Annotated in this window: 57 protein-coding genes and 1 pseudogene (2 of these 58 only partly in view); 39 read left to right on the plus strand and 19 right to left on the minus strand. The window is 45.8% G+C overall.

The genetic code is table 11. The features are described from left to right. On the minus strand, positions 1–151 hold the start of the coding sequence (gene rne / locus OJ16_RS05110; RefSeq protein WP_040988063.1) for a ribonuclease E. The gene continues 3,035 nt to the left of window position 1, outside the view; the window shows 151 of its 3,186 coding nt (coding positions 1–151); it begins with the start codon at positions 149–151; its stop codon lies off the left edge, out of view. A gap of 555 nt (positions 152–706) precedes the next feature. Here rne and rluC point away from each other — a divergent pair. Next, on the plus strand, positions 707–1,654 hold the full coding sequence (rluC, locus tag OJ16_RS05115; RefSeq protein WP_040988065.1) for a 23S rRNA pseudouridine(955/2504/2580) synthase RluC: 948 nt from the start codon (positions 707–709) through the stop codon (positions 1,652–1,654). A 100-nt stretch (positions 1,655–1,754) separates the two neighbouring features. On the opposite strand, the gene OJ16_RS05120 is transcribed toward rluC, so the two are convergent. Continuing rightward, positions 1,755–2,336, minus strand: a complete 582-nt coding sequence (locus OJ16_RS05120; protein ID WP_040988067.1) for a Maf family protein — start codon at positions 2,334–2,336, stop codon at positions 1,755–1,757. Positions 2,337–2,484: 148 nt separating this feature from the next. Here OJ16_RS05120 and yceD point away from each other — a divergent pair, with 148 nt between their 5' ends. From yceD to OJ16_RS05195, 15 genes are all read left to right on the plus strand, one after another. Beyond that, a complete protein-coding gene (gene yceD / locus OJ16_RS05125) occupies positions 2,485–3,012 on the plus strand; it encodes a 23S rRNA accumulation protein YceD (RefSeq protein WP_040988069.1) in 528 nt (175 codons plus the stop codon). Between the two features lie 48 nt (positions 3,013–3,060). After that, positions 3,061–3,231 (plus strand): 50S ribosomal protein L32, encoded by a 171-nt coding sequence (gene rpmF, locus OJ16_RS05130; RefSeq protein WP_004737376.1) that lies wholly within the window; start codon positions 3,061–3,063, stop codon positions 3,229–3,231. A gap of 9 nt (positions 3,232–3,240) precedes the next feature. After that, positions 3,241–4,266 carry a phosphate acyltransferase PlsX gene (plsX, locus tag OJ16_RS05135; protein ID WP_040988076.1) on the plus strand — a complete coding sequence of 342 codons (1,026 nt, stop codon included), beginning with the start codon at positions 3,241–3,243 and terminating at the stop codon, positions 4,264–4,266. A gap of 5 nt (positions 4,267–4,271) precedes the next feature. Continuing rightward, entirely contained in the window at positions 4,272–5,225 is a 954-nt protein-coding gene (locus tag OJ16_RS05140) for a beta-ketoacyl-ACP synthase III (protein ID WP_040988078.1), read from the plus strand. 128 nt (positions 5,226–5,353) lie between these two features. Then, positions 5,354–6,277 carry an ACP S-malonyltransferase gene (gene fabD, locus OJ16_RS05145; RefSeq protein WP_040988080.1) on the plus strand — a complete coding sequence of 308 codons (924 nt, stop codon included), beginning with the start codon at positions 5,354–5,356 and terminating at the stop codon, positions 6,275–6,277. Positions 6,278–6,315: 38 nt separating this feature from the next. Beyond that, complete coding sequence (gene fabG, locus OJ16_RS05150) at positions 6,316–7,050, plus strand: 3-oxoacyl-ACP reductase FabG (RefSeq protein WP_040988820.1); 735 nt, start codon at positions 6,316–6,318, stop codon at positions 7,048–7,050. A gap of 236 nt (positions 7,051–7,286) precedes the next feature. Continuing rightward, entirely contained in the window at positions 7,287–7,520 is a 234-nt protein-coding gene (gene acpP / locus OJ16_RS05155; protein ID WP_040988082.1) for an acyl carrier protein, read from the plus strand. A gap of 93 nt (positions 7,521–7,613) precedes the next feature. Continuing rightward, positions 7,614–8,855: a beta-ketoacyl-ACP synthase II gene (gene fabF, locus OJ16_RS05160; protein ID WP_040988084.1), complete on the plus strand. Its 1,242-nt coding sequence runs from the start codon at positions 7,614–7,616 to the stop codon at positions 8,853–8,855. A 79-nt stretch (positions 8,856–8,934) separates the two neighbouring features. Further along, positions 8,935–9,738: an aminodeoxychorismate lyase gene (pabC, locus tag OJ16_RS05165; RefSeq protein WP_040988086.1), complete on the plus strand. Its 804-nt coding sequence runs from the start codon at positions 8,935–8,937 to the stop codon at positions 9,736–9,738. Then, positions 9,735–10,751, plus strand: a complete 1,017-nt coding sequence (gene mltG, locus OJ16_RS05170; protein ID WP_040988088.1) for an endolytic transglycosylase MltG — start codon at positions 9,735–9,737, stop codon at positions 10,749–10,751. The genes pabC and mltG overlap by 4 nt, the downstream gene beginning before the upstream one ends. Positions 10,752–10,754: 3 nt before the next feature. After that, positions 10,755–11,387, plus strand: a complete 633-nt coding sequence (tmk, locus tag OJ16_RS05175) for a dTMP kinase (RefSeq protein ID WP_040988090.1) — start codon at positions 10,755–10,757, stop codon at positions 11,385–11,387. Continuing rightward, a complete protein-coding gene (holB, locus tag OJ16_RS05180) occupies positions 11,387–12,349 on the plus strand; it encodes a DNA polymerase III subunit delta' (RefSeq protein WP_040988092.1) in 963 nt (320 codons plus the stop codon). Before tmk ends, holB begins: the two co-directional genes overlap by 1 nt. Next, complete coding sequence (locus OJ16_RS05185) at positions 12,340–13,107, plus strand: TatD family hydrolase (protein ID WP_040988095.1); 768 nt, start codon at positions 12,340–12,342, stop codon at positions 13,105–13,107. Before holB ends, OJ16_RS05185 begins: the two co-directional genes overlap by 10 nt. A 445-nt stretch (positions 13,108–13,552) precedes the next feature. Next, entirely contained in the window at positions 13,553–14,980 is a 1,428-nt protein-coding gene (gene ptsG / locus OJ16_RS05190; RefSeq protein WP_040988096.1) for a PTS glucose transporter subunit IIBC, read from the plus strand. A gap of 300 nt (positions 14,981–15,280) precedes the next feature. After that, the gene (locus tag OJ16_RS05195; protein WP_040988098.1) at positions 15,281–15,700 is read left to right on the plus strand and encodes a hypothetical protein; all 420 of its coding nucleotides are present in this window, start codon (positions 15,281–15,283) and stop codon (positions 15,698–15,700) included. A 222-nt stretch (positions 15,701–15,922) separates the two neighbouring features. Here the strand turns inward: OJ16_RS05195 and OJ16_RS19915 are convergent, their stop codons facing one another. Continuing rightward, positions 15,923–16,021, minus strand: coding sequence for a MetS family NSS transporter small subunit (locus OJ16_RS19915; protein WP_152613819.1), 99 nt, complete (start codon positions 16,019–16,021; stop codon positions 15,923–15,925). Between the two features lie 2 nt (positions 16,022–16,023). Next, positions 16,024–17,490 carry a sodium-dependent transporter gene (locus OJ16_RS05200; RefSeq protein WP_040988100.1) on the minus strand — a complete coding sequence of 489 codons (1,467 nt, stop codon included), beginning with the start codon at positions 17,488–17,490 and terminating at the stop codon, positions 16,024–16,026. A gap of 628 nt (positions 17,491–18,118) precedes the next feature. Between OJ16_RS05200 and OJ16_RS20255 the strand changes: the two genes are divergently transcribed. The 5 genes from OJ16_RS20255 to OJ16_RS05220 all read left to right on the plus strand — a co-directional run bounded on the left by OJ16_RS20255 (position 18,119) and on the right by OJ16_RS05220 (position 22,573). Then, complete coding sequence (locus OJ16_RS20255; protein WP_041013030.1) at positions 18,119–18,640, plus strand: type II secretion system protein; 522 nt, start codon at positions 18,119–18,121, stop codon at positions 18,638–18,640. Between the two features lie 151 nt (positions 18,641–18,791). Continuing rightward, positions 18,792–18,884 (plus strand): cytochrome bd-I oxidase subunit CydH, encoded by a 93-nt coding sequence (gene cydH / locus OJ16_RS19920; protein ID WP_152613820.1) that lies wholly within the window; start codon positions 18,792–18,794, stop codon positions 18,882–18,884. A gap of 48 nt (positions 18,885–18,932) precedes the next feature. Further along, on the plus strand, positions 18,933–20,057 hold the full coding sequence (locus OJ16_RS05210) for a patatin-like phospholipase family protein (protein ID WP_052810333.1): 1,125 nt from the start codon (positions 18,933–18,935) through the stop codon (positions 20,055–20,057). Between the two features lie 254 nt (positions 20,058–20,311). Next, positions 20,312–21,529 (plus strand): sugar metabolism global transcriptional regulator Mlc, encoded by a 1,218-nt coding sequence (gene mlc, locus OJ16_RS05215; RefSeq protein WP_040988105.1) that lies wholly within the window; start codon positions 20,312–20,314, stop codon positions 21,527–21,529. 96 nt (positions 21,530–21,625) lie between these two features. Continuing rightward, positions 21,626–22,573, plus strand: a complete 948-nt coding sequence (locus OJ16_RS05220) for a chemotaxis protein CheV (protein ID WP_040988822.1) — start codon at positions 21,626–21,628, stop codon at positions 22,571–22,573. Between the two features lie 310 nt (positions 22,574–22,883). Here the strand turns inward: OJ16_RS05220 and OJ16_RS05225 are convergent, their stop codons facing one another. From OJ16_RS05225 to OJ16_RS05240, 4 genes are all read right to left on the minus strand, one after another. After that, positions 22,884–25,985, minus strand: coding sequence for an error-prone DNA polymerase (locus OJ16_RS05225; protein WP_040988107.1), 3,102 nt, complete (start codon positions 25,983–25,985; stop codon positions 22,884–22,886). Positions 25,986–25,996: 11 nt separating this feature from the next. Further along, the gene (locus tag OJ16_RS05230; RefSeq protein ID WP_040988108.1) at positions 25,997–27,397 is read right to left on the minus strand and encodes a Y-family DNA polymerase; all 1,401 of its coding nucleotides are present in this window, start codon (positions 27,395–27,397) and stop codon (positions 25,997–25,999) included. Positions 27,398–27,400: 3 nt separating this feature from the next. Then, positions 27,401–28,081: a translesion DNA synthesis-associated protein ImuA gene (imuA, locus tag OJ16_RS05235; protein WP_040988109.1), complete on the minus strand. Its 681-nt coding sequence runs from the start codon at positions 28,079–28,081 to the stop codon at positions 27,401–27,403. A gap of 121 nt (positions 28,082–28,202) precedes the next feature. Next, complete coding sequence (locus OJ16_RS05240) at positions 28,203–28,946, minus strand: YciK family oxidoreductase (protein ID WP_040988110.1); 744 nt, start codon at positions 28,944–28,946, stop codon at positions 28,203–28,205. Between the two features lie 90 nt (positions 28,947–29,036). Here OJ16_RS05240 and sohB point away from each other — a divergent pair, with 90 nt between their 5' ends. The 3 genes from sohB (at position 29,037) to OJ16_RS05255 (ending at position 31,270) form a co-directional block, all read left to right on the plus strand. Then, positions 29,037–30,098 (plus strand): protease SohB, encoded by a 1,062-nt coding sequence (gene sohB / locus OJ16_RS05245; protein WP_040988112.1) that lies wholly within the window; start codon positions 29,037–29,039, stop codon positions 30,096–30,098. 357 nt (positions 30,099–30,455) lie between these two features. After that, positions 30,456–30,668: a transcription antiterminator/RNA stability regulator CspE gene (gene cspE / locus OJ16_RS05250; RefSeq protein ID WP_040988113.1), complete on the plus strand. Its 213-nt coding sequence runs from the start codon at positions 30,456–30,458 to the stop codon at positions 30,666–30,668. A 392-nt stretch (positions 30,669–31,060) separates the two neighbouring features. Further along, complete coding sequence (locus OJ16_RS05255) at positions 31,061–31,270, plus strand: hypothetical protein (protein ID WP_040988114.1); 210 nt, start codon at positions 31,061–31,063, stop codon at positions 31,268–31,270. 70 nt (positions 31,271–31,340) lie between these two features. On the opposite strand, the gene rrtA is transcribed toward OJ16_RS05255, so the two are convergent. Beyond that, entirely contained in the window at positions 31,341–31,913 is a 573-nt protein-coding gene (gene rrtA, locus OJ16_RS05260) for a rhombosortase (protein WP_052810327.1), read from the minus strand. Between the two features lie 3 nt (positions 31,914–31,916). Between rrtA and OJ16_RS05265 the strand changes: the two genes are divergently transcribed. Further along, complete coding sequence (locus OJ16_RS05265; protein WP_040988116.1) at positions 31,917–32,519, plus strand: tRNA-uridine aminocarboxypropyltransferase; 603 nt, start codon at positions 31,917–31,919, stop codon at positions 32,517–32,519. Positions 32,520–32,591: 72 nt separating this feature from the next. Here the strand turns inward: OJ16_RS05265 and OJ16_RS05270 are convergent, their stop codons facing one another. The 3 genes from OJ16_RS05270 to OJ16_RS05280 all read right to left on the minus strand — a co-directional run bounded on the left by OJ16_RS05270 (position 32,592) and on the right by OJ16_RS05280 (position 35,889). Next, positions 32,592–33,908, minus strand: coding sequence for an anti-phage deoxyguanosine triphosphatase (locus OJ16_RS05270; RefSeq protein ID WP_040988826.1), 1,317 nt, complete (start codon positions 33,906–33,908; stop codon positions 32,592–32,594). Positions 33,909–33,984: 76 nt separating this feature from the next. Then, positions 33,985–34,569, minus strand: coding sequence for a 5'-deoxynucleotidase (gene yfbR / locus OJ16_RS05275; protein ID WP_040988118.1), 585 nt, complete (start codon positions 34,567–34,569; stop codon positions 33,985–33,987). Between the two features lie 105 nt (positions 34,570–34,674). Further along, positions 34,675–35,889 (minus strand): pyridoxal phosphate-dependent aminotransferase, encoded by a 1,215-nt coding sequence (locus OJ16_RS05280; protein ID WP_040988120.1) that lies wholly within the window; start codon positions 35,887–35,889, stop codon positions 34,675–34,677. Positions 35,890–36,381: 492 nt separating this feature from the next. On the opposite strand from OJ16_RS05280, the gene OJ16_RS05285 reads away from it, so the two are divergent. From OJ16_RS05285 to menE, 6 genes and pseudogenes are all read left to right on the plus strand, one after another. Beyond that, positions 36,382–37,689 carry an isochorismate synthase gene (locus tag OJ16_RS05285; RefSeq protein ID WP_040988122.1) on the plus strand — a complete coding sequence of 436 codons (1,308 nt, stop codon included), beginning with the start codon at positions 36,382–36,384 and terminating at the stop codon, positions 37,687–37,689. A gap of 8 nt (positions 37,690–37,697) precedes the next feature. Beyond that, a pseudogene (gene menD, locus OJ16_RS05290) lies at positions 37,698–39,427 on the plus strand (2-succinyl-5-enolpyruvyl-6-hydroxy-3-cyclohexene-1-carboxylic-acid synthase). Next, positions 39,414–40,205 carry a 2-succinyl-6-hydroxy-2,4-cyclohexadiene-1-carboxylate synthase gene (gene menH, locus OJ16_RS05295; protein WP_040988124.1) on the plus strand — a complete coding sequence of 264 codons (792 nt, stop codon included), beginning with the start codon at positions 39,414–39,416 and terminating at the stop codon, positions 40,203–40,205. Before menD ends, menH begins: the two are co-directional and overlap by 14 nt. Before the next feature lie 21 nt (positions 40,206–40,226). Further along, positions 40,227–41,093, plus strand: coding sequence for a 1,4-dihydroxy-2-naphthoyl-CoA synthase (gene menB, locus OJ16_RS05300; RefSeq protein ID WP_040988126.1), 867 nt, complete (start codon positions 40,227–40,229; stop codon positions 41,091–41,093). A 164-nt stretch (positions 41,094–41,257) separates the two neighbouring features. Beyond that, positions 41,258–42,247, plus strand: a complete 990-nt coding sequence (gene menC / locus OJ16_RS05305) for an o-succinylbenzoate synthase (RefSeq protein ID WP_040988128.1) — start codon at positions 41,258–41,260, stop codon at positions 42,245–42,247. Then, the gene (menE, locus tag OJ16_RS05310) at positions 42,247–43,656 is read left to right on the plus strand and encodes an o-succinylbenzoate--CoA ligase (protein WP_040988130.1); all 1,410 of its coding nucleotides are present in this window, start codon (positions 42,247–42,249) and stop codon (positions 43,654–43,656) included. The genes menC and menE overlap by 1 nt, the downstream gene beginning before the upstream one ends. Positions 43,657–43,797: 141 nt before the next feature. On the opposite strand, the gene nagE is transcribed toward menE, so the two are convergent. Next, positions 43,798–45,246 carry an N-acetylglucosamine-specific PTS transporter subunit IIBC gene (gene nagE / locus OJ16_RS05315; RefSeq protein WP_173425011.1) on the minus strand — a complete coding sequence of 483 codons (1,449 nt, stop codon included), beginning with the start codon at positions 45,244–45,246 and terminating at the stop codon, positions 43,798–43,800. A 204-nt stretch (positions 45,247–45,450) separates the two neighbouring features. Here nagE and OJ16_RS05320 point away from each other — a divergent pair, with 204 nt between their 5' ends. Further along, on the plus strand, positions 45,451–46,329 hold the full coding sequence (locus OJ16_RS05320; RefSeq protein ID WP_040988135.1) for a LysR substrate-binding domain-containing protein: 879 nt from the start codon (positions 45,451–45,453) through the stop codon (positions 46,327–46,329). A gap of 90 nt (positions 46,330–46,419) precedes the next feature. Beyond that, positions 46,420–46,593, plus strand: a complete 174-nt coding sequence (locus tag OJ16_RS20120) for a hypothetical protein (RefSeq protein WP_173425006.1) — start codon at positions 46,420–46,422, stop codon at positions 46,591–46,593. A gap of 34 nt (positions 46,594–46,627) precedes the next feature. On the opposite strand, the gene OJ16_RS05325 is transcribed toward OJ16_RS20120, so the two are convergent. The 3 genes from OJ16_RS05325 to OJ16_RS05335 all read right to left on the minus strand — a co-directional run bounded on the left by OJ16_RS05325 (position 46,628) and on the right by OJ16_RS05335 (position 50,189). Then, complete coding sequence (locus OJ16_RS05325) at positions 46,628–47,551, minus strand: YeiH family protein (protein WP_040988828.1); 924 nt, start codon at positions 47,549–47,551, stop codon at positions 46,628–46,630. A gap of 156 nt (positions 47,552–47,707) precedes the next feature. After that, a complete protein-coding gene (locus OJ16_RS05330; RefSeq protein WP_040988137.1) occupies positions 47,708–49,582 on the minus strand; it encodes an MFS transporter in 1,875 nt (624 codons plus the stop codon). 16 nt (positions 49,583–49,598) lie between these two features. Then, positions 49,599–50,189: a TetR/AcrR family transcriptional regulator gene (locus OJ16_RS05335; protein ID WP_040988139.1), complete on the minus strand. Its 591-nt coding sequence runs from the start codon at positions 50,187–50,189 to the stop codon at positions 49,599–49,601. Between the two features lie 208 nt (positions 50,190–50,397). Between OJ16_RS05335 and OJ16_RS05340 the strand changes: the two genes are divergently transcribed. After that, positions 50,398–51,276, plus strand: coding sequence for a Tim44 domain-containing protein (locus tag OJ16_RS05340; protein ID WP_040988140.1), 879 nt, complete (start codon positions 50,398–50,400; stop codon positions 51,274–51,276). Between the two features lie 114 nt (positions 51,277–51,390). Beyond that, on the plus strand, positions 51,391–51,711 hold the full coding sequence (locus OJ16_RS05345; RefSeq protein ID WP_040988142.1) for a DUF1244 domain-containing protein: 321 nt from the start codon (positions 51,391–51,393) through the stop codon (positions 51,709–51,711). Between the two features lie 73 nt (positions 51,712–51,784). Here OJ16_RS05345 and OJ16_RS05350 read toward each other — a convergent pair whose 3' ends face one another. Then, positions 51,785–52,852 (minus strand): PLP-dependent cysteine synthase family protein, encoded by a 1,068-nt coding sequence (locus tag OJ16_RS05350; protein ID WP_040988144.1) that lies wholly within the window; start codon positions 52,850–52,852, stop codon positions 51,785–51,787. A gap of 125 nt (positions 52,853–52,977) precedes the next feature. Here OJ16_RS05350 and OJ16_RS05355 point away from each other — a divergent pair, with 125 nt between their 5' ends. Further along, the gene (locus tag OJ16_RS05355) at positions 52,978–53,436 is read left to right on the plus strand and encodes an Lrp/AsnC family transcriptional regulator (RefSeq protein ID WP_040988146.1); all 459 of its coding nucleotides are present in this window, start codon (positions 52,978–52,980) and stop codon (positions 53,434–53,436) included. Between the two features lie 51 nt (positions 53,437–53,487). On the opposite strand, the gene tesB is transcribed toward OJ16_RS05355, so the two are convergent. Then, positions 53,488–54,348, minus strand: coding sequence for an acyl-CoA thioesterase II (gene tesB, locus OJ16_RS05360; protein ID WP_040988148.1), 861 nt, complete (start codon positions 54,346–54,348; stop codon positions 53,488–53,490). Between the two features lie 225 nt (positions 54,349–54,573). Between tesB and OJ16_RS05365 the strand changes: the two genes are divergently transcribed. Next, positions 54,574–55,005: a YbaY family lipoprotein gene (locus OJ16_RS05365; protein WP_040988150.1), complete on the plus strand. Its 432-nt coding sequence runs from the start codon at positions 54,574–54,576 to the stop codon at positions 55,003–55,005. Between the two features lie 31 nt (positions 55,006–55,036). Here OJ16_RS05365 and OJ16_RS05370 read toward each other — a convergent pair whose 3' ends face one another. Beyond that, positions 55,037–55,339 (minus strand): DNA base-flipping protein, encoded by a 303-nt coding sequence (locus OJ16_RS05370; RefSeq protein WP_040988152.1) that lies wholly within the window; start codon positions 55,337–55,339, stop codon positions 55,037–55,039. Between the two features lie 125 nt (positions 55,340–55,464). Here OJ16_RS05370 and OJ16_RS05375 point away from each other — a divergent pair, with 125 nt between their 5' ends. Both OJ16_RS05375 and OJ16_RS05380 read left to right on the plus strand, forming a co-directional pair. Continuing rightward, a complete protein-coding gene (locus tag OJ16_RS05375; protein WP_040988154.1) occupies positions 55,465–56,205 on the plus strand; it encodes a VP0952 family biofilm-associated protein in 741 nt (246 codons plus the stop codon). Between the two features lie 207 nt (positions 56,206–56,412). Continuing rightward, positions 56,413–57,671 carry the 5' portion of a diguanylate cyclase gene (locus tag OJ16_RS05380; RefSeq protein ID WP_408063500.1) on the plus strand. 670 nt of this gene lie beyond the right edge of the window, so the window shows 1,259 of its 1,929 coding nt (coding positions 1–1,259); the start codon lies at positions 56,413–56,415; its stop codon lies off the right edge, out of view.

Below are 57,671 nucleotides of genomic sequence, written 5' to 3' on the forward strand. Positions count from 1 at the left end.
GTTCGATGCGAGTGATACGTCCTTTGTAGATGTTTGCTTTTTTAGATTCGTGACCTGGGCTCTCGATATCAAGATCGAATAAGCGCTGACCGTCCACTAAAGCAACACGCAACTCTTCTTTTTGAGTTGCGTTGATTAGCATTCTTTTCATTTAAAAATCTCGTTGTCATTTTTTTATTGTGCTTGTTGCTTTGCTCTCTCTCTCACGGTGCCAGATCCCATGGTTTATTCAGTGCAGCCTCCCGGCTGGAGGGATGCTCTGGGGCACTCCAGTTCTCACATGCAGTTAACTTGTGAGCCGCGATTTCGGCGGAATATACTCAACATGAAAGGAGATGAGTAGAGCAACAAGAAGCCAACGTTGGAAAGGTCTTACGCCGTGTGCTGCGTTTCCTATTCGTTAGCAATCTACTCATTTTTTGCGTTAAATGATTTGACTTGTATAAATATAAATCAAATCGCTCTTTGCAAGGACAGAACTATAGCAGTACCCAGTAAACACGGCAATCGGCTTTATTGTAAAACAACCAATAATCAGTGTTTATGTTTGATAATATCGTGTTGAAACATGTTTTTTATTTCGTTAACAGTCATCTAACCGATGAGCCGCCCTAAATTTACACGCAATCGATTCAAAATTGCTTCATCTATAGTCTGGAATGAAGAAAATGTGAATTTGGTCTGATTTGAGTGATAGAATAGAAACATGAGCGAAATTAGAACCCAAGTCCAGTTTGTCGATATCGATCAAGATATGGCAGGCCAGCGCATTGATAACTTTCTGCGCAATCAATTAAAAAGCATCCCGAAAAGCATGGTTTATCGTATCGTGCGTAAAGGGGAAGTCCGAGTTAACAAAAAACGCGTAAAAGCGGAATACAAATTACAAGCTGGGGACGTGGTGCGAATTCCACCGGTAACGGTTGAAGAGAAAACGCCGGAAGTGGCACCAAGTACGAAGCTTAACAAAGTGGCTGAATTAGAAGATATGATCATCTATGAAGATGAACATATGCTGATTTTGAATAAGCCGTCGGGTACTGCGGTTCATGGCGGTAGCGGTTTAAAATTTGGTGCGATTGAAGCGTTACGCGCTTTGCGCCCACAAGCTCGATTTTTAGAACTTGTGCATCGCATCGATCGCGATACATCCGGTATTTTGTTAGTGGCGAAGAAGCGTTCAGCGTTGCGTCATTTACAAGCCCAGTTCCGTGAAAAAACGGTTCAGAAATATTACTTTGCGTTGGTGATGGGTGAGTGGAAAGCAAGCTGTAAGGTTGTGAATGCACCACTGCTTAAAAACGAAGTCAACAGCATAGTACGTGTGAACCCGAACGGTAAACCGTCAGAAACGCGCTTTAAAGTGTTAGAAAAATTCCCTAACGCGACCTTGATTCAAGCGAGCCCTATTACTGGACGTACTCACCAGATTCGTGTTCACGTGCAGTATGCAGGCCATCCGATTGGGTGGGATGATCGTTATGGTGATCGTCGTTTTGATGCCTACACAGCAAAAGTAGGTCTAGACCGTCTGTTCTTACACGCGGCTAATATTAAGTTCCAACATCCATCGAATGACGAATGGATGGAAATCAATGCTCCACTGGACCAAAAGCTTGAAAAAGTATTGGCTGGTTTGAGAAAGTTGGTTTAATTGCATTGTCGTCATTTGACGACGATTGTGATGATTAATGAGCAGCGGCAAAGGATGCGTCAGCAAACCCTTTGCCGTTGTTTTATATATGCTTCTATGTTTAAAGCACATTAAAGCCTTGTGCTTGTAAAAGGTCGACCAAGTCAATTAATGGTAGGCCGACCAAGGTGTTAGGATCTTTACCTTCTAAACGGTCGAAGAGCGCAATACCAAGACCTTCGCTTTTAAAGCTGCCTGCACAATTGAAAGGTTGCTCTTTATCGACATAACGTTCAATTTGTGCCGATGTCAATTTGCGAAAGTGGACAATAAACGTATCCAGTTTTACGTTTGTTTCACCACTCGTGGTGTTATGCAGCGCTAAACCGGTGTAGAAAGTAATGCTCTGACCGCTTTGGCGGTGAAGTTGTTCGATTGCGCCTTCGCGAGTATGCGGCTTCCCGATGATCTCTCCATCAATAACGCAGACTTGATCGCTGCCAATAATGAGAGAAGGGCAGTCGGTTTGACAAGACTCCGCTTTCCCTTGTGCTAGGCGTTGCACTAATGCACTTGGACTCTCACCGTCGAGAGGGGTTTCATCGAAAAGCGGGTTGGCCGTTTTAAATGGAATTGCTAGTTTATTGAGCAGTTGTTGCCTGAAAGGTGAAGTAGAGGCTAAAACTAGTTGGTAATTTGGCATTTTTATTTACAATCAAAATAGGCTTTGATTGAAGCATAAACGATATTTTAGCGCTTATCATAGCGCTCTAGGTGGAAAGGAAAAAAAGTATAACTTTTTGCCCTTTTTCTTTGACTCTAAACAATTTGGAAGATAGAATTTGCGCCCTATGCAAAAGGTAAAAATACCGCGAACGGTTGATCCTGCGAAAACCGCTCAAAAGCGACTGGATATAAATGGTATCATTCAAACCAGTCTTTTTAAGCGTTTAAGCGAAGCAACTGAAGGCGTAAAACGTGACGCGCAAGTCTCATTGTCATTTGGGCTTGATGAACAGCGACTCGTCGTTATCTCTGGTAAAGCTAACGTCGAAGTTGATTTAGAGTGTCAACGTTGTAATGAGGTTTTCGCACGCGAGTGTGAAGTCCAATTCACTTATACTCCTGTTTACAGCGAGAAAACTGAAGAGGAAGCACCGGAAGAGTACGATTTGGTAGATCTAAACGAGTACGGTGAGTTAGACCTGATTCAACTAGTTGAAGACGAGTTCATCCTTGGATTGCCACAAGTAGCAATGCATGACGAAGCGGACTGTAGCGTTAACTCAAATAATATGGTGTTTGGTGAACTTCCTGAAGAAATTGAGGAAGAAATAAAACCGAATCCATTTGATATCTTAAAAAGCTTAAAGCGCTAACTTATTAACAAGTAAGTATCTTTAAGAATTTACATAGGAGTAGGGTCAATGGCCGTACAAAAGAGCAAGAAATCACGTTCAATGCGTGGCATGCGTCGTTCACACGATGCGCTAACTACAGCTGCACTTTCTGTAGACGCAACTTCAGGTGAAACTCACCTACGTCACAACGTGACTGCCGAAGGTTTCTACCGCGGCAAAAAGGTTATCAACAAGTAAGGTTGACCTTTGCATAATATAACCGTTGCGCTTGATGCAATGGGCGGAGACTTCGGTCCCCGTGTAACAGTGCCTGCCGCCGTGCAGGCACTGTCGTATTTCCCAGAGCTAAAAGTGATCCTACTAGGTGATCGGCCTTCGATCACATCTCAATTATCGAATCTTGGTTATCAGCCAGATGCTCGACTGAGCATTCAGCATTGTGACCGAGTGATCTCCAATTCAGAAAAACCTTCTCTAGCATTACGCAATGGCCAAAACAGTTCCATGGGCCGAGCGATTGATCTGGTCTCTGTCGGACATGCAGATGCATGTGTTAGCGCAGGGAATACCGGTGCCTTAATGGCTTTGTCGCGTTTTCGTCTTAAATTGTTGCCAGGTATTGAACGACCTGCTCTGATCTCCGAGTTACCGACGATTTCAGGCAGCCGAACTTGGATGCTCGATTTGGGTGCGAATGTTTCCAGTGACGCTGATTCGTTATTCCAATTTGCGGTCATGGGCAGCGCGCTCGCAGAACAATACTTAGACCACCCCCCAAGGGTAGCGATTCTCAATATCGGCGCTGAAGAAATAAAAGGTAATGATCTTGTCAAGCGTTGTGCAGAAATGCTATCACAAACCCAATCGGTCAATTTTGTCGGCTATATTGAAGGTAATCAATTATTACAAGATGCCGCAGATGTGATTGTCTGCGACGGATTTGTTGGTAATATCTGTTTAAAGGCGTGCGAAGGAACAGCACAGCTTTTTATTGACCGATTGAAATCATCGATGATGGCGTCGTCAATAAAGGGTTGGATTGCCAGAAAATTGTTTTCTGAGTTATTTAATGAACTAAAAACATTGAACCCCGACCAGTATAACGGCGCAAGTTTGCTAGGATTGCGCGGCATTGTAATAAAAAGCCACGGAAGTGCTGATGTAGGGGCTGTTATTCATGCCATTGGCGAAGCCCTGCATGAGGTCAAACGACAGGTACCAAGCCGTATTAGCGATCGTTTGGAAGCGGTTTTACTCGAGAGGCACTATTAGTCTTCATGTATAGCAAAATATTAGGTACTGGCAGCTATCTGCCATCTCAAGTGCGTACTAACGCAGACTTAGAGAAAATGGTAGAAACATCAGATGAGTGGATTGTCGCTCGTACTGGTATTAAAGAACGTCGCATCGCTGCAGAAGGCGAGACAGTGGCTGACATGTCTTATCAAGCGGCACTGAACGCGATTGATATGGCGAACATCGATAAACACGATATCGATATGATCATTGTTGCGACCACGAGTAGCAGCAGTGCGTTCCCATCATCGGCTTGTCAAGTTCAAGGCATGTTAGGCATCAAAGGCTGTCCTGCGTTTGATTTGGCGGCAGCATGTTCAGGCTTTGTGTACGCATTGTCGATTGCTGATCAGCACATTAAAACGGGCATGTGTAAAAACATTCTTGTGATTGGTGCGGATGCGCTGTCTAAAACCTGTGATCCAACTGACCGTTCAACGATCATCCTTTTTGGTGATGCTGCCGGTGCAGTTGTGATTGGCGCAAGTGAAGAGCCTGGTATCCTATCGACGCATATCAATGCTGACGGTGCTTTCGGGGATTTACTGAGTTTACCTGTGCCTGTCCGTGAGGGTAGCGAGGGTGACAAGTGGCTTTACATGGCGGGTAACGAAGTCTTTAAAGTGGCGGTGACTCAGCTTTCTAAGCTGGTGAAAGACACACTTGAAGCGAATAACATGCATAAGTCTGAGCTAGATTGGCTCGTGCCACATCAGGCGAACTACCGCATTATTTCTGCGACCGCTAAAAAGTTATCGATGTCACTTGATCAAGTTGTATTGACGCTTGATAAGCACGGTAATACGTCGGCGGCGACAGTACCAACAGCATTGGATGAAGCCGTGCGTGATGGTCGTATTCAACGTGGTCAAATGTTGCTTCTAGAAGCGTTTGGCGGTGGCTTTACTTGGGGCTCTGCGCTCGTTAAGTTCTAAGCGAAAAAAATTCTAAATGAAGATGCACGTTGTGCATCTTTTCATACCGGCATCACCATAATTTACGTTCACGATTTTACCGTGATCGAGTGAGGTTGGTGTTACTTATTTGTTTTAAGGAAAAGAACATGAGCAAGTTTGCTATCGTATTTCCAGGTCAAGGTTCACAAGCATTAGGTATGCTTGCAGAGCTTGGCGAACAATATGACGTAGTTAAACAAACTTTTGCCGAAGCTTCTGATGCACTAGGTTACGATCTTTGGGCGTTGGTTCAAGATGGTCCTGTAGAAGATTTAAACCAAACTTTCCGTACTCAACCAGCACTATTGGCATCGTCAGTCGCGATTTGGCGTGTATGGCAAGAGCTTGGTCTAGAGCAACCTGCAAATCTAGCAGGTCACAGCCTAGGTGAGTACTCAGCGCTAGTATGTGCAGGTGTTATCGACTTTAAACAAGCGATCAAGCTTGTTGAGCTACGTGGTCACCTAATGCAAGAAGCGGTACCAGCTGGTACGGGCGCTATGTACGCGATCATCGGTCTAGACGACGCGGCGATTGCAAAAGCGTGTGAAGATGCAGCGCAAGGTGACGTTGTTTCTCCAGTAAACTTTAACTCTCCTGGTCAAGTGGTTATCGCAGGCAGCAAAGCGGCTGTAGAGCGTGCTGGCGTGCTTTGTAAAGAAGCGGGCGCGAAGCGTGCTTTACCTCTTCCTGTTTCTGTGCCGTCTCACTGTGCGCTGATGAAGCCTGCAGCCGATAAGCTTGCAATCGCACTAGAAGAAATCGAATTCAAAACGCCTCAGCTACCGGTTATCAACAACGTTGATGTGATGGCTGAAGTGGAACCAGAAAAAATCAAACTTGCACTTGTTCGTCAGCTATACAGCCCAGTACGTTGGACTGAGTGCGTTGAGCTTATGAGTGAGCAAGGCGTTGAAAAACTGTTAGAAGTTGGCCCAGGTAAAGTATTGACTGGTCTTACAAAACGCATTGTAAAAACGTTGGATGCAGCGGCAGTGAATGACATTGCGTCACTTGAAGCGGCTAAATAGTCAGCGCTGCTAAGTAATCGAAAGGAACGAAGATAATGATGAATCTAGAAGGCAAAATTGCCCTAGTGACTGGCGCAAGTCGTGGTATCGGTCGTGCTATCGCTGAACTGCTTGTTGAGCGCGGTGCAACGGTAATTGGTACGGCAACGTCTGAAAGCGGCGCGGCAGCCATCAGTGAATACCTTGGCGACAATGGCAAAGGCCTTGCGCTAAATGTTACTGATGTTGAGTCTATCGCGGCGACGCTAAAAATCATCAACGATGAATTTGGTGTGATCGATATTCTAGTCAACAATGCGGGCATTACCCGTGATAATTTGCTTATGCGCATGAAAGACGATGAGTGGAACGATATTATCGACACCAACTTAACGCCTATTTTCCGTATGTCAAAAGCAGTGTTGCGCGGCATGATGAAAAAACGCTCTGGTCGTATCATCAATGTTGGTTCGGTTGTGGGTACCATGGGTAACGCAGGTCAAACGAACTACGCAGCAGCAAAAGCAGGTGTGATTGGCTTTACTAAGTCAATGGCTCGTGAAGTCGCTTCTCGTGGCGTTACCGTGAACACGGTAGCGCCAGGTTTCATTGAAACTGACATGACGAAAGCACTGAATGATGACCAGCGCTCAGCAACACTGGCTAACGTGCCTGCTGGTCGTCTAGGTGACCCTCGTGAAATTGCGTCGGCGGTTGCATTTTTAGCATCGCCAGAGGCTGCATACATCACAGGTGAAACTTTGCATGTCAATGGCGGCATGTATATGGTTTAATAGCCGAGTTTGATAACCTTTGTTGATATTTTGACTTTGTCTTCTTGTCGGGAAAGTGTGAAACTTGCTATTGATTTGCACAACAATTGTGCATGATATAAGTCAAAGTTGTATTGAATTTCGGTTAAAATCGCTAAAATTGTGGTTTGACCAGCAAGGACCCCCTTGCAACTTTCAATAGTTCTAATAAACTACGGAATCATCGCATTAGGCGAAATCTGTAAAGGAAAAGAAAAATGAGCAACATCGAAGAACGCGTAAAGAAAATCATTATTGAACAGCTAGGTGTGGATGAAGCAGAAGTTAAAAACGAAGCTTCTTTTGTTGATGATCTAGGTGCTGATTCTCTAGACACTGTTGAACTAGTAATGGCTCTAGAAGAAGAATTCGACACTGAGATTCCAGATGACGAAGCTGAGAAGATTACTACTGTTCAAGCTGCAATCGACTACGTGAACAGCGCTCAGTAATATCTCCCCCAGGCGGCCTTCTGGCCGCCTGAGTTCTTTTTTAACCCTTCTATCTCTCTCATAGAATCATTTCATTTCCCGGAGAATAAAATCGTGTCCAAGCGTCGTGTTGTTGTCACTGGCATGGGTATGTTGTCACCGGTAGGCAACACCGTAGAATCATCATGGAAAGCCCTGCTAGAAGGTCAAAGCGGTATCGTTAATATCGATCACTTTGATGCTACTAATTTCTCTACTCGCTTTGCTGGCCTAGTTAAAGATTTTAACTGCGAAGAGTACATGTCTAAGAAAGATGCTCGTAAAATGGATTTGTTTATCCAATACGGTATCGCGGCTGGTATTCAAGCCCTTGACGACTCTGGCTTACAAATTAATGAACTAAACGCTCCACGTGTTGGTGTTGCGATTGGTTCGGGTATCGGCGGTCTAGACCTGATTGAAAAAGGTCATGATGCACTGATCGAAAAAGGCCCACGTAAAGTTAGCCCATTTTTTGTACCATCAACCATCGTAAACATGGTTGCAGGTAACCTCTCTATCATGCGTGGCTTACGCGGCCCTAACATCGCTATTTCAACAGCGTGTACGACAGGCCTGCATAACATCGGCCATGCAGCACGAATGATTGCTTACGGCGATGCAGATGCAATGGTAGCAGGTGGTTCTGAGAAGGCGTCTACGCCTCTTGGTATGGCTGGCTTCGGTGCGGCTAAAGCACTTTCGACTCGTAACGATGAACCGCAAAAAGCGTCTCGTCCATGGGATAAAGACCGCGACGGTTTTGTTCTTGGTGACGGTGCTGGCATGATGGTTCTTGAAGAGTACGAACATGCGAAAGCACGTGGCGCTAAGATTTATGCAGAGCTTGTTGGCTTTGGTATGTCTGGCGATGCTTACCACATGACTTCCCCAACACCTGACGGTTCTGGCGGCGCGCTTGCGATGGAAGCGGCGATGCGTGATGCAGGTATTGTTGGTACTCAAGTGGGTTATGTGAATGCACACGGTACATCAACACCGGCAGGTGACGTAGCTGAAATCAAGGGTGTAAAACGTGCTCTTGGTGAAGACGGCTCTAAACAAGTAAAAGTATCATCAACTAAATCAATGACAGGTCACCTATTGGGTGCTGCTGGTTCAGTTGAAGCGATCATTACTGTATTGTCTCTTGTTGACCAAATCGTACCACCAACGATTAACCTCGATAATCCAGAAGAAGGTTTAGATATCGATCTTGTTCCACATGTTGCTCAAAAAGTAGATATGGAATATGCGATCTGTAACTCTTTCGGTTTCGGCGGTACTAACGGTTCTCTTGTCTTTAAAAAGATTTAATCGAGAAACGGCTATAGATTTGTGATAAAACGGCTTAATGCTTTTGGCATTAGGCCGTTTTTTATTTTAGGGACTGATTGTGTTTTGGCTTAACGGACAACCTGCGGATTCAATTTCTCTTCTCGACCGTTCTTTTCAATATGGCGATGGTGGTTTTACGACCCTGCTGACCGAGCACGGTAAACTTTGCCAATGGCCGTATCATAAGCAACGCATGCAGGCATGCTTAGCGGCGCTTGCGATTGCAGAGCCTGATTGGACGCTGGTTGAGCGATGGTTGGCAGTGGCAGCAAAACCTGAACCGTTAGCGGGACTCAAACTGCACATTAGCCGAGGCGAGGGTGGACGGGGTTATAGCTCTACTCAAGTGAGTGCCGCTAATGTTACTATTAGCGACTTTGCTTATCCGCCACATTACCGCCAATGGCAAGCACAGGGTATTGATCTTGGCATTAGCCAGGTGACTTTAGGCCTGACACCGAGTTTAGCGGGGCATAAGCACAATAACCGGCTTGAACAGATTCTTGTTAAGGCCGATTTAGACAAGCATGGTTTGGTTGATGGTTTGGTTTTGGATATCAATGCAAACATCATTGAGACCAGTATAGCCAATGTATTCTGGCGACGAGGTGAGGTGCTTTATACACCTCAACTTGATATGTCAGGAGTCGCAGGCGTTGCGAGAAGGCGCGTGTTAGAGTTTGCTCAAAACGCTGAGATAGTCGTTAAAATAGGTCGATTTGATTTATCCCATATATTAGAAGCTGATGAAGTGTTTATGACGAACGCTTTGTTAGGTGCCGCGCCGATCCGGGCGATTGAAAGTCAGACGTTCCCAATTGGACCACTGACAAGACGTATTCAGGAGATGTTAGTCCCGTGATTAAGAAGATCACTTTTTTACTTATTTTACTTGTGGCGATCGCCGCAGGTGCTTTTTTCTATGTGACCAAGCAAGTCGAACAATTTGTAGGTCAACCTTTACAGTTATCACAAGAGCGAATTTTTACTGTTGAGACGGGGTCCAGTTTTGCTCGTGTTCTCAATCAATTGATTTCAGAAAAGCTGATTGAATCGAATGACGTTATGCCGCTGGTACGTCGTTTTCATCCAGAACTGACGCAAATCAAAGCGGGGACCTATCTGATCACTCCAGAGATGAACCTGACTCAGGCATTGATGTTATTCAAAACGGGTAAAGAGCATCAGTTTTCATTGACGTTTGTGGAAGGCTCTCGTTTTAGTGAGTGGCGTACTATTTTAGAAAATGCGCCTTACCTTGAGCATAAAACGACGGATATGTCGGAAGCGGAGATCGCGAAACATCTCGGTATCGCACACGAGAAACTTGAAGGGTTATTCCTAGCAGAGACGTTCAATTATACCTACGGAACGTCTGATTTGGACATTCTTGAGCGTTCGTCTGACAAGTTACAATCGGTGTTGGATAAAGCGTGGCAAGAACGCCAAGATAAGTTACCGCTTAAGACGCCTTATGAAGCGCTTATATTAGCGTCTATCATTGAGAAAGAAACAGCCGTTGAATCGGAACGCGAACGAGTGGCTTCGGTCTTTGTTAACCGTCTTAATAAGCGCATGCGCCTGCAAACCGACCCGACCGTTATTTACGGCATGGGTGATAGCTACGATGGTAACATTCGTAAGAAAGACTTACGCAAGCCGACCCCATACAACACTTATACCATCTCTGGTCTGCCACCGACACCGATCGCGATGGCTGGAGAAGCTTCCATTTTGGCGGCATTGAATCCTGAGAGCAGTAAATACTACTACTTTGTCGCTAGTGGCAAGGGTGGGCATGTCTTTTCTAAAACGTTGGCCGAACACAACCGTGCGGTTCGTGCCTACTTAAAACAATTAAGAAGTAATAAATAACTCATGAGCCAAGCTAAATTTATCGTTATTGAAGGCCTTGAAGGGGCAGGAAAAAGCACTGCAATCCAAGCGGTTCTAAAAACACTGCAATCGGCGGGCATTGATTCTATTCAAAATACTCGCGAACCTGGAGGCACTCAGTTAGCAGAAAAACTGCGTGAGTTGGTTAAGCAAGAGCACGAAGGCGAAGTTCTGCAGGATATGACCGAATTGCTGCTGATGTATGCCGCGCGCGTTCAATTAGTCGAGAATGTGATTAAGCCTGCACTTGCATCTGGCACATGGGTGGTCGGTGATCGCCACGATATGTCTTCTCAAGCGTATCAAGGTGGTGGTCGTCAAATTGCTCGTGAAACCATGCAATCATTGCGCGATACCACGCTGGGGGCTTTTAAGCCGGACTTTACGCTCTATTTAGATATTGATCCGCGCATTGGTTTAGAGCGTGCGCGTGGTCGCGGCGAGTTGGATCGTATTGAAAAAATGGACATGAGCTTTTTCGACCGTTCTAGAGAACGTTATTTAGAAATTGCGAATAGCGACGCATCGGTTGTGATCATCAATGCTAACCAATCAATGGAACTCGTGGCATCTGATATTCACTCTGCGTTGCTGCAGTGGTTGGAAACGCGCTAATGTCCCAGCTTTATCCCTGGTTAGCGCCTCTTTGGCATCAATGGCAAGCGGATCTTGAACACGATCGTTTTCCCAATGCCGCTTTGCTGATTGCGAAAGCGGGTCTTGGTGTCGATCTGCTCGTGAACAAATTCAGTCAAGCGGTGATGTGCAGCAACTATGCAGCCGACCCTTGTGGTTTTTGTCATAGCTGCCAGTTAATGGCTGCGAGTCACCATCCGGATTACCATCGAGTGGTGCCTGAAAAAGAAGGCAAATCCATTACGGTTGAACAAATCCGCCAATGTAATCGTATTGCTCAAGAGTCTTCTCAGCTCGCAGGTTATCGATTGATTGTGATTGAGCCAGCGGAAGCCATGAATGAGTCGGCGGCCAATGCACTGTTGAAAACGCTGGAAACGCCTTCGGAAAAATGCCTATTTTTGTTAGTGGCAAGCTCAGCGAGTCAATTGTTACCTACGATCACCAGTCGTTGTCAGCAATGGCATGTAGGGGAGCCAGATACACAAACTTTAACGCAATGGTTGTCTGAGCAAACCGCGCTTACAGTACCGCCTTATGCCGCCCATCTTAACGGTAACTCTCCACTAAAAACCTTACGTTTTATTGAAGAGAAAGAGCAAAGTCGTTATCAATCGATGGAACAACAGCTTTTAGCGGTGACACGAAAGCAGGGTGATGTGATAAAGCTCGCGAAAGAGCTCGCTGGTGATGCGGAACAATCCTTAAATTGGCTGTGGTACTTATTAACGGATGCGCAAAAATGCCATTTTGGCCTGACCTTGCCGAACCGGGTTTCGGGGGCCGATGAGCTTGCCAATCGCGTGAGTTATCAATTGCTCTATACTCAGAGCGAGGCGTTACGTGAATTGATTGGACAGCTGACCGCGCACTCGGGCCTTAACCGAGAGCTTCTTATTTTAGATTGGTTGATTAACTTTAACGAGGATGTATGTTTGTAGATTCACATTGCCATCTCGATAAACTGGATTATCAAGATTTACACCAAGGGATCGGTGACGTGATTGCGAAAGCAAAAGCGGCGAATGTTACGGAGCTATTGTCAGTCGGTGTTACCCTAGATGCCTTTCCTAATATGATGGAAATGATCACTCCTTATGATAACGTTTATGCTTCGTGTGGTGTTCACCCATTAGACGTCGAGAGCGATTTTTCACTGGAACTTCTGCATCAATACGCCTCTCATCCTAAAGTGGTGGCGATCGGTGAAACTGGGCTTGATTACCACTACCAACCCGAAACGAAACCACTTCAGCAACAGCGTTTTGAGCAGCAGGTCGCGCTGGCGGTTGAACTGAATAAGCCGCTGATTATCCATACTCGTAATGCAAGAGAAGATACCTTAGATATTTTGCGTAACGGTGGCGCTGATAAGTGCGGCGGAGTGATTCACTGCTTTACTGAAGACCTTGCCTTTGCGCAGGCTGCGATGGAGTTAGGCTTCTACATTTCTATTTCTGGCATTGTGACGTTTAGACAAGCGACAGAATTGAAAGAAGTGGTGAAGGCTCTTCCATTAGAGCGCTTGCTGATCGAGACGGACTCACCGTACCTGGCACCAGTACCGCATCGTGGAAAGCAGAATCAACCGGCTTATGTCGTTGAGGTTGCTGCATACATCGCGCAATTGCGTGGTACCTCGCTGAGTGAGGTTGGGCAAAAAACCAGCGATAACTTCAGGAATCTTTTTTTGAGATAGAAATAAAAGATTGTTTAAAAAAGGAGCTAAGGCTCCTTTTTTAATGCCCCGAATCAAAGCTAAACGTTTTCATCTGTGATGTTTACTAAAAATGTTGAACTTATTGTTCTTTTTACTGTGATTTGTAATTTTGTTACAAAAAATAACAATGCCATGTATTTTATTTACGGCATGAAATTAATGTTCTATACAATATTTTTAATCAAATTCAATGATTTAAATGTTTGTAATCCATTCCATTTGTTGAAAATACGTGTGATCTATCTATTACTTTGCAATTAAATTGACCAAGCGCCTAGAAAGTACAGCGAGTATCAAGATATATTTAGAACCAGAAAATATAACGTAACAAGTGGTTACATTTTCTAAGGGTGCTAACATTTAGGCTACGGGGGTGTGCCGTTAGAACCCAGATAATTCTAATAATTCTTTCAGGAGCATATACATGTTTAAGAACCTTTTTGCTAACCTGCAAAAAGTAGGTAAGTCACTGATGCTACCAGTATCAGTATTGCCTGTTGCAGGTATCCTACTTGGTGTGGGCGCAGCCGATCTTAGTTTCATCCCAGATATCGTTTCAAACCTAATGGAACAAGCTGGCGGCTCAGTCTTCGGTCAAATGGCACTGCTATTTGCTGTAGGTGTAGCACTTGGCTTTACAAATAACGACGGTGTTGCAGGTCTTGCTGCAATCGTTGGTTACGGTATCATGACCGCAACGCTTGGCGTAATGGCTGGCGTGATGGGCGTTGAAAAAATCGATACTGGTGTACTAGGTGGTATCCTTGTCGGTGGTGTGGCTGCTTGGGCATTCAACCGCTTCTTCAAGATTCAGCTTCCTGAATACCTTGGCTTCTTCGCTGGTAAGCGTGCAGTGCCAATCATCACGGGTTTCACCGCGATCGGTCTTGCTGTTGTTCTTTCTGTCGTATGGCCACCAGTAGGTAGCGCAATCTCTGCATTCTCTGATTGGGCTGCACACCAAAACCCACAAATGGCGTTTGGTATCTACGGCGTTATTGAACGTACGCTTATCCCATTTGGTCTTCACCACGTTTGGAACGTACCTTTCTTCTTCGAAGCAGGTACTTGTGTAAACGCTGCGGGCGAAACTCAAAATGGTGTTCTTACATGTTACCTAGTTGCTGATGAAGCAACACGTGCTGCAGGCAATGGCTTCGGTCAGCTAGCTGGCGGTTACATGTTCAAGATGTTTGGTCTACCAGCAGCAGCAATTGCAATTGCTCATTGTGCTAAACCAGAAAACCGCGCAAAAGTAATGGGTATCATGGCATCAGCTGCTTTGACTTCATTCCTTACCGGTATCACTGAACCTATCGAATTCTCATTCCTATTCGTAGCGCCAATCCTATACGCGATTCACGCTCTACTAGCAGGTTCTGCATACGTACTAGCGAATACTCTAGGCTTCGTACACGGTACTTCATTCTCACACGGTCTGATTGACTTCCTAGTTCTTTCTGGCAATGCTCAGAAGATGGGTCTGATGGTCGCTTGTGGTCTAGGTTACGCAGCGCTGTACTACATCGTATTCCGCACTGTAATCACGGCTCTTGATCTGAAAACTCCAGGTCGTGAAGATGAGTCTGAAGAAGCAGTTGCAGTAACGGGCTCAGAATTGGCTGGTGAACTTGTAGCAGCATTCGGTGGTAAAGAAAACATCACTGGTCTAGATGCATGTATTACTCGTCTACGTGTTGCGGTTGCTGACACTGCAAACGTTGACCAAGATAAACTGAAACAGCTAGGTGCAGCAGGTGTTGTTGTCGTAGCGGGTGGTGTTCAGGCTATCTTCGGTACTAAATCTGACAACCTAAAAACTGACATGGATGAGTGGATTCGTAATCACTAATCTAAACCTTCCCCTATAGGTATGTTTGTAAAAGGAGGCTTCGGCCTCCTTTTTTGCTTTTTCACATCGTCTATTCTTCTTTCCTAACCTCTCTATTTTCCAAACTTATACCCACTCACTAACACGCCCTTGTTACCGCTTAATTTTTTGGCTATTCGGTTGAACCCTTAAGATCTTTTTTTAGCGTTGTTTGATTCGTGTTTGTCATGATTCTGGCAGCCGCCTAACCTCATGTTGACGTTTAAATGCGCAGTTTTACGACAATAAGAACTTTGCTTAATCAATTTTAGGACGTGATAAATGAGAGAAGGATGGGGTCGCTTAATTGTGGGGTTGGGGTTAACGGCGCTTAGCACACACACGCTGGCAAATAACGAGAAACCAACGAATTTAGCGGTCGGTATGGCGGTTGATCAGCAATTAAGCGTGGTTGTGGAGCTAGACAATCAATATCGCTTTATCATAGGCAACCAAGGGGGAGCTTTTGATTACATCGCTAAGCGCGGCCAATTTGATATTGAAGAACCGATCAGTTGGTATGTTGGTATTGGGGGTTGGGGCGAGTGGGATGGTGACTTTGGCGCTCGCGTACCGCTTGGCGTAAGCTACCAAGTGAGTCAAGGTTGGCAAGTCTATGGTCAAGTGCAGCCTGAGTTGAATATGCACAGAGGCTGGGAGTTAGAGGTAGGTGCTGCATTGGGCGCTAAATACCATTTCTAATCGCCGGTTTAGCAAAAGGTAAGTAACCTTGCGACAAAAAGGGTGTCAGGAAATAGGTTTCAGAAAATAGGCCGAAAAAGCAGGGTTCTATTTCGGAGCAATGTGTTTCAGGAAGGGGTGATGGAGCTGAATGCTCGCAGTCTATCGGCAGGTCAGACTAGGTAAAGGCGTTTGAATAAAAAATGCCGGCACAAGGGCCGGCATCGATTCTCTATCAAGTGATTATGGTTGCTTGTTCATTGCCCGTTTGATGCAGATGGCTGCGCCACCCCAAGTAATGCTCAAACCGATCACTAACATGATTATTGCACCTGTTGTCATAATTATGCCTCCTGCTGACGGTTTGTTGCGTTAAGAATAAGACCAAATACGAGTAATGCGCCCATGATAATCCAACCTAGCGTCAAGTCGTAACCACCGTAGCCTTCGGTGAATAACTCTTGTACTTTTGTGGCAAGAATAACGGCTAGCATCACTGGTGTTATGAATCGAAGGCAAACATCGAACCACTGACCAATCGTAAAATCTGACGTTGAGTTAACATATTCACGGACGCTTGGTACTTTATTTAGTAACCATGCCATGAGAACAATTTCAACTAGGCCGCCAAACATAATACCGATGTTGTTCGCGAAGTGGTCAACCAAGTCAAGCAGTAGTAGGCCGCCATTCGTTGCAAAGGCCATGGATACCACCACCCCTGTCCCAATAACCACGTTGGCTGCTTTTTTACGACTCCAGTTCAATTTGTCGATGATGGCTGATGTGACCGCTTCCATGATGGAGATATGAGAGCTTAAACCTGCCACGACTAATGCGAAGAAGAACAATGGGCCAAGGATGTAAGGTGCTGGCAGTAAGTTAATCGCAGCTGGCAGTGTTACAAAAGCCAATCCAACACCGGCTGAAACCACTTCAGTGATTGGTTTGCCTTGCTCTTGCGCCATGTAACCCAATACGGAGAAGATCATAATACCGGCTAGGATAGAGAAGCCGCAGTTGATCAATACCGTCATAAAGGCATTATTCGTGATATCTGATTTTTCAGGTAAGTAGCTTGAGTAAGCCAACATAATGGCAAAGCCGATACTTAGCGTGAAGAATATCTGACCATAAGCGGCAGCCCATACCTTCACATCCCAAATCTTGCTGAAATCCGGTTCAAACATGTAGTTCACACCGTCTAGAGCGCCTGGAAGGAAGATCATACGTCCGATCAGTAATATCACCATGATGAATAGGATAGGCATCATGATTTTAGATGCACGTTCGATACCTGCTTTAACGCCCCCAACAATGGCCGCATAAGTGACTGCCCATGCCAATAGCATGGCGCCAGCGATATTCCATTGGATGCTACCCAGCGCCGTAGGGGAATTGTCACCACCTAGCTTTAGGTATTCGCTGAAGAAGAATGCGTTAGTGTCGCTGCCCCAACTTTGAGTGAACGACATCCCAAAGTACGAAATAGCCCAACCAATAACCGCAACATAGTAGACCGCGATCACCGCGGCAACGCCGACTTGGAACCATCCTAGCCACTCAAATTTAGCGTGGATTTTAGACAGCGTTTTCGGTGCGCTACCACGATATTTTTGCCCCATGCTGAATTCCAAAATCATAAATGGAATACCCGCGGTGATCATGGCAAATAGATAAGGAATGAAAAAAGCGCCACCACCATTCTCATAGGCCATGTAAGGGAAACGCCAAATGTTACCCAAACCAATCGCCGACCCTACAGCAGCTAAGATAAACCCAGCTCTTGATCCCCATTGCTCTCGCTTCATAGATTACTCCTGTATACAACTCCCTGAGGTATGAAGCTTTTCTTTGGCTGGTTCGCCATAAATGGATGAAAGGGGCAAAGTGCTGTTAAGCAAGCTATGTCCTTTGCTCTATCATCCATGACTTGGCAAAGTTTAGATTTAAATGTTGTTAGCCTAAAGAAAACTCAGAATTTTGTTCTTGAACTTACGATGTGTGTTTGCGGAAACTGATATTTTCAGCTGCGCATGCTAAAGAGACTAACGATTTAATGAGGTTAACGCAATAGATTGTAAACATGGCATTTAGGTTACAGGTTGGAGTGTAAATTGTTATTTATCTATAATTTTGGTTGATCAGTGAAGTGTTAAGGAAGTTGATATTATATTAAAAGCCATAAAATGGTCGTTATGCAAAATAAACAACTATTTTAAGATCTAGAATGTCTGACTGATTTATTGATGAACAGTCGGTATTTTTACTGGTAACTCGCAAAATAGGGAAACAATCAAAATTTGGCGACCTAAATTTACAATTTGTTACTTGTCCGTGCTACGGTGCGCTTTTCCCTTCCTTGTGGCTTGATTAGCTCCTAGTGGGTTTTAGAGTTTTTTTATCATTGTCTAGTATGTTGTTTATTCGAGAGAAAATATGATGAGAAGGTCGCAGTCAAAGCGAGTTCGCGGTTATTCGTTAATTGAGTTGGTCGTCGTTATTTCGATTTTGGGTATTTTAGCGGTGAGCGCTTCAAGCCACTATTTAGATCTACAAAAAGATGCTCGCTCATCGGTGATCGTTACCACCAAGGCAAGTATGCGTGCGATAAATGAGCAAGTGCATCTCATGACAAATTTGGGTTACGTAGAGATGCGAATAGATACGCCGGGTCAGATTGGTCAAGCCCGATTTTTGGATTTAAATCGCGATGGTATTCAGCAAAAAGAGCAGGGGGAGTGGGGGTTAATTTGGCTGGATTTGGATAATCTTGATATGCCAGACGCATTAATACTCGACCCAAAACTTAAAGTGCAATTTGAAGAGCAGACACACCTCTATGTTGGTTTTGATAGACAAGCCTCGACGATTAAGGATGGAAATTGTTGGGCGCTATATGTACAGCCTAGGAAAGAGCAGGATGTGGCGGAATATCATGTTGAAGCCTCGGGATGTTAACCCTGATATAGACCGATTGAACAAAAAACATTAATACCTAATCGCCGACTATTTGTGATATTAGCATCATTACTATGCCAGAAAAAAACGGATAAATTGATCATCTTTCAATCAAGTGTTACATTTTTGTTGAATGTGTTGGGAGGTGTGTATGGAAGTAGAACTAAAGTATGCCTTAATGATTACCGCGACTATTTTTGCTGTAATTATTGGTTTTGGTGTGATTGCTATTGCGACGGCGTAAGTCGTGAAGGCAGTTAAGAACAGTGGTGTCATCACTGAGACAACCACGATGCTTGACCTTGAGCATTTATCAAAATACACCGGTGGTTCAAACGCCCTTGTCGCACAAGGAGGAGGGCAGAGAGGTATTTTTACTTCCGGTGTATTAGACGCCTTTCTCTTATCCGATTTCGACCCTTTTCATCGTTTTTATGGCACATCCGCAGGTGCTTTGAATTTAGCAGCCTTCCTTTGTCGGCAAAAAGGCATTGGCCGCTCATTTATCCTCGATTTGACCACGTCACCAGAGTTTTTCCACCTATTTAGTTATATCCGCCGTAAGCGTTATTTAGGGCTCGATTGGGCGCTAGACAAAATCAGCGAGTATCCTTACAAATTGGACATTAATATGGGACGTCGTGTGCTGGGGGATCGACAAGCCTATGCGGCCGTGACCGATAGTTCACGCTTAATCGACCGGTATTTGCCGATACTTGAGGATAATTGGAAGCAAGTGTTAATTGCCAGTTGTGCGATTCCTCGCTTGTATGATCGCGAGGTCTGTTTTGAGCATGGTTGCTACATTGATGGCGGTGTATCGGCTTCGATACCGGTACAGGAAGCTTGGCGACAAGGTGCGCGATGCATTATTGTGATCCGTACGGAAAGTGATGAGGCCGCTCCGGCAGAACCGCTGATCTCTCCAAATCATAATGTCGAATGGTATCGTGATTCGCTCAATGTTGCACAAGAACATTGGCAGCAGAAACTCTCGCAGTGGAAGTTAGATTGGAATGAGTTTTTAAACGAACGCATCAGTCGTTCTCAACTGCAAAAACTCAAAGATCATCATCTCGTCTCGCTCAATGGAGGACGTTGGCTATTTGGTGCGGATGACATTTATCGCCTCAGTCATTTACTGGGTGATAATTTTGATTCAGGTCTGGCTGATATGCTGATGGTGCACTATCAAACGTACTCGTTGACGCAAGAGTTTTTAACCAATCCGCCAGATGATTGCTTTATTGTTGAAATCAAACCTGATCAGCCTTTGCTTTCCAGTTCACTTATGAGTGATGAAGAAGAGCTACGCCATGATTATCAGCGAGGTTTGGATGCCGGTTTTCGCTGTGTAGCGGCATTTGAACAATGCGGCCTGACTCAATTCAATATCCGCTTTAACAACGCAAGTTAGCGAGTGCAATCTTCTCTTTGAACGCGAGAATACAGCGCGAACGCCCTATTTTATTCTAGATATGTTTCATGGTTTCTCATTTTTAGCAACGCAAAATAACCGCATTTAAATGTTAAATATTCGGTTGTGATTTGACCAGCAACACAAACAATTCCGATTATACGTGATGCTTGTCACGGCGATTTATCAAGGGGCTTCACAATTACTTCGCAAAGTAAAAAAATTACTGAGTTGTTGAATATTGGAGTGTCCTTATGTACATGGCTCAACCAGGCCATATTGATCATATCAAACAGGTCAATGCTGGCCGTGTATATAAACTTATCGATCAAAAAGGTCCAATTTCACGTATTGATCTGTCAAAAGAGAGTGCACTTGCCCCTGCAAGTATCACTAAGATCACGCGCGAGCTTATTGAGGCTCACCTTATCCATGAAACGACCGTACAAGAAGCGACAAGTCGTGGACGTCCTGCCGTTGGTTTACAAGTTAACAATGAGGGGTGGCAGTTTCTGTCGATGCGTTTGGGTCGAGGCTACTTGACCATCGCGTTGCATGAACTGGGTGGTGATGTACTCATTGATACTAAAATTGATATCCATGAGATTGATCAAGATGATGTTTTAGCGCGATTGCTGCATGAGATAGAAGAGTTTTTCCAAACGTATTCTGATCAGCTTGATCGTGTCACGAGTATCGCTATTACGCTGCCAGGCTTAGTCAATTCTGACGAAGGCATTGTATTGCAAATGCCACATTATAATGTTGAAAACTTGCACCTTGGGCCAGAGATCTACAAGGCGACAGGGCTACCGGTTTTTATTGCCAATGACACTCGAGCATGGGCATTGGCAGAAAAGTTGTTTGGCCACTCGCAAGAGAATGAAAACTCGATCTTGATTTCGATTCATCATGGCTTAGGCGCTGGGATTATTCTTGATGGCCGTCTACTGCAAGGTCGTCACGGAAACATCGGCGAACTGGGTCATATTCGTATTGATCCCCAAGGTAAGCTTTGCCATTGCGGTAACCGTGGCTGTTTAGAAACCGTGGCAAGCTCTCAAGCGATTCGCTTGGAAGTTTCTGAGCGTATTGCGCGAGGAGAAGCGTCGACGCTTTCCAGTATTGCCAATATTACGGTGGAAGATATTTGTGAGGCTGCTGCAAACGGTGATGCTTTGGCGGTCGATGCCATCGAAAAATTAGCGGAATACCTTGGTGCGGCGATTTCGATTGTGATTAACCTGTTTAATCCAGAAAAAATCTTGATTGGCGGAGCCATTAATCAAGCGAAAGACATTCTTTATCCTGCGATCCAAAAATGCATCAAGGAACAAAGTTTACCGGTCTATCATCAAGATCTGGAAGTCGTCGAATCTCGTTTCTATAAGCAAGCGACGATGACCGGTGCTGCCCTCGTAAAACAAGCACTCTTCGATGGCTTATTACTGATGAAGGTGATAGAAGGGTAACATTATGCTTTAATTAGCCCTTTTGAATAATTTTTCTGTGGCTTTCATCGTTATGAAGCCACAGAAAACATTGCTTAACTGTTGTAGAGAATGGCCATGACCGGTGTATTAAACAGTGTTGATCAGCGAACCAAATTAGTGGGTGAGAATCGCTTGGAGTTGCTGTTATTTAGTCTTAATAGCCGACAGTTGTTTGCCATTAATGTGTTTAAAGTTCGTGAAGTCATTAAAGTGCCGCCGCTCACTAAGTTACCAGGCGCACATTATAATATTACAGGGGTGGTATCGCTTCGTGGTGTTTCCGTCCCTGTGATCGACTTACGGGCGGCAATTGGGTTTCCGCCATCGCGGTTAGAAAATCAAGAAGAAAACCTGATCATCACGGAATATAACCGTACGGTACAAGGTTTTCTTGTGGGACAAGTTCGTAACATCATCAATACGACGTGGAGTGACATCCAGCCGCCTCCGAGAACCGCGGGGCGCGCGACTTATCTCACGGCAATCAGCCAAATTAAAGAAGGCGATACAAGCCAAATTATTGAAATAATCGATGTCGAGAAAGTGCTGGCTGAAATCATTGATTATGATGTGTCTATTTCTGAAGGTGTGCTGGATAATCGCCTAAGCGCTGAAATGGTTGGCCGCAATGTGTTAATTGTGGACGATTCTTCAACGGCTCGCGCTCAAGTGAAAGGCACGCTATCTCAACTTGGCTTGAATATCATTGAATGTCGTGATGGTCTCCAGGCTCTCAGATTGCTCCAGTCATGGAGTAATGAAGGGAAGTCGGTGGCAGACGAGTTACTGCTGATGATCACGGATGCCGAAATGCCAGAAATGGACGGCTATAAATTGACGTATGAGATTCGAAATGATCCTCGAATGAAAGATCTGCATATTATTTTGAATACGTCTTTGAGTGGCAGCTTCAATGAAGCGATGGTGAAAAAAGTCGGTTGTGATCGCTTTATTTCTAAGTTCCAACCGGATCTTTTGGTTGAGGTTACGCAAAATCGCCTGAGAGAAGTGCTTGGCGTTTAAATGAATTTGATGGATTGTTGCTCGCTTTGAGTGTGTTTTGTGCGAAGTGGTTGTTTTGTGATACTATTAGGTCGCTATTTTGTTATTGAAAATAGGCGCATGACTATCAAACCAACTTTTCATCAGAAACCTTAAGGTAGCTCCTACGCATGATATGGTTAACGTCAAAGATCATTTTGACTCTAAGCTTAGTACTGTACAGGGAATACAAGAAAAGAAGTATGGACGCTGAAGGCGAGTTGTAACTTGTCATCTGTAATACGAGAAGGAGCCTAATGGCTCCTTTTGCTTTTCTGGTGTACCGGTCAAATTAATGAAAATCACGAGAGTGGCTTTGCAACCCTTCGATTTGATCGGTGATATCTTCTAACCTTCCTGCAATGACATGAATGACGCTGCCTTCGCGCTCTACAATGCCTTTTACCCGTAAAATTTTTGCACTTAAGTACGCTTGTTGCTGTGCTCTGGCGGTTGCTTGCCATACCACGACATTGATGTTGCCAGTATCGTCTTCTAGGGTGAAAAAGGTCACGCCAGCTGCGGTTCCAGGCGATTGCCTCCCTGTAACGACACCGATCACCGTCACCATGGATTGATGTTCTTTATTGATCAATTGATTCATACGCGTAAATCGCCCAAGTACGCCTGTTTGATCGAGTAATCGAATCGGGTGTTGCTCCAGTGATAAGCCCGTAGAGGAGTAGTCCTCAAGCAAGGTTTGGGCGTCGCTTGGCGCCGCGAGACAGTGAGGCGCTGATTCCTCTATGTGCTGGAATAGCGGTAAATCTGACAATGAATCCATCATTGCCCAACGAGTTTGATAGCGATTATTCGCGATGGAGTGGAGAGCATTGGCAGAGGCGAGTATCTCGATGTCTCGTTTATTCAGTCCAATATGCTTAATTTGTTGTGGATGGTTAAAGTGCCCTTGGCCTCTGGCTCGTATCAATTGCTCACAACTGGTTTGACTTAACCCCTTTATTTGACGAAAACCCAGTTGAATCGCTAACCCATTTGGCTGGGGAATGATCTGATGCTCGTAGTTTGAGTGATTAATGCAAATGGGCAAAATGGTTAAGCCATGACGTTGGGCGTCTTGAACCAGCTGTGAGGCGCTGTAAAAGCCCATAGGTAGGCTATTGAGTAGTGAGGTATAGAATGCCTCAGGATAATAGAACTTTAGCCATGCAGAGCAGTAGGCGAGCACGGCAAAGGAGGCGGAATGACTTTCTGGAAAACCATATTCGCCAAAACCTAATATCTGGTCGAAAAGCCGCTCAGCAAAGTCTAATTCATAACCTCGGCTGAGCATGCCTTCAATCAGTTTGGTTCGGAATTTCACCAAGTTGCCGTTTTTCTTCCAAGCGGCCATTGCGCGACGAAGTTGATCGGCTTCACCACCGCTAAACCCGGCTGCGACCATCGCCAGTTTAATGACTTGTTCTTGAAAAATGGGCACGCCCATGGTGCGAGACAATACCGCTTCGACCTCTTTTGATGGGTAATTAATGGGCTCCAGTCCTTCACGTCTTTTCAGGAACGGGTGCACCATATCGCCCTGAATCGGGCCAGGGCGCACAATGGCAATTTGAATCACTAAATCGTAGTAACTGGCTGGTTTTAGTCTTGGTAGCATCGTCATTTGTGCCCGGGACTCGATTTGGAATACGCCCACGGTATCGGCACGTTGAATCATGCCGTAGACATTCGCATCATCTTGGCGACGAGTAATTTCAGCAATGGATAATGACTCGCCATGAAACTGCTCAATCAGTTCAAAGCACTTGCGAATGGCACTAAGCATGCCAAGGGCGAGCACATCGACTTTGAGCAGTGCGAGGCTTTCGAGATCATCTTTATCCCATTGAATGACCGTACGGTCGGGCATCGACGCGTTTTCAACTGGCACTAATTCATACAGTGGACCAGAGGAAATAACAAAGCCCCCCACATGTTGTGAGAGATGGCGTGGAAACCCCATGATCTCATTAACCAGCTGAATAAACTGCTCACCTTTGAGTGAGTTCGGTTCGAGGCCGAGTTGAACGATTTGCGCTTGCCAGCCTTGTGCGTGATCGCGGCGATTGACGTTATTAATAAAGTAATCGAGTTGGCTTTCCTCTATCCCTAGTGCTTTTCCCACATCGCGTATTGCGCTTTTAAATCGGTACGAAATCACCGTGGCCGCCAGCGCTGCTCGCTCACGACCATATTTTTTATAGATGTATTGAATCACTTCTTCGCGGCGATGATGCTCGAAGTCGACATCAATATCGGGCGGCTCATCGCGCTCTTTACTGATGAATCGCTCAAACAACACCGATATTTGGCGAGGATCAACCGAGGTGATTTCTAAGCAGTAACAGACCACGGAGTTAGCTGCTGAGCCTCGTCCTTGATACAGAATGCGACTGCGCTTAGCAAACATCACGATGTCGTGAATGGTCAAAAAATAAAACGGATAGTTAAGCTCCTCGATCAAGAGCAGCTCTTTTTCTATTGTTTGCTCGATGTCACTCGGCACACCTTCAGGAAAGCGTAATTTTTTCCCGTGCGCAACCAGTTGTCGAAGATGGCTCATAGGGGTTGTGCCATCAGGGATGAGTTCACTCGGATACTCGTATTTCAGTTCTGCCAAACTAAAATGGCAGCGTTGGGCTATGTGCACACTTTCCGCCAACCATTCGGGTTTAAAGAGTTTACGGAGTTTGTCGACGCTGCGCAGAGATCGCTCGCTGTTGGCTAAGAGATGCCCGCTGATGGTATCAATAGTGTTGCCGTGTTTAATCGCGGTTAACGTATGCTGCAAGGGGAGGCGTGTTGCGGTATGCATTAATACGCCCCCACAGGCGGTGATAGGCAGCTGTAGTTCAGAGGCTAAGTGCTGGCAGTTGAGTAAATAGGCTTGGTCATCACTGCCTAAGTGACGCTGTATGCCAAGCCACAAACGATGCTGATGGTGTTGTGCTAACCATTGCCCCCACTTATGGTCCGTAGACTCATGCTCCGCTTGTTTATGACTCACTGGTTGATAGGTGGGCAGCCAAATGATTAAGCAGTGACGAATAGACATTAAATCCCACTCAGAGAGTTGATAGTGTCCTTTCTCACTGCGACGACGTGCATTGGTAATGATGCGGCATAGCTCGGCATAGGCTTGCCGACTGGGGCAAATGAGCACGACTTGGCACTCATCATTAAGCCAAAACATACTCCCAATGATCAATTGCACACCAAGCTGGTGTTTTTTGATTGCCGTATGGGCACGTACCACTCCTGCCACCGAACATTCATCGGTAATCGCCAAAGCGCGGTAGCGGAGAAAGTCCGCTTGTAAAATCAGCTCTTCTGCATGAGAAGCGCCGGTGAGAAATGAGAAATTGCTTTGGCAAAAAAGCTCAGCGTAAGACATGGTGTTTCCGTTTAACTGAATTGACCGTGGAGAAACCACTGCTTATCTTGGTTGCGAAATACCCAAAGCCAGCGGCCTTTATCACTGCGAGCAATAAAGTAATCACGGGTAATATCATCGCCATCCCACCAACCCGTGACTAATCGTTCTGGGCCTTGAATGATGGCTATTTTTTCTTGTAAAGGTTCCGGAGCGGGTAGTAACACACTCGGGCGGCAGCGAGTCGCGGAAATAGGGTTATTGATGCTGGCACTCGGGTCACATAATTGTGTGGCTTTTTCCGGTCGAGGATCTTGGCTAAGTAAGACTTTGCATACCTTATCTTTCCCCAGTTTTGCTTGTAATAGCCCAATCAGTTCAAGCGAGGATAGCTGGCCTTGCGGGCCATTAAACATGTCTCGACTCGTGGCCTCTAATGGGCCGCCACGGATAATCGCCAAGGTTAAGCCTTGCACCGGTGCGCTCAGTTTGAGGGTTTCTAGTGTGAGTTGACACAGTATCAACCAACGCTTGGCCATGGAGTCGCCACAGGCCGAGGTAAAGGTGACGGTATCGACTTGATTATCTCGTTGGTGCAAGGTTAATTGCAGTTCATAAGCGACATGATCGCGCAGAGTTAAGAAGCTCTCTAATCGTTCGAGTAATGTCTTTAGAGGCTTTTCTAGCCATTGGGTATTTTCAATCTCGTATAACAGTTCAAGATAACGGTGAAACTTCTCCGGCGGGTGATAGAACGCCATTGGGTGCTTGAATTGCCCCAGTAATCGCCCAACGTAGTTAACCAAATCGATATCAAATCGACGTGCCAATTCTGCCATCGGCAAACTCAATAGATCCGCTAAGGTGCTTACCCCAACGCGTTGCAGGGCGCTAACGCTTTTGTCTGCTAATTCAGTACAAGCCAGTGGAAAAGGACGAATCGTCGCCAGTAGGCGCTCTTTGTCGTCAGAGATTAGCATGGTGGCCGATTTGGCCAGTAAAATGGCCGAATAGGGTGAAAAACCAGTGGAATAGCAGTAGCGATAACCCAATGTATTGAGGTGCCGTGACAGTCTCTGCCAATAGGCTTCAAGGCCGCCATATAAACACAGCATATCCGTGACCTTGAGTAAAATACCTTGCGGTGGCTGCAAGACGATATCGGAAGTGACTAAGTAGAGCCATTGGGCAATATCGACCAAGGTTTGTTGCTCTTGGCTTGCGTCATAAGGATGGACTTGTAAGTCACGACAAAGCGCACTGGCGCTGCCAAGTCCCATTCCGGCCTTAATACCAAGCGCAAACGCTGGTGGGTTAACCTGTACAATTTGGAAGCGTTGGCCATCAACAATCACAATCGGTTGTTCGGCATGATCAGCAAAGAGCGCATCCAATTGCAAGGTTGGAAAATGAAGATAGAGCCAGAGTTGCATTGATTATCCTTGCTTGCGCGTCGGAAAAGGAACCACGACAGGTTGTGGCTCTGCAATCATTAATTGGGGCCAGCGTGAGCGCATGTCCAGTACAAAGCGGCCATGCGGCCAGCCTCCTTTGCGCTTGGTGATGGTCACCGTCAGTCCATGATGATGCGGCTCTAAGTGCAGGCTTAAACTGACAGGGAGAGAAAAAATGTGCTGTTGTGGTTGCTTGAACAAAAAGTGTAAGCAGTTACCGGTTTCGCTGGCGACTTGTAAGCGACGCGCTTGATGCACTTCCAATTCAGATTGCCAAAGCAATACGTTGCTGCAAGCACCACTCTTTAAGCACTGCTCTGCCGCCCATAATGCATGCTGTGGATTGTCCGGATAGATGAGCAATATTTGGTTGAGGTCGAAACCTTGCTCGACCAACATTTCTGCGCAGAGGTAGCCGGGAGGCTGAATAAAGACACTCATGCGTGCTTCACTGCTATTGAGCAGATGTGGCACAAGTAGTCGAAGCTCACCAATGCCTGAGGCGCTTTGTAGCTCAATCACGCCATGCTTTGGAAAACCACCGTCTAGTTTGTTATCGAGCAGCGGAAAACCTGTGGAATAAGCCTCTAAGGGCTGAGATTGCTGGGCATTGCCTTGCCATAGCCAATGCTTCTGTTTTAGGTGATCGATGAGTTCCGACATAGGCAATTGTTGAGTAAAGTTGACTGTATATTTGTACAGTATAATTTATCCAGCAAGCACTGCAATAGGGGAGAGGATGAAAAACGCCTTGCTAAGTGACAAGGCGTTGAAGTGATGTAAATTATTTTTTCGGTTGTGCGTCAATGCACTGGCCGTGAACCTCTTTGCCCTCGGGGGCCATTAAGTAAAGGTAGAGCGGCATAATATCCAGTGGAGTCTTGAGTAAATCGCTATCTTCAGCAGGGAAAGCTTTCGCGCGCATCCCTGTACGAGTACCGCCTGGATTGATTGCATTAACGCGGATGTTGGTGTCACTGAGTTCATCGGCCAGAACTTGCATCATCCCTTCGGTTGCAAATTTTGATATGGCATACGTGCCCCAAAACGCACGACCGACATGGCCAACGGTTGAAGAAGTAAAGATCATGCGTGCATCGGGCGATTTATGCAGAAGCGGCAGCAGTGCTTGCGACATCAGAAATTGCGCTTTCACATTCACTTGCATGACGTCGTCGTAGCAGTCTTCGCTGATCTGATCGAACGGGCTGACGACACCCAGCACGCTAGCGTTATGCAATACACCATCAAGTCGACCAAATTGACTTTCAATCGTATCAACCATATCAAGGTAGTTTTGCTTACTTGCGCCTTTCATATCGAGCGGAATAATGGCTGGCTGTAAGCCGCCCGCTTGCTCGATTTCATCGTACGTTTGTTCAAGCTTCTTGACGGTACGGCCCAATAATATGACGGTTGCGCCATGTTGGGCAAAACTGATGGCGGCTTGTTTTCCAATGCCAGCGCCAGCGCCGGTAACAAGGATGACTTTTCCTTCTAAGGCATGGTCAGCTACTGAATAATCCACGCGATGCTTCCTTATTGTTATGAACTGCTTTATGTCTTCGTGACAAGATGGTTACAATACAACAATTCGCACATTGAGAGGATATTCAGCTTGGAATTTTTGTTGGACTACGGCCTGTTTTTGGCCAAGATTGTGACTGTAGTAGTTGCAGTGGTGGCGATTTTAATCATTGCTAAAAGTGTTGGTGGTAAAAGCGGCGCACCAAAAGGTGAGCTTGAAATCACCAATCTTACCGAACAGCATCAACATACGGTTGAGCAGTTAGAGCACCATTTGTATGACGACGCCTTTTTAAAAGCGCGCAACAAAGCAGAAAAGAAAGACGAAAAAGAGAAGCACAAAGCTCGCGAGAAAGAGATCAAAAAAGCAGCCAAAGACGGTGAGTTAGAAAGCAAACGTGAATCACACCTTTTTGTGTTGGATTTTAAAGGTAGCATTGATGCAAAAGAAGTCGCCTCACTGCGGGAAGAAGTGACAGCGATTCTTGCGGTCGCTTGTGAAGGTGATGAAGTCTTGTTACGCCTTGAATCCGGCGGCGGTATGGTGCATGGCTATGGGTTGGCTTCATCGCAATTGGATCGCCTTAAATCAGCAGGTCTTCCTCTGACCATTTCAGTTGACAAGGTTGCGGCGAGTGGCGGTTACATGATGGCGTGTATCGCCGATAAAATCGTGTCAGCACCATTTGCGATTGTGGGTTCCATCGGTGTGATTGCTCAGATCCCTAACTTCCATAAAGTGCTGAAAAAGTACGATATTGAATATGAGCAAGTAACAGCGGGTGAATTCAAACGCACTCTAACTATGTTCGGTGAAAATACCGATAAAGCACGTGATAAGTTCAAGCAAGAGTTGGAAGAGACTCATGTTCTGTTTAAAGACTTTATTCGTGAACGTCGCCCTGAGTTGGATCTTGAAAACGTGGCAACTGGTGAGCATTGGTTTGGTACTCAGGCGTTAAGCCTTGGGCTTGTTGATGAAATAAAAACCTCTGATGACCTAGTGGTTGAAGCGTGCAAAGACAAAACCGTGCTGGCGATTCATTACGTTGAGAAGAAAAAAATCACATCGAAGCTGGCTGCTCTGATGGGAGAAGCCGCAGACAACGTGTTAATGAAACTGATCGATCGCGGACAGCGTCCAATCGTTTAACAAGCGGGTCGTTACATTAGATTGAAAAGGGGTATAGCAATATATCCCTTTTCCCATAAATTTAAGTGCTTATCGACGAATGCGAGCTAAGCATATGCTCAGTTTCTCGTCGAACAACAAGAAAAAGGAGATTTGGCCCTAAAAAATTCTTTACAAGAGCGCTTAACGCGGTACTATATAGGCAGCTCTGTTAGATAGAGTTATTTAAGAAAGAATTTAGTAAAGCAAATCTTCAGAATACTTCGTTTGTTGTAAACCTCTGTTATTCCCTTAGCTTTTTCGTACGATTAAATAATTTATCAGACAGTGTCCTCGCATTTTTGCGAAAATATAAACAATTTTAAAAAGGGACATCACATGTCAAACAAAACTACTGGTATCGTTAAATGGTTTAACGAAGAGAAAGGTTTCGGTTTCATTTCTCAAGACAACGGCGGCGCTGACGTGTTCGTTCACTTCCGTGCAATCGCATCTGAAGGTTTCAAAACTCTTGCTGAAGGCCAAAAAGTGTCTTTCGAAGTTGAGCAAGGTCAAAAAGGTCCACAAGCTTCTAACGTGACAGCTCTGTAATCTTTTGATTTTGATTCAGACACAAGTTGACTCGTTCAACTTGTGTCTATTTTCTGCCCTAGAAACTCCGTTTTACCTCCTCAGTTTCAAACCCACTATTAATTTTTGATGTTTTCACTCACGATATAAGCAAGACTGTGACGCTGAATATTCACATCTAAAAAATCAAATTCAAGCCAATACAATTAGTTACTATGCTCGTCTGTTTTATGCTGACGTGGCTTCGTTCTATTTTTTGCGATCATTTTTTTGTCACAAACGAACGATAAGCTTGAATACATCTTTTAAAATATAAGGAAAAACATTATGTCTCGATCTTCTGGTCGTCATCGCTTTTGGTTTCACAAAGCTAAAATCAAAACAGAATCTTTTAATAAATAACAGGATACTCAATGAGAATAGAGTTTAATATTTTTGAAAACAGCAACAACTGGATATCTACTGCTCATCAAATCAATGGCGATATATTGCTGAGAAACGTCTTAATGAAAGGCCAAGTCTCTGATTTGAATGTAAGTTTCACTTATGATGAAACAGCTCATTGCGGTAAAATTATGAATAATCACCACCAAATTATTGGTGATTTCGAAGTTAGCTTGTAACGACTTCACGCGACAGCGACGATGTATTTACGACGTCTCGTAACGATGTAAAGCGCTCACTTAGAATGAATCAATTGCTGCCGATTGATTGTGAGCCACAAGTGTTTTTATACAGCGGGTAGAAGACCAGGGCATAAACAATGCCACTCACTACGCCACAGAGATGTGCTTCTACCGCCACATTGGCTTCGATCATTTCCATGCTTGAATGGCTAGGCCCAATCGTCAATTCCCAGACAACCTTGCCCATCACACCGAACAATAACAACCAGCTTGAATTTCTGCCTTGTAGCGCTTCTTTTAGCGCGTAATAGGCAAATAAACCATGCAGTGTACCTGATAATCCCACATAACTTTGTACGTCACTCAATAGCATTCCAGCCCCAACGCCGATACTGATTAACAATGTCAGAATGAGAAATTCTTGTGGTCTTGGGCGAAAGATAAACGCAATAATCCATAGCCCGCCAAGATTCATGGCAAGATGCGGAAAGTTGGTATGAGAGAAATTTCCTGTTAGGATGCGCAGCCACTGTCCCGTTGGGATCAAATCATAGCGCCACGCCGAAAGTGAGGCGAAAGGCTCAAATTGTAGCCCTAAGCACACTGCGCTGATGCTCATTAATAGGAAGATTAATTTCACGTCATGTCCCGATATTGCTCTCAATGTGGAAAGTCACTCAAAGCCTGTATATGTCAATGGATACAAAGCCTAGCATCGAATGTTGAGTTAATCATCCTTCAACACCCGTCTGAGTCGAAGCGACCAATGGGTACGGCTCGTATTCTGACGCTTTCATTGCCAAACAGCTACTATTTTGAAGGCGAAGATTTCTCTCAGCATAGTGAGCTCAACCAGCTAATTTGTGATCCTCAGGTGCGTCATTTTGTTTTATACCCAGGGGAAGGTTCGGTAGAAGCGCAGGCCAGTATGAGTCATAGCGAAGAAAAAATTCGCGTGATTTTATTGGATGGTACATGGAAAAAAGCATTCAAAATGTGGCAGTTATCCACCAACTTACATGATTTGCCGTTACTGCGACTACCGAGTGAGCTAAAAGGCAATTACCGCATTCGCAAAGCGCCCAGTGATAATGCGCTTTCAACCGTCGAAGCTGGCTATTATATTCTCTCTATTTTGCAGCCAGAACAGGATTTTTCTCCGCTGATTGACGCGTTTGAAAAAATGATTCAATTTCAAATTGATCAAATGCCAGCCGGGGTTTTTGAGAAAAATTATCGCAGTTAATCCCTGCGTATAAGCACGGATAGCCCATGATGAGCGCCATGATCTTCTTTTAAGATCATGGCGTTTTTGCGTTTAGTGGGAAGAGAACAGTTGTTGATGCAGTCGCTTGGCATGACCATCCGTCATCGAGGAAATGTAATCGGCGATGATCCGCATCCCTTGCGCTTCGCACTCTACTGCTTGCCATGCTTGGCGTGTTTCAATCGGCAGTAGGCGTTCAGGATCGGCGCTCAGAGCTTCAAACACATCCATAATAATCTGTTGCCCTTTGTATTCCATCAACTGTACGTGCGGCGCTTGAATGACGTATTGGCTGACAAAGGCTTTTAAAATGTCTAGGGCACTTGCCATGCTCGGTTCGAGTACCGCGTTGAATGACAGTAGTGGTGAGGTAAAGTGTGCATCGACGGGTTTGATGGAAATGCTCGTGAGCAATGCGTTGACGATGCCGCCGATGGCATCCTTACGTTTGTGATGCGCCCCGGCAAAGAGCATTTCACTGATAAACGCAATGTGCTGTTCAAACCAAGGATCACCGCACTCGGCAAGTTGGCTCGCCGCGGCTTCATGCCATTGATGGCGATTGACCATTCCGAGTACGATCGCATCTTCAAGATCATGCACGCCATACGCAATATCATCGGCGAGCTCCATGATGGAACAATCAAGTGACTTAAAGCGGGTTTTACTGGCAGACAATGGCGAAATGTCGCTATCACGCATTTGAGAAAAAAGGGGCTTTTCGTTGTCATCTAAAGGGGTAAGGACCCATTCAAATAGGGGCTTATCGCAATCGTAAATCCCTTTTGCTGGCGCCCAATCTTTGGCGCGCAATTGGCGCTGGTGGCTCACCGGTTGAGGCTGTTGTTTGGCTCTCGTGTGACTGAGTAAGGCTGGATATTTGATCAATCCGAGTAAGGTTCGGCGCGCCAGATTCATACCAAACTGTTCCGTATAAGGTTCCAGTTGTGTGACGATACGAAACGTTTGGGCATTGCCCTCGAAGCCGCCGTGATCTCGCATCATATAATTTAAGGCGACTTCACCACCGTGGCCGTAGGGTGGATGGCCAATATCATGGGCCAAACAGAGTGAGTCGATTAAGCTATCGGTGGGTAATAAGGCGTGATACTCGGGCTGCTTTTTCTTAATTTGCGCCACGATCCCCGTACCTAATTGCGCCGCCTCTAATGAATGAGTGAGACGAGTACGGTGGAAATCATCAATGCTGGTGCCATGAATCTGAGTCTTCGCTTGCAAGCGGCGAAAAGCGGCAGAATGCAGAATGCGAGCGCGGTCGCGTTGATAAGGGCTGCGATGGTCATCACGGCGAAGTTTATCTTCGTTACCGTGACGATCTTGCCATAAAAGGCTTATTTCAAATGTCATTACTGCATTCCCAGTTTTTTCAGGGTCGTTATCAAGGTCGTTGTCACCATTCACCATTCCGTCTATATGAGATGAATTAACTGATTTCGTCGAGTGATAATTCAAAGCTTGGAGCAAACGTATTCAGGAAATAATCCATTTCGGGCGTGTAACGTTCTTTTAACGTGATATCGAGGCGTTTTTTGGCTAATGCGTACTCGTGGTTGCCTGCGCTTAACTCTTCTAAGCATTTCAGGTAAGCACAGATGGTATCGGCTTGCTTGACGATGACTTCATCTTCTTTATGCGCACTTTGCGATAATAAGTAAGGTGCAAAATCTTGCTGAAATTCTTCCGGTAACATCGCCAACAGTTTTTTCTCCGCGGCGGCTTCAATCTTTTTGTATTCTTTGGCTATTTCAGGGCTGTAGTATTTGACTGGAGTCGGAAGATCGCCCGTTAATACTTCACTCGTATCATGATACATCCCGAGAAGTGCGATGCGTTCAGGGTTTAAGTTACCAGCGAATTTTTTGTTTTTGATGAGCGCGAGTGCATGGGCGACAAAAGCAACTTGAAGGCTATGCTCGGAAATGTTTTCTGTTGAGACGGATCGCATCAAAGGCCAACGTTGAATCAGCTTCATTCGTGCAAGATGCGCAAAAAAATGACTTTCTTTCATCTCTACATCCTTATGCCATGAGGAGAGTCGTAATAAAAAAGGCACTCATAAGAGTGCCTTTAAGAATATGTAACTTAGACCAAAATATCTATGGGAATGCGATATCTACTGGCTGTAAGTCGAAATAAAACGTTCAAAACGACCGATTGCAGTCTCAAGATCTTCCACATGTGGCAATGTCACGATACGGAAGTGGTCTGGTTTCGGCCAGTTAAAACCAGAGCCTTGTACTAGTAGCACTTTTTCTTGAATCAAGAAATCGAGCACCATTTTTTGGTCGTTGTGAATCTTGTATTTCTTGGTGTCTATTTTCGGGAACAAGTACATTGCGCCTTTTGGTTTCACACAAGAAATACCAGGAATTTGGTTGATGAGTTCCCATGCGCGATCACGCTGCTCAAGCAAGCGGCCACCCGGTAGGATTAACTCATTGATGCTTTGGTAGCCACCCAGCGCGGTTTGGATTGCATGCTGCATTGGCACGTTGGCACACAAGCGCATTGACGACAGCATTTCTAGGCCGGAAATGTAGCCTTGAGCAAGATGCTTAGGACCGGTCATAAACATCCAGCCACCGCGGAAACCACAAACGCGGTACGCTTTGGATAGGCCGTTGAACGTTACCACGAGGACGTCTTCGGTAAGTGTTGCCACTGACGTATGCGTCGCACCATCATAAAGTACTTTGTCGTAGATCTCGTCAGCAAAGATAATGAGCTTATGTTGGCGAGCAATTTCAATTACTTCCAGCAAGAAATCTCGGCTGTAGACAGCACCTGTCGGGTTGTTTGGGTTGATCAGCACAATTCCGCGTGTTTTTGGCGTGATTTTGCTTTTCATGTCGTCCAGATCAGGGTACCAATCGGCTTCTTCGTCACAGATATAGTGAACGGCTTTACCACCAGACAATGCCACTGAAGCAGTCCAAAGTGGGTAATCTGGAGCAGGTACCAGCATTTCATCGCCATTGTTCAATAGCGCTTGCATTGACATGACGATCAGCTCAGACGCACCGTTACCGATATAAACGTCTTCGACATCAAGTGAACGAATGCCTTGTTTTTGGTAATGCTGAACGACGGCTTTACGTGCAGAGTAGATGCCCTTTGAATCACAGTAACCTTGCGAAGTTGGTAGATTGCGGATGACATCGACTAAAATTTCATCAGGGGCGTCAAAACCAAATGGGGCAGGGTTACCAATGTTTAGTTTTAGTATTTTATGCCCCTCTTCCTCCATGCGCTTAGCATGTTTGAGTACTGGTCCGCGAATGTCATAGCAGACATTGTCGAGTTTTGACGACATCCCGATATTTTGCATTGTGTAAAACCTAAAAATAATTGAATTTCTTTATTAAAGTACACCAAAATAATGTTTGGTAGAATAAAAATCTATGATTGTGGCTTTTTTTCCATTCAATAGCCTTGGGTGCAATCACAGCTTTCAGTAAAATATGGGCTACAGCCTTGATCTGAATGCGTGGTGGAAATACATTATCGACGCATTTTGTGCTTATTTATGCTGGTCGTGCAGTTTGATATGAGAACCGCTAGCGAGAACGATTGTTTCTTGTTTGTTTTTTATACAGACAGTGCTGAGAGACATTGAATCCACTGCATATCACAGCAATATAAGCGTAGAATAGACGATAGGTACAAATCTGCGGATTGAGTCAGTGTGTTTTATTGCCTTCGTTGACGTACAAAGTACGAAGAAACGCCAGGCGCGAATTATTAGAATAAATTAAAACACGGCTACTTTTTATCAAGCTTAACCGCAAAGCCCTGTTGGCTTTAGTTATTCGAGGTTTATTTGTCATATTTTCAGCAAGCTATTACTGAACTAATTGAACGTGTCAAGGAAGCAACAGACGAGGTCTCTCGTTTAGTTCAAGTTCTGCCGAAAAAGCCTGATTTTGCTTTCATTGATTGGTTGCAAGCTCAGCCTCTTTTTCCCAAATTCTACTGGCAATCTCGCGACAGGAACGAAGAAGTGGTCGCGATAGGTCAACTCAGTACGTTTTCTGATCCCGCACCGGCATATGCCTTCTTGCAAGGTGAACAACGAGTTTGGGGCGGGCGATCGTTTGACGGTCAAAGTGCCAAAAACCCACATTGCCCAGCATCGTTTTTCTTTTTGCCGCAAATTGAGTTAATTCGCCACGATCAAGAATGGGAACTCGCCATCAATATTGGCGGTGATAAGTTGCAAGCGATAGAGAGCTTGCAGCAGTTGAAACTCATCATTCCTCAATTACTTCCTTTATCCGCGCAGATTAAATGTGTCGAGCATACGCCAACACAACCTCAATGGGCGCACTTAGTGAAGAAGGTGCTTGATGGCATCGAGAATAATCAGTTTAAAAAAGTCGTTTTAGCGCGTGAAACAACCCTTGAGCTTGATTCCGCTATTTGTGCTGCGCAGCTATTAAAAGCGAGCGCGGAGCACAATCAGCATAGCTTCCACTTTATGTTGGCTCAGAACGAACGTCATAGTTTCATTGGTTCAACACCGGAGCGTTTATACTCTCGTCAAGGTAAAGACCTCTACACAGAAGCGCTTGCTGGTACGATTGGCCGTGGTAAGAATGCCAGCCAAGATATGGAACTGGCGAATTGGCTCTCACAAGACAGTAAAAACCTTAATGAAAACCAATATGTGGTGGACGATATTATCGAACGCCTCAAGCCTTATTCTGATGTTGTGGAAGTGGAATCAGAAGCGCGTTTAGTGCGTTTACGGAAAGTTCAGCATTTAAAGCGCAGTATTCATGCGCATTTGAATCATGGCGTTAACGGTGTTCAATTATTGTCTGCGCTGCAGCCAACCGCCGCCGTTGCCGGATTGCCACGCAAAGAATCGATGGATTTCATCCAGCAGCATGAGCCGTTTGCGCGCAGTTGGTATGCCGGTTCTATGGGATTCATTAGCCAGCAACGGGCGGAATTTTGTGTCGCGATCCGCAGCGCTCAGATTGTTGATGATGCGATACAGCTTTATGCTGGGGCAGGGATTGTGCCAGGCTCCATTGCTGAGCATGAGTGGCAAGAGCTTGATAAAAAAGTCTCAACGTTACTGTCTTTGATTTCAGATCACCCCTCGCTAGGAGTTGCGTCATGAATGGCAATGTGAACCGCGACCAAGCGGTGATGAATCGCATTTGGTGCCAAGTTCTTCTCGAGGAGTTGACCCGCTTTGGGGTTGAACATATTTGTATCGCGCCTGGCTCGCGTTCAACGCCCTTAACGTTGGAAGCGGATGATAACCAAAATCTGACGTTGCATACTCATTATGATGAACGTGGCCTCGGCTTTTTGGCGCTCGGTTTGGCGAAAGCCAGCCGAAAACCCGTGGCGATTGTCGTGACGTCGGGTACCGCCGTTGCCAATTTATTGCCAGCGATTGCTGAAGCTAAGTTAACGGGTGAAAAGCTGGTGGTACTGACGGCCGATCGTCCCGTCGAGTTAGTCGCGTGCGGCGCTAACCAAGCGATCGCACAACAAGGCATTTTTTCCAGTCATGTCACCGCGGCACTCAATTTACCTAGCCCAAGTGAGCACGTGTCGCTACGGTGGTTATTAACGTCAATTGATGATGTGATGGCTCGTCAAGCCCGTGATGGCAGTGCGGTGCATATCAACTGTGCTTTCCCTGAACCACTTTATTCGAACCAACCTAAATCGATCTATCAGACTTACTTAGATAGCGTGGCGCTATGGCAGCAAAGCACTCAATGTTATAGCCAGCAATTTTCAAGTACGTCTGTTGCGTTTGATTGCCGCGAGTGGCGTGAACGTAAAGGTATTATCGTCATTGGCAGCGTCTCGCAGGCGGAAGCGAAATTAGCGCAAGCGTTCGCGCAGCGTTTGGGATGGCCTGTGCTGTGTGATGTACAGTCTGGCGCATCCAGTGCTTGGGCCCATTTTGATATCTGGCTGCAAAGTGAATCAGGGGCCAATGCTCTTAACGAAACGGAGATCGTGTTACAAATAGGCTCACGGATTATCTCTAAGCGCTTGAATCACTGGTTATCGCAAACTCAGTCGACGATTCAACATTCAACCAATCATGCGGTTGAATATCATTATTTGAGTCCAAGTATCGACCGCAATAACCAAGACCATTTAATGCAAATCCACCATCATGCGGATATTGCAACTTGGCTAACGTACGCTGCGCAGCAATTTGAAGGCGATATGCCACTCTCTGGTTGGGCGATGGACATGAGTCAGTTCAGTCGTGCGGTGAGCCATGCTGTTGAGCGGCATGTCGATGATTCTGAAGTATTGAACGAAGTCGCTTTGGCGACCACGTTAAGTCAATTGCCACCGCAGACGAACATCTTCTTAGGCAACAGTCTATTTGTCCGTTTGGTGGATATGTTTGGCGAGGTGGAATGTGACGTTTATTCCAACCGTGGCGCATCAGGCATTGATGGCTTAGTGGCGACAGCGGCAGGAACGATGAGAGCGACCAACCAGCCAAGTGTGCTTTATATCGGTGACACCTCCTTGCTCTATGATCTCAATTCATTGGCATTGTTGACTCATCATGATGTGCCGAGCGCGATTGTCGTGACCAATAATGATGGCGGCGCTATTTTTGGTTTGTTGCCAGTACCAGAGCAACAAAAGCAGCGACTGTATCAAATGCCCCATGGGTATGATTTTTCAGCAGCGGCTGCGCAGTTTAAGTTGGCTTATTATCATGCTGAGCAGCGTGAGGCTTATCAAGCTAAGTTAGAGCAGCACCTGACATCTCAGGTAAGGGTTGCTTGCTGATTGAAGTCACAACGCCTCCAGAGCAAGCTTCTGCGCACATCAAAGAGGTCGTTAAACACTTCCATGCTAGCCTATAGCCTCAACCTGTCAGATTCAGCAAATGCAGAAGCGCCAGTGTTGGTGTTTCTGCATGGTTTGTTGGGCAGTGGGAAAGACTGGCAGGCGTGCCTTAATGAACTGAACGGTTATTCCACAGTTACTCTTGATTTACCGGGTCATGGCGACAGTGTCGCCGTGCCTAGCTTAGGCTTTGATGATGTGTGCCAACATATCGAACAAACCCTGACCACGATTTTCCCTCCTCAACAAACATTCATATTAGTGAGCTACTCACTGGGTGGTCGAATTGCCATGTATGGTATTGCGCATCATCATTTTGAACATTTAAATCTGATGATGGCTATTATTGAAGGGGCGCACTTTGGCCTTGATACTGCCGACATGCGTCAAGCACGATACGAGAATGATTTTTCGTGGTCGCAGCGTTTCAAAAAAGAGCCGATCGCTCAGGTCTTGAACGATTGGTATCAACAAGCGGTATTTTCTTCATTAAATCATGAGCAAAGACAAACTTTGATCGCTAAGCGAAGTGATAATCTTGGCGCTGAAATCGGTCAGATGTTGTTGGCGACGTCTTTAGCGAAACAACCCTTGCTGCTTGAGCCACTCGCTCGTAGCGCGGTACCGATCCATTATATTTGTGGCGAGAAAGACACGAAGTTCAGTCAGTTGGCTGAGCAAAGCGGCTTGTCTTTCAGCCAAATAGCGCAAGCGGGGCACAACGTACATCACGAGCAGCCACGCGCTTTTGCTAATGTCATTAAGCATCTAATCCAAACTCACGAGAGTGAGTGATAAACAAAAATAGGAATCACCATGGCTAAAACAGTAGGTATTTCAGAAGAAGAGCTTTACGCACCGGTAAACTGGAATGACTGCAGTGGTGAATATGAAGATATTCAGTACCACAAGTCAGAAGACGGCATTGCAAAAATCACTATCGCTCGTCCACAAGTTCACAATGCGTTTCGTCCTAATACTGTAAAAGAGATGATCAATGCACTCGCAGACGCGCGTTACGACGAAAGCGTTGGCGTGATCATTTTGACGGGTCTTGGTGAGAAAGCGTTCTGCTCAGGCGGAGACCAAAAAATTCGTGGCGACTACGGCGGCTACCGAGATGATAGCGGTACGCACCACCTAAACGTATTGGATTTCCAACGTCAAATCCGTACGTGTCCTAAGCCGGTTATCGCAGCGGTTGCGGGCTGGGCCGTGGGCGGTGGTCATGTTCTACACATGATGTGTGATTTAACCATCGCAGCAGAAAACGCGCAATTTGGTCAAACAGGGCCTAAAGTGGGTTCATTTGATGGCGGTTGGGGCGCGTCTTACATGGCTCGTATCGTTGGCCAGAAGAAAGCGCGTGAAATTTGGTTCCTATGTCGTTTCTACGATGCACAAGAAGCATTGGATATGGGGCTTGTGAACACGGTAGTACCGGTTGAAGATCTTGAAAAAGAAGCGATTCGTTGGTCTCGTGAAACGCTACAACACAGCCCAATGGCACTACGCTGTTTGAAAGCGGCATTGAACGCTGACTGTGATGGACAAGCTGGCCTACAAGAGCTTGCGGGCAATGCAACGATGATGTTCTACATGACGGAAGAAGGTCAGGAAGGTCGCAATGCATTCAACGAAAAGCGTCGTCCGGACTTCAACAAGTTCCCGCGTAACCCATAATCTAGCGTTGTCTTGGTCGCCGTTGTTGCGATAGCGATGTCACAGGTACGCATTTATATCGAAAAATTGCGTACCTTTGCCTCGCATTAATGACGTGACTGAGTAAGCGACTCTTAAATTCTAAATCGGCTAGTTATAACAATAATAAACAAGGGAATATGGGTATGAGATCAGCCAAACTGTATCGCTACGCTTTGCCAATGGACAGTGGGGTGATTTTACGTGAACGTCGCCTGACTGAGCGTGAAGGGTTTGTTATCGAACTTGCGGAGAATGGCCGTGTTGGTCATGGTGAAGTCGCTCCGTTACCGGGCTTTAGTTGTGAAACAATGGAAGAGGTTTACACCCAACTTATCGAACAGCTAAATGGTTGGAAAAACGGTGAGCCCGCGCTTGATGAAAGTGAAATGTACCCTTCGGTTGCGTTTGGCCTTTCAATGGCACAACTCGAACTGGCTGGCGAACTGCCGAGTGACGGTATCTATCGTTCAGCGCCACTGTGTAGCGGTGATCCGGATGAGTTGCTGCCTAAGCTAAATGCAATGGAAGGCAAAAAAGTCGCTAAGATTAAAGTGGGCCTTTATGAACCGATTCGTGATGGCATGCTGGTCAATCTCTTCTTAGAATCCATCCCAGACTTGAATCTTCGTCTCGATGCGAATCGCGCTTGGACCAAAGAAAAAGCCCTCAAATTTGCTAGCTATGTAGCGCCTTCTTATCGCCAGCGTATTGAGTTTATCGAAGAGCCTTGCCAAGTGCCGGGTGATAGCTTCTCATTTGCTATCGATACGGGCATTGCCTTAGCGTGGGATGAAACGCTGCAACATGCTGTGCGTAAGCCTGAATTCAAACTAACGGATTTCACAGGCGTTAAAACCATTGTGATCAAACCAACGTTAATCGGTTCCGTACAAACGTGTATTGAACTGATTGAAGCGGCGAAAGTGCTTGGCATCAAAACGGTGATCAGCTCCAGTATTGAATCGAGTCTCGGTTTGAACCAATTGGCTCGTTTTGCCAAATGGAAACTCCCTGATGAAGTTCCGGGCCTAGATACCATCGGCTTGTACGCTGAACAGTTGGAAGTACCATGGCCAAACAGCCCACTACCACTGCGTAAGCTCTCCGATCAAGCGTTGATTTGGCAGGCATAATGCACCTATCACCTTTAAAAAACTGGGCTCTTAGGAGCCCAGATTGTTTAGCTCTGGTTACTCCGCAACATCAATATACTTGGTCTCAATTAGAACAAGTGGTTTCTCTTTACGCTAAAGCGTTAGCGGGTCAACAAGTCACCCAAGGCAGCGTTGTCACGTGTGTGGGCAAAAATAGCCCAGAGATGCTGCTGATCTATTTAGCTTGTGCCGAGCTTGGCGCGATTTGTGCGCTCACCATGCCACAACCTCAGTTGGCCCTTGATGATAAGCTCGATACGCTCTATTCGGCCTCCCAACCCACCCAAGTTTGGATGCATGATAGAGGTGATGCGGTCGGAGGTTTATTACTCGACATCCCTTCAATCGCCGTCTCTCAAATAGGGCTGGCGCAACCAGAATCTCAGATTAAGGTGAAGAGTCGCTACCATGCCGATTCTCTGGCCTCGATCATCTTCACCTCTGGCTCAATGGGCAAGCCTAAAGCCGTGGTACACACCCACGCGCAACATTTGGCTTCGGCGCAAGGGCTATTGGAACCGTTCCACTTTGCCCCCTCAGACTGCTGGCTGCTGAGCTTGCCGATGTACCACGTCTCAGGGTTAGCGATTGTGTACCGCTGGTTGGCCGCAGGCGCGCAATTGAAAGTCGGCAGTGGTGATTTACTGCAAGATGTTCAAGGCGTAACGCACGCTTCGCTTGTGGCAACACAGTTAGAACGACTGCTTAGCGCTGCAACGTCACTGGATTTAACTCATGTGCTATTGGGTGGCAGCCATGTCCCGTTGGCTTTAAGTCAGCAAGCGGCAGAGCAAGGGATTGAAACTTGGCTCGGCTACGGCATGACGGAAGCGGCCTCGACAGTGACCGCAAAGCAAATTGATGCGACCTACAGTGCGGGAACGGTATTGCCTAATCGTCGCTTAGAATTAAGAAAAGGGCGTATCTACATAGGTGGTGAAACGCTGGCGAGTGGTTACTTTGAACAAGGTGTCATTACCCCTATAACGGATGCACAAGGCTGGTTTGATAGTAAAGATCTTGGTGAGCAACTTGCCAATGGCGAATTGGTGATCAAAGGCCGTGCAGACAATCAATTTATCTCCGGTGGAGAGAATATTCACTGCGAGGAAATAGAAGCGGCACTCAATCAGATGAAGGGTATCACGCAGTCAATTGTGGTGCCTATCGCTGATGCCGAGTTTGGTCAGCGACCGGTCGCCGTATTGCTAGCAGATGCGCTTCCTGCGCGAGCAAGCATTGAACTGCATCTTGAACAAATATTGGTGAAATTCAAATGGCCAGTCGCGTATTTGCTGTTGCCTGAGTCACTATTAGGCAGTGGGATTAAAGTGTCGCGCAAGCAAGTCAAAGATTGGCTTGCGACCCAGAGCAAAGACGCGCATTAATGTCTCAATGCGCCTGCGTTGATCGCTGCGCCATTTAAATCTTGCTATTGATAATGTCGCGCCATAAAAAAAAGTGCAGAGGCGGTGACTAATCGCTCTGCACTTAGGGGGCGTGATGAGGTGAGTCATCACTTGTTTTCTTTAGCTTGCGAGCACCTTCTTCATTTGCTCAGCCACTTTATCTACCTTGCCTAGACCAACGATAACCTGTAAGCCGCCTTTGCCAATCGGCACCACACCCATAGCGCCTAGCTGAGTGAGTTTCGCGCTGTCTGCTTTGGCTGAATCCTTAACGCTCAAGCGTAAACGGGTAATACAGTTATCCACTTCTAGAATATTGTCTGCGCCGCCCACCGCTTCGATGTAGTCATACGCAAGGCCATTTAACGCTTCCGGTGTCGTGTCTTTTTGCTCCGATTCCATCTCTTCACCACGCCCTGGCGTTTTGAGGTTGAACTTGATAATCGCGAAGCGGAAGACCGCATAGTAAAGCGCAAAGAAGACAATGCCTTGTGCAATCAACATGTACCATTTCACCGCCAATGGGTTCTGGCTCGATAGGACTAAGTCAACAAACCCTGCAGAGAAACCGAAGCCTGCCATCCACTCCATGCTCGCAGCGATGTATAGAGAAATACCGGTGAGTACAGCGTGCAATAGGAACAGTAGTGGTGCTAAGAACATGAAGCTGAATTCTAGTGGCTCAGTGATGCCGGTGAAGAATGAAGCCATCGCCGCTGCCAACATGATGGCAAAGACTTGATTCTTGTTTTTCGCATCTGAGCAGTGGTACATCGCCAGTGCCGCACCCGGTAATCCAAACATCATGATTGGGAAGAAGCCCGCTTGGTACATCCCCGTTTTACCCGGAATACCTGTGCCATTGGCTATCGACTGCGCGCCACCAAGGAAGTTAGGAATATCGTTAATACCCACCACATCAAACCAGAACACCGGGTACAGAGCGTGGTGCATGCCAACGGCTAAAAACAAGCGGTTAAAGAAGCCAAATAGACCTGCGCCAATAGCGCCCATACTTTCCAGTTTGATACCGAGTAGGATCAGTGCATCGTAAACCGCAGGCCAAACGTAAAGCAGTGCGAACGATAAGAACATACCAGCAATTGAGGTAAGAATAGGCACTAAGCGTTTACCGCTAAAGAACGCTAAGGCTTGCGGCAGTTCAACGGTCGAGTAGCGGTTGTAAATTTCAGCCGAGATAATACCGACGATAATGCCGACAAACTGGTTACTGATCTTACCAAAAGCGGCGGGAACCTCGCTTAACTCCACGTTAATCAACTGTGCCACCGAACCGGGTGCAAGTAGTGTGGTGACGACGAGGAACATCACAAAACCAGACAACGCCGCAGAGCCATTTTTATCGCGGCTCAAACCAAAAGCGACACCGACAGCAAACAAGACGGCCATGTTGTCGATGATGGCGCCGCCCGATTTAATTAGAAATGCCGCGAGAATGCTTTCCGAACCCCAACCAACAGGATCGAGCCAGTAGCCAACCCCCATAAGGATCGCAGCCGCAGGTAAGGTCGCCACTGGAACCATCAGTGCTTTACCGACTTTTTGCATATATCCGAGTATATTCATGTATGCCCCTAGTAAATTAGAAAGTGTTTAATAAATAAAAATTTTTAATCTAATGGCCAAATCGAACCGTAAGTAATCGATCTGGCAAACAATTTAAGCAACTGTAGGTATTTAAAACTTATTTATTACTGCAAACAAACCAATTGGCGAGTAGCATGAATTAAAAATTTTAATGCATGGATTGATATGGCTAACCAACAACTATTGCTGCGTAACCTACATACTTTTAATGTCGCCGCGAAAAGCATGAGTTTTACCTTGGCGGCAAAAGAGCTGCACTTAACCCAAGGGGCGGTTAGCCATCGGATCAAAGTGTTGGAGAATGAACTCGGGTTTAATTTGTTCGTGCGTGGCACGCGTAAGCTGGCGTTAACCGTTGAAGGGGAGCGTTTTCAGCGCACATTGTCGAAATCGCTCAGTTCTATTTTTGGTGAAATTGAAGATATTAATTGCACCGAATTGCATGGCAAAATCAACATCGGTATGAGCCCGGCATTTGCCAATGGTTGGCTGCTGCCTCGGATTGCGGATTTTAAGCGTCGATACCCTCGATTTAACCTCAATATCTTTTCTCAAGAAGAACAAGACTTTCATAAAAATCATTTGGATATCGCAATTTACTATGGTGAAAGCGATCTAAAAGATATGTATCGACAGAGACTGTTTGGCGAAAAATATGTCCCAGTATGTACGCCTGCCTATGCAAAAGAACTTAAGATTTATGACGATGGATTAGCATCGTTGCATCGAGTGAATTTTATTCACGCTTTGGAATCAAATGTCTGGCAACGCTGGATTAAGCATTTCGATCTGGACGTCAATTTATTCAAACATTTTTACTGTGTGAGTCACCGTGATATGGGCGTACAAAGCGCATTGCATGACGTTGGGGTGGCAATGGGGCGCTATCAGTTTGTAAAGCAGTACATCGATACTGGTGAGCTTGTCACGCCTTATCCGAGTATGGAAACAGAGATGAGTTATGATGTTTTGTGCCCATTAGGCGCGGAGAAAAGACCGAAAGTGCACACCTTCATTAAGTGGTTGGAAAGCCAACTTAGTTAATTTAGCAATGTCATAGTACAAAACCGAATTTCTCAACCTTATAACGCTGATTCATAATAACACTCGATGGATAGCGATAAGGATATAAAAATGAAGTTGATACTGACAGTGGGGGCGGTGCTACTGATTGCCACGGCAACACAGGTAGAAGGACTCTATCGAGCGTTAGCTGAGTTATCGGCGTTTCTCTTCGTGGCAGCGCTCGTGATTCACTACCGCAAAGAGAAACGTCAGAAAGTGCGCATTGAGCCCGAAGAGCTCTAAGGGGGAATTGGCCTACTCCTGCGCGATATTTGGGCTATGCCAGTGTTAACCAAGCCAACGAGCTGGTGGAAATCAACACCCACAAAGTCACGCCAAAGATCAACGGTTTCGCCCCTGCCGCTTTCAGTTTATTGACTGAGATACCACAGCCGATTAAGAACAAACACACCACCAACGCACGCTTTGCGACATCAAAAATAATGCTATAGATCGCTTCGAACTGCGGCAATGCATCACTAATCCCGATCGCTAGACAGTAAAAAAGAATAAAAAACGGAATGGTGATTTTCTTTGAATCGTTGCGGAAAATAAACGCACTGACAAAGGCGACGGGAATGATCCACAATGCGCGCGCCAGTTTGAGAGTCGTCGCGGTCGTGAGTGCTTCTTCACCATACGCCGACGCCGCGCCAACCACCGAAGAGGTATCGTGAATCGCAATCGCTGCCCAAGTGCCAAAAGTGTGTTGATCTAAATTGAGCGCGTGGCCAATGACTGGGAAAATAAATAGAGCGATGGAGTTGAGCACAAAAACGGTCGCAAGTGCGAGGCCAATCTCTTCATCTTCTGCTTGAATCGCGGGTGAGACCGCTGCAATCGCACTGCCGCCACAAATCGCCGTTCCGGCTGAAATCAAATAGCCGAGTTTTTTGTCCAGTTTCAAGAATTTGGCTAACCACCAACCGACCACTAAGGTACTGACAATGGTGGTAATGATAATGCCAATCCCATCAGAGGTGACCGCCACCGCTTCTTCAAAGTGAATGCCAAAGCCGAGGCCGACAATCGAATAGGCGAGTAATTTTTTGGTGATTTTGGCTAAGTTGACGTGGCTTGGCACTAAGCCTAACGAGGCGAGTAAAAAGCCAATCACTAAGGCTGTTGGTGAAGTAACAAAAGGCGTTAGGCAGGCAAGCAGGCCAATAATAAAAGGAACGGTTTGTTGGTATGGTTTCATGATTACAATGCGCTTATGCGTCAAAAGGGGCCAGTGAGCATCATTGCTCACTTATAAAGAACGCCATATTACATGACCAACGTCGGTCAGTAAGTCTGAATGAATTGAACAGCTGTTCAGAAAAGTTGAACAGCCATCCAATGATGGATAGAACCGCTAGCGGCAAGCGCCCCGTAATTCGGCGACCTTTTGACGCATCGTATGGGTTGTCGCTTGTTCGGGGGAGACAGGTTCTCCCGCTTCGATCTCAACCTTTGACCAAAATCGAGTCGGACGTCCCTGACAAGCCTGGCCTTTGTAGCGGCTAAAGTAACTGCCCCACAAGCCTTTCAGTGCCATTGGAATGACGGGAACAGGGCTACGGCGCAGAATGATATCCATCCCCCGCATAAACTCTTTTATTTCCCCGTCATTAGTGAGGTGGCCCTCTGGGAAAATACACACAATATGGCCATCATTTAAATCTTGCTCAACTTGGTTGAAGGCACGACGGATAGAGCCACGATTGGTGGAAGAGATAGGGATCACGCCAGCACGTTTCAAAAAGCGTCGAATAGGCGGGAGGTTGGCGTACTCTTCTTGCATCACAAAACGAATCAAGCGTGGGTAAGCGCCGCTAAGCAGCAGGGCATCCATGTAGCTAACATGGTTACACACAATCAGTGCGCCGCCTTTTTCAGGTAAATGGTGTAAATTTTTATGAGTCACGCGATACATCGTATGGGTCGTGACCCACAGTAAAAATCGAACGACAAAAATAGGCACTTGATTAAATAGATACAAGGCTACCAGTAGGTTGAATGCGGCCAGTAATAGGAAAAACTGTGGGATCGACAATTCAATAATACTTAAACAGACAATCCCTAGAATCGCACTCCCTACCATAAACAGTGAATTGAAGATGTTGAGTGCGGCAATGACTTGTGCGCGCTCAGTGATTTTGGCGCGTTGTTGCATCATGGCGTAAAGGGGAACGATAAAGATGCCACCAGAGACACCGAGTAGCAACAAATAAGTAAATAACGGCCACAACGGCTGATAGCCAATAAATTGGTTAAAACTCTCGAAGGTCGGTAATGAGTCTGGGACGGAACTCGCCATCAGCCAACCAAAAATGGAAATACCTAAGCTGCCTAACGGTACGATGCCGATTTCAATTCTGTGATTAGAGAGCTTGTCGCAAGCCATTGAGCCTGTGGCAATACCGATGGAAAATAGCGCCAACAAAAAGGAGACCGCACTCTCGCTGCCATTGAGATAAATTTTGGTAAAGTTGGGAAACTGGGTGAGATAAGCGGCGCCCAAGAACCAGAACCAGCTAATGGCCATAATGGATTGGAAAATAACCCGATCAGATTTGGCAATCGCAAGGGTCTTTTTGGTGTCTTTAATCGGCTGCCAACGAAAAGTCAGATCAGGGGCAGAGGCGGCGGCTTCTGGAATCGAACGACTGGCGAAATAACCAAACAGGGCAAACAAGACCACGCAACCCGCGGCAATGTAATTCGCGTTATCGGCAGAGGCAATCACTCCAGCGCCTAATGTACCAAGTAAGATGGCGAGAAACGTGCCGGTTTCGACTAATGCATTACCAGGAACTAACTCTTTGTCGGTGAGTTGCTGCGGTAAAAGTGCGTATTTTACCGGACCAAAAAAGGCCGATTGCGTCCCCATTAAGAACAGCAGAATCAATAAGATTAGGTAGCTTTCGGTGATAAAACCTATCGCGCCAAACAGCATAATACCGATTTCGGCCAGTTTCACTTTACGAATAAAACCGGATTTTTCATATTTGTCCGCCAATACACCTGCCGAGGCTGAAAATAGGAAAAACGGCAGAATAAATAAACCGGCCGCAAGATTGATAAACAAATGGCTAGAGACGGGCAAGGCACCGACGCCCGCAAAAGCAACAAACAACAACAGAACATTTTTAAAAATATTGTCGTTAAATGCCCCAAAGAACTGGGTAATAAAATAGGGCAGAAAACGTCGCTGCATTAACAGTGATGTTTGACTTTGCTGTGGCATTGCAGATCCTTTTGCGTTACCAATTGTTGAGATAGTTTGAGAGTAAATTGGCGATCAATTCTTTGCCATCGACGGGCTCGGCTGCGAAAAATTTGTCATCAACACTGAGCAACGTGATGCCATGAACGCCGGACCATAGAACACGACTGGCTTGCAATACTTCGCTATCGTTGCGCGAAGGCGCCAAAATACGCAATAAATGTTCAAGCATACCGAGCATGTTATCAATACGATTACTTTGCCATTCAGGCAAGGTGTCACCGTTCATGTTGTGCTCAAAAATAAGCTGCCAACGATGGGGGTGACGCAGCGCAAAATCATGATAACAATAGGCCAATTCATGCAGCGCTTGTTTAGGGTCGTGGCTTTCTTGTATTGACGCTTTCGCCTCGAGCGTTAACTCGTCTAGGGTTTGGGCCACAACATGCAAGAGCAATAAATTGTAGCTACCAAAAACATTCACCAGCGTGCTGGGAACATAGCCAATCATATTGGCGATTTTTCGCAGACTTAATTCGTGATATGAGTGCTCATCAAGAAAGCGTTTTACCGTATCCAAGGTGAGAGCGATAAGTTGGTCGCGGGTGTGATCGTTTCTTCGAGCCATAGTAAAGAATTAAAAATGAACAATGTTCGATATTCTAATAACGGACGACGGCAAGCGTCAACAACCCGAGTTAGCATATTTGCAATATTCTGATACATGAATTCGATTGCTGGATGTATCTTTATCTTATAGAGAGCGCTAAGATTAAGGAACCAGAGCCTTTTATGCGCTGGATATTAAACTAAATAAAGTACCCTAAAGGAAAAACATGAAACGACTTTTTTCTCTAGTGGCGTTATTGATGGTTTCTGTAGCCATCACGCCTGTAGCGGAAGCTAAGAAGTTTGGTGGTGGCAAGTCTTTTGGTAAAAGCTTTAAGACAGCACCAGCGCCTAAACAGCAACAACAGAACACCAATACCATTGGTAAAGATCAAGCAGCGAAGCAGTCATCAAGCAAAAAAGGTTTGATGGGTGGCATTCTAGGCGGCCTACTTGTTGGTGGTTTACTTGGTTCGTTACTTGGTGGCGGCGCATTCGAAGGTATCCAGTTTATGGATATTCTGATCATGGGTATCATTGCCTTTGTGATCTTCAAATTAATGCGACGTATGCTGGGGGCGAAGCAGGGCAGTATGAATCAGCATCGCCAGCAACCGGCTTTCGGTGGTTCAGCGCCTAAATTTGAACAACCAAATGTTCATAATTTCGAGCAACCACAGAACGTAAATCAAGGTGGCTTTGGTGGTTTCGGTGCACAAACAGACGTACCGCATAACTTCCCACCAAGCTTTGACCAAGCGGCATTTGTGAACGGCTCTCGTGAACATTACCGTATCATCCAAGGTGCGTGGAACCACAACCAGCTTGAAACAATCGAAGAGTATGTTTCTCCTAGCTTGTACCAAGATCTGCAAGAAGAACGCGCAAAGCTGGATGGTGAGCAACACACAGACGTGATGTATGTGGATGCGGAAATCGTTCGTGCTGATTACGATGCAACTAAAGCGCAACTAAGCTTGCAGTTTAGTGGCCGTTACCGTGACTCTGCGGAAGGTGTTGAAGAAGACATCGAAGACGTGTGGCACTTAGAGCGTGACCTAACGGTTGATAACGCACCATGGCTGATTGTGGGTATCCAAGGATAATCCTTCGTTACTGATAGCACAGTTTTTATAAACGCCCGAGCCGAACGCTTGGGCGTTTTTTTATCTTTCACGTATACTTGTTGGCAAGAAAATAAAAACGATAAGGAAAGTAAAGTGCCTGAATTTAAATATAAAAACCTGACGCAAGAGCAACAAGATAAATTAGATGCAGCGGTCTTTCGTCGTTTGCTCTCTCACCTTGATGAAAATAAAGAGGTTCAAAACATCGATTTGATGATTTTGGCGGGATTCTGCCGCAACTGCTTTAGTAAATGGTACAAAGCCGAGGCGGAAAACCAGCAGTTGGATCTGGGTATTGATGATGCACGTGAGCGTGTATATGGCATGACTTATGATGAGTGGAAGCAAAACCATCAACCGCCAGCAACCGCAGAGCAGCTAGCAGCCTTTGAAGCGCGCGAAAAAGCGAAGTAAGCAGAGATGTTTTGAATAGTAAATGGCACTCATTGAGTGCCATTTTTGCATTGTGGAGATGAGAAGCGAAGCGTTAATCAAGAAGCCCTGTGGTTTCAAAGCGCTCTAGTTTGACGGCATAAGGAAGTAAATCGCCAATGTTCGCTTGTACCCACTCGGGGTTGTAATAGGTGTCTAAATAGCGCTCGCCGCTGTCACACAGCAGCGTAACAATCGACCCTTTCTCGCCTCGCTGCTTCATTTCACCGGCCAACTGCAATACACCATAAAGGTTTGTTCCTGTTGATGCGCCCACTTTACGCCCGAGTACGTTTTCTAGCCAATGCGCTGTCGCTACTGAAGCGGCATCGGCGATAGTGCGCATTTCATCGACTACGCCAGGGATGAAGCTCGGCTCAACGCGAGGACGGCCAATGCCTTCGATCTTGCTGCCATTTTCGCCAGTAAGCGCTTTGTTGCCAGTGCGATAAAACTCGTGGAACACGGAGTTTTCTGGGTCAACCACGCACAGCTTGGTATTGTGTTGCTGATGACGAATAAAACGACCGATCGTTGCGGATGTGCCGCCAGTGCCTGGGCTCATGACCACCCAAGTTGGAATCGGGTGATCTTCCAACTGCATTTGGTCAAAGATCGAATTGGCGATGTTATTGTTACCACGCCAGTCCGTTGCGCGTTCAGCGTAAGTAAACTGATCCATGTAGTGGCCGTTTAGTGCTTCTGCTAAGCGGTGTGATTCTGCGTAGATTTGATCAGTGTGTTCAACCAAGTGCGCTTGACCACCATAAAATTCGATTTGCTCTATTTTTTTTCGAGCGGTGCTTTTAGGCATCACGGCAATGAATGGCAAGCCTAAAAGGCGAGCGAAATAGGCTTCAGAGACAGCGGTGCTGCCTGATGACGATTCAATGATTGTCGTTTCAGGGCCAACCCAACCATTGCATATCGCGTATAAAAAGAGAGAGCGTGCAAGGCGATGTTTCAGCGATCCTGTTGGGTGAGTGCTTTCATCTTTTAAATAGATGTCGATACCTTCGATGCTCGGCAAGTCTAACTTGATGAGGTGTGTGTCGGCTGATCGCTGATAGTCGGCTTCTATTTTTCTAACGGCGTTATTTATCCAGTTATGATCGGTGCACATTGGGTCTCTCCTTTAATCTTCTTATGCTAATAATTTACCTACAAAGTGAGAGAAAACCTTTGCTAATTACCCCTTACTTCCGTTTAATTAGAGAATATTTTTCTCTTTGATGGGCTTTTTATAAAATGGAACTGGATAGTGTTGATCGAAAAATACTCGCATTGTTGCAACATGATGCAACCTTGTCATTGAATGACCTTGCGGAAGCGGTCAATTTAACGACGACGCCATGCTGGAAGCGCCTAAAGAAGTTGGAAGAGACTGGCGTGATTCAAAAGCGTGTTGCCTTGCTTAACCCAGATAAGCTTGATTTATCTTTCAATGCGTTTGTGATGATCAAAACGCGCGACCATTCCCATGAGTGGTACAGCCAATTTGTATCAACGGCCACTGAGTTCCCTGAAGTCATGGAGTTTTATCGTATGGCAGGTGAGTACGATTACATGATGAAAGTGCTGGTCAAAGATATGCAGAGTTTTGACCGTTTTTATAAAAAACTGGTCAACTCAGTGAAAGGGATTTCTGATGTCACGTCGACGTTTGCAATGGAACCACTCAAATACACCACAGCGCTGCCGATTTAATGGCTAGACGCGCGCTGTGGGTTGTTCATCAGTTGAGTGTTCAGCCGCGCATTAGTCAGTAAAGCGCATCACGCCTTCTTGCACGGCGCTGGCCACTAGGTTGCCTTGACGATCAAAGATTTCACCGCGTACTAAGCCGCGAGTGTTACTGGCGGTTGGGCTTTCAATGACATACAGCAACCATTCGTCCATTTTGAATGGACGATGGAACCAAATTGAGTGGTCAATGGTCGCGACTTGAAATTTCGGCGTGAGTATAGAAACACCATGTGGGTGCAATGCGGTAATGAGAAACCCCCAGTCAGAAGCATAGGCAAGTAAATACTGATGAATCAACTGATTATCGGGTAGTTCACCGTTTGCCTTCACCCACAAGTACTGCTTGGCTTCAGTCTTTTCTGGTTTGAGTGGATTCACCACGACGACAGGGCGCATCTCGAAGGGTTTTTCACCACAAAATGTCTTTCTCAGCTTTGGTGGCAAAAACTCGGCAACGCGAGCGATAAGCTCTGATTCAGAGGCATAATTTTCTGGCCCTGGAATATCGGGCATGGTGTTTTGATGCTCAAAGCCAGGTGCTTCACCGTGATACGAAGCGGTTAAATAGAAAATAGGGCGGCCATTTTGAATCGCTTTCACCCGACGGGTACTGAAACTGCGACCTTCGCGAAGATTTTCCACATCATAGATGATTGGTTTTTCAGGATCGCCCGGATACAGGAAGTAGCTGTGGAATGAGTGCACGGTGCGCGCGTCATCCACCGTGTATCGAGCGGCTGATAATGCCTGGCCGATCACTTGACCGCCATAGACTTGAGGCAGGCCTAGATTTTCGCTTTGTCCGCGAAACAAGCCTTCTTCTAGTTTTTCAAGTTGCAACAAACTAAGCAGTTCGTTTAGTGGTTTACTCATGAGGGGTATTCCAAAATTAGTCTTTGATTATTCTACGTTACTGTTATCACACCAAGCAATGCTTGTGGTTCTCGATACGGCTCGAATCGACAGGTATAGAGTAAATACTCATTTTAGAACATAAACGTCAGGAATGAGTCAGGAGTGCGTTCCCTGTCATGACAGCATGTTAAACAGCGTCTATAATTCAGCAAGTTATCAACATTTATCTCTTAGTGAGGCGTTATGAAGAAGACACTGATGTTGGCGTCGTCGGTTTTATTAGGAACAGTACTGATGGGTTGTCAAAGTGAGCCTGCAGCACAGCAGGAACAAGTACAAGCAGAGCAAATGATTACAGGTAATGTTGCCTACCGTGAGCGTATTATGCTACCTGATAATGCAGTTGTGACGGTTCGCCTACAAGATGTGTCACTTATGGACGTGTCCGCAACGTTGATTTCTGAGCAAGTGATTGAAACCAATGGCGCACAAGTCCCTGTGCCTTTTGAGCTCAGCTACAACCCGAGCGAGATCAAGCCGGGCCATCGCTACAGTGTTAGCGCTCGTATTGAAGTGGCTGGGGAATTGCGTTTTATCACCGATACCATGAATGCCGTGATCACCGATGAAAACCAAACACAGCAACTTAACTTGATGTTAGTGGGTGTACGTTAATTCCATCGTGTTCGGTTCAAAAATGGCAGCGTTAAGGCTGCCATTTGTATTTTCTCAGGCTAATACGGCCACCATCGCTGACCTCTATCCCTTCTGCTAATAATTGCTTTCGTTGCCTTTGTAAATCCTGGCCTTTGAGGGAAATTTGTCCTTGGCTGTTTACTACGCGGTGCCAAGGCAGCTTAGAACCTTCCGGCAAATTGCCGAGGGCTTTTCCCACATGACGCGCATAGCCGGGATAACCGGCCAATTTTGCGATCTCGCCATAATTTGTGATTTTTCCATACGGAATTTGGTGAATTACTGCAAAGATTTGCGTTAAAAATTGGTCCATACTGATTTATCGATAGCCTGATTTTCGAACGTTACTGCTATTTGGATGGTTAGCAGCAACGATAAATATGCGTGTATTACATCATATCCTAACTCGTCGATTCCAGGATGGAATAAGGAGCAGGAATGCTATTTTCTACCTTACAATTCTTCATCGCTACATTGTTGGCGGTTATTTGCGCTCGAGTCGTCAGTGACAGTGGGGGCGACATACCGCTGATCGCGATGATGGCGCCTGTCTTATGGTTTATTCCACTGCGTGGTTTTGCTTCTGCCGTTTTTGTTGGCAGTGTGATCATCTATGGTTTAACGCTGCCATATCAACCCACGGCGCTGTCTGTGAGCGTTTGGATTCTATTCCCATTGTTGATGGTCTCTTTTTCTCGTCGTAGCCATATTATTGTGGCCGCTGTCGCCGCATTAATCGTTATCACCTTACAAGCCGGTATTATGGTGACACAAAATGCAGGCAAGTTGACTGGAGAGGCCATATTCACTGCGGTTCAAACCTTGGCTGTGGTTTTGATTTGGTGGTCAACAAGTCATTGGAAGCCTCGCCCGCAACATCGCTGGTGGGCGTTATTGTTGCTACTGCCACTATGGTTTACTCAAATGGCGTATGCGGTGTTATTCGCGTTGGCGGTGATCGGCATCGTGAGCGCAGTTGAACGTTTATCAATATTAAAGACGTTTAATTGGGGCAAGTTGCTTTGCTGGACATTACCCACAGTCGCCTTCTCTGCGCTGGTGATTAGTCCTCACATTGAGGTGCCTAACCCTATATTTGTCGTTTGGTTGTGTCTGCTTGGAACGGCTTGGGCTACGGATTACATATTACAAAGCGCCGAATATAACGAAGAAATATGAATCTAATTGCGCTAAAAATTTGGAATGATGATAAGAACATGACAGTATTGGTCGATTAATGCTCAATGGAATGGTGCATTTGTTTTGTGTTATCAATAAATAGTCACGCCCAGATGCAATGTCTTCGGTTGTATTAAAGGGTAGCCAAAGGCGCATAACAATATGGTTAGGTTAGGATTACTGAGACAATTAACGATTGTCGCTATCATGTGGATGTGCGGTTTTTCGGCATACGCAAGTGCATCGTATCGAGTGGCGATAGAAGAAGATGATATCGTTACGCGAGTGCTATTTGACTCGATCTCACAACGTTTCGATGTCGATATCGTCTATGTTTACTATCCAAGCTTTAATGACATTCTGACCGCCGTTGAAACGGGGCAAAGTGACTTTGCCGCTAACGTCACGTATACCGCAGAGCGCGCTCAACGTTTTGATTATTCCCGCCCGACCAATATCGAATACACCTACCTCTACAGTTTTACGAACGCGACATTAGAAACCATCAAAAAAGTTGGTATACCGAAAGGGACTATCTACTCAGAACTGATCAAAGAATATTATCCGTCGATTATTCAGGTCGAATACCGGGGTCACCAACATGCTCGTCAATTACTCGAGAGTCGGGAAGTAGATGGTATTGTCGATGCCATCAATCAGTTAAAGCCGATGTTACTTGCGGGGCTTGATGCACAGTTATTGAATAATCAAATCTCGATACAACCTGTCGCTTTGATTAGTACAAAAAACAAATTTCAAGCGCAGATTGAGCAATTTGAAGTGCATTTACACTCTGCATCGGTGCAAAAATCGTTGCGTGCATTGGTGAAGGAAAGTGGGATTGATCGTAGCCGACCGATTAAAGTAAAAATTGAGCACGCAGCACCCTATGCAACGTACCTATCGAATGGTCAAGTGAGAGGGGTTACCGCGGATGTACTGTATTCTGCTTGTGATATTTTGATGTTGAACTGCCAGTTAGTCAGTAAAGCTGATGAAACGTGGGAGGAGATGTACGCGGATTTTTTAGCGCAGAAAGTTGATATTATCTCTCCTCTGGCGGAATCCGAGCCGCGGCGACAATTTGCTTATTTTAGTGTTCCTTACTATCAATCTACCGCCATTATGGTGAAGCGAGAAGGCTATAAACATAATGTGTACAGTAATGCTTCCGAGTTGATTATCGAGCGAATAGGGGTGGTTAAAGATGACTTTTACCAAGAGTTGTTACAAGGCCTATTACCGCAAAGAACATTCATCACTTACCGTAATGCGCAGCAGCAAATTGAGGCTCTCTTAGCGAAAGAAGTCGATTATGTGATTATCCCTCGAGCGAGTTACAATAAAATCTTACGCGAGTCGAACGCACTCTTACCTCTGGTTGAGGATAAATTGATTGGCGATGTTCATACTTCTGATATCACGATTGGTTTTGCAAAAAACGCGTACGGGAATGCGCTCGTTCC

The organism is Vibrio renipiscarius (genome assembly GCF_000827885.1).
GTDB lineage: Bacteria > Pseudomonadota > Gammaproteobacteria > Enterobacterales > Vibrionaceae > Vibrio > Vibrio renipiscarius.

Coding starts and splice junctions, on each gene's coding strand:
- rluC (WP_040988065.1), top strand. CDS start 707: ATGAGCGAAATTAGAACCCAAGTCCAGTTTGTCGATATCGATCAAGAT.
- OJ16_RS05120 (WP_040988067.1), bottom strand. CDS start 2,336: ATGCCAAATTACCAACTAGTTTTAGCCTCTACTTCACCTTTCAGGCAA.
- yceD (WP_040988069.1), top strand. CDS start 2,485: ATGCAAAAGGTAAAAATACCGCGAACGGTTGATCCTGCGAAAACCGCT.
- rpmF (WP_004737376.1), top strand. CDS start 3,061: ATGGCCGTACAAAAGAGCAAGAAATCACGTTCAATGCGTGGCATGCGT.
- OJ16_RS05140 (WP_040988078.1), top strand. CDS start 4,272: ATGTATAGCAAAATATTAGGTACTGGCAGCTATCTGCCATCTCAAGTG.
- fabD (WP_040988080.1), top strand. CDS start 5,354: ATGAGCAAGTTTGCTATCGTATTTCCAGGTCAAGGTTCACAAGCATTA.
- fabG (WP_040988820.1), top strand. CDS start 6,316: ATGAATCTAGAAGGCAAAATTGCCCTAGTGACTGGCGCAAGTCGTGGT.
- acpP (WP_040988082.1), top strand. CDS start 7,287: ATGAGCAACATCGAAGAACGCGTAAAGAAAATCATTATTGAACAGCTA.
- tmk (WP_040988090.1), top strand. CDS start 10,755: ATGAGCCAAGCTAAATTTATCGTTATTGAAGGCCTTGAAGGGGCAGGA.
- holB (WP_040988092.1), top strand. CDS start 11,387: ATGTCCCAGCTTTATCCCTGGTTAGCGCCTCTTTGGCATCAATGGCAA.
- OJ16_RS05185 (WP_040988095.1), top strand. CDS start 12,340: ATGTTTGTAGATTCACATTGCCATCTCGATAAACTGGATTATCAAGAT.
- ptsG (WP_040988096.1), top strand. CDS start 13,553: ATGTTTAAGAACCTTTTTGCTAACCTGCAAAAAGTAGGTAAGTCACTG.
- OJ16_RS05195 (WP_040988098.1), top strand. CDS start 15,281: ATGAGAGAAGGATGGGGTCGCTTAATTGTGGGGTTGGGGTTAACGGCG.
- OJ16_RS19915 (WP_152613819.1), bottom strand. CDS start 16,021: ATGACAACAGGTGCAATAATCATGTTAGTGATCGGTTTGAGCATTACT.
- OJ16_RS05200 (WP_040988100.1), bottom strand. CDS start 17,490: ATGAAGCGAGAGCAATGGGGATCAAGAGCTGGGTTTATCTTAGCTGCT.
- OJ16_RS20255 (WP_041013030.1), top strand. CDS start 18,119: ATGATGAGAAGGTCGCAGTCAAAGCGAGTTCGCGGTTATTCGTTAATT.
- cydH (WP_152613820.1), top strand. CDS start 18,792: ATGGAAGTAGAACTAAAGTATGCCTTAATGATTACCGCGACTATTTTT.
- OJ16_RS05210 (WP_052810333.1), top strand. CDS start 18,933: ATGCTTGACCTTGAGCATTTATCAAAATACACCGGTGGTTCAAACGCC.
- mlc (WP_040988105.1), top strand. CDS start 20,312: ATGTACATGGCTCAACCAGGCCATATTGATCATATCAAACAGGTCAAT.
- OJ16_RS05220 (WP_040988822.1), top strand. CDS start 21,626: ATGACCGGTGTATTAAACAGTGTTGATCAGCGAACCAAATTAGTGGGT.
- OJ16_RS05225 (WP_040988107.1), bottom strand. CDS start 25,985: ATGTCTTACGCTGAGCTTTTTTGCCAAAGCAATTTCTCATTTCTCACC.
- OJ16_RS05230 (WP_040988108.1), bottom strand. CDS start 27,397: ATGCAACTCTGGCTCTATCTTCATTTTCCAACCTTGCAATTGGATGCG.
- imuA (WP_040988109.1), bottom strand. CDS start 28,081: ATGTCGGAACTCATCGATCACCTAAAACAGAAGCATTGGCTATGGCAA.
- cspE (WP_040988113.1), top strand. CDS start 30,456: ATGTCAAACAAAACTACTGGTATCGTTAAATGGTTTAACGAAGAGAAA.
- OJ16_RS05255 (WP_040988114.1), top strand. CDS start 31,061: ATGAGAATAGAGTTTAATATTTTTGAAAACAGCAACAACTGGATATCT.
- OJ16_RS05265 (WP_040988116.1), top strand. CDS start 31,917: ATGTCCCGATATTGCTCTCAATGTGGAAAGTCACTCAAAGCCTGTATA.
- OJ16_RS05270 (WP_040988826.1), bottom strand. CDS start 33,908: ATGACATTTGAAATAAGCCTTTTATGGCAAGATCGTCACGGTAACGAA.
- yfbR (WP_040988118.1), bottom strand. CDS start 34,569: ATGAAAGAAAGTCATTTTTTTGCGCATCTTGCACGAATGAAGCTGATT.
- OJ16_RS05280 (WP_040988120.1), bottom strand. CDS start 35,889: ATGCAAAATATCGGGATGTCGTCAAAACTCGACAATGTCTGCTATGAC.
- menH (WP_040988124.1), top strand. CDS start 39,414: ATGCTAGCCTATAGCCTCAACCTGTCAGATTCAGCAAATGCAGAAGCG.
- menB (WP_040988126.1), top strand. CDS start 40,227: ATGGCTAAAACAGTAGGTATTTCAGAAGAAGAGCTTTACGCACCGGTA.
- menC (WP_040988128.1), top strand. CDS start 41,258: ATGAGATCAGCCAAACTGTATCGCTACGCTTTGCCAATGGACAGTGGG.
- menE (WP_040988130.1), top strand. CDS start 42,247: ATGCACCTATCACCTTTAAAAAACTGGGCTCTTAGGAGCCCAGATTGT.
- nagE (WP_173425011.1), bottom strand. CDS start 45,246: ATGCAAAAAGTCGGTAAAGCACTGATGGTTCCAGTGGCGACCTTACCT.
- OJ16_RS05320 (WP_040988135.1), top strand. CDS start 45,451: ATGGCTAACCAACAACTATTGCTGCGTAACCTACATACTTTTAATGTC.
- OJ16_RS20120 (WP_173425006.1), top strand. CDS start 46,420: ATGAAGTTGATACTGACAGTGGGGGCGGTGCTACTGATTGCCACGGCA.
- OJ16_RS05325 (WP_040988828.1), bottom strand. CDS start 47,551: ATGAAACCATACCAACAAACCGTTCCTTTTATTATTGGCCTGCTTGCC.
- OJ16_RS05330 (WP_040988137.1), bottom strand. CDS start 49,582: ATGCCACAGCAAAGTCAAACATCACTGTTAATGCAGCGACGTTTTCTG.
- OJ16_RS05335 (WP_040988139.1), bottom strand. CDS start 50,189: ATGGCTCGAAGAAACGATCACACCCGCGACCAACTTATCGCTCTCACC.
- OJ16_RS05340 (WP_040988140.1), top strand. CDS start 50,398: ATGAAACGACTTTTTTCTCTAGTGGCGTTATTGATGGTTTCTGTAGCC.
- OJ16_RS05350 (WP_040988144.1), bottom strand. CDS start 52,852: ATGTGCACCGATCATAACTGGATAAATAACGCCGTTAGAAAAATAGAA.
- OJ16_RS05355 (WP_040988146.1), top strand. CDS start 52,978: ATGGAACTGGATAGTGTTGATCGAAAAATACTCGCATTGTTGCAACAT.
- tesB (WP_040988148.1), bottom strand. CDS start 54,348: ATGAGTAAACCACTAAACGAACTGCTTAGTTTGTTGCAACTTGAAAAA.
- OJ16_RS05365 (WP_040988150.1), top strand. CDS start 54,574: ATGAAGAAGACACTGATGTTGGCGTCGTCGGTTTTATTAGGAACAGTA.
- OJ16_RS05370 (WP_040988152.1), bottom strand. CDS start 55,339: ATGGACCAATTTTTAACGCAAATCTTTGCAGTAATTCACCAAATTCCG.
- OJ16_RS05375 (WP_040988154.1), top strand. CDS start 55,465: ATGCTATTTTCTACCTTACAATTCTTCATCGCTACATTGTTGGCGGTT.